Source organism: Pseudomonas sp. CC11G, from assembly GCF_056174845.1.
The window spans coordinates 1-56,407 of sequence record NZ_JBWBZC010000024.1 but is presented as its reverse complement, the minus strand read 5'-3'; the positions used below and the strand labels follow the sequence as shown (position 1 = coordinate 56,407).

The 56,407-nt window shown below is 61.9% G+C and carries 52 protein-coding genes and 3 pseudogenes (1 of these 55 cut by a window edge); 20 read left to right on the top strand and 35 right to left on the bottom strand.

Annotation, left to right across the window (positions count from 1 at the left end; translation table 11 throughout):
- The 4 genes in view from AC0V2S_RS22695 to AC0V2S_RS22680 are tightly spaced (at most 55 nt apart) and all read right to left on the bottom strand, a layout consistent with a single transcriptional unit that may run on beyond the window.
- On the bottom strand, positions 1-712 hold the 5' portion of the coding sequence (locus AC0V2S_RS22695) for a PepSY-associated TM helix domain-containing protein (protein ID WP_475511680.1). 680 nt of this gene lie to the left of the window's left edge; the window shows 712 of its 1,392 coding nt (coding positions 1-712); it begins with the start codon at positions 710-712; the stop codon falls past the left edge of the window.
- Between the two features lie 18 nt (positions 713-730).
- Positions 731-1,210: a copper chaperone PCu(A)C gene (locus AC0V2S_RS22690; RefSeq protein WP_475511679.1), complete on the bottom strand. Its 480-nt coding sequence runs from the start codon at positions 1,208-1,210 to the stop codon at positions 731-733.
- A 52-nt stretch (positions 1,211-1,262) separates the two neighbouring features.
- On the bottom strand, positions 1,263-1,643 hold the full coding sequence (locus AC0V2S_RS22685; RefSeq protein ID WP_475511678.1) for a DUF2946 domain-containing protein: 381 nt from the start codon (positions 1,641-1,643) through the stop codon (positions 1,263-1,265).
- A gap of 55 nt (positions 1,644-1,698) precedes the next feature.
- Positions 1,699-2,616, bottom strand: a complete 918-nt coding sequence (locus AC0V2S_RS22680; RefSeq protein WP_475511677.1) for a LysR family transcriptional regulator — start codon at positions 2,614-2,616, stop codon at positions 1,699-1,701.
- Between the two features lie 140 nt (positions 2,617-2,756).
- Here AC0V2S_RS22680 and AC0V2S_RS22675 point away from each other — a divergent pair, with 140 nt between their 5' ends.
- Both AC0V2S_RS22675 and AC0V2S_RS22670 read left to right on the top strand, forming a co-directional pair.
- Positions 2,757-3,770, top strand: a complete 1,014-nt coding sequence (locus tag AC0V2S_RS22675; protein WP_475511676.1) for a zinc-binding alcohol dehydrogenase family protein — start codon at positions 2,757-2,759, stop codon at positions 3,768-3,770.
- Between the two features lie 195 nt (positions 3,771-3,965).
- On the top strand, positions 3,966-4,145 hold the full coding sequence (locus tag AC0V2S_RS22670) for a hypothetical protein (RefSeq protein WP_475511675.1): 180 nt from the start codon (positions 3,966-3,968) through the stop codon (positions 4,143-4,145).
- Between the two features lie 19 nt (positions 4,146-4,164).
- On the opposite strand, the pseudogene AC0V2S_RS22665 reads toward AC0V2S_RS22670, so the two are convergent.
- The 3 genes and pseudogenes from AC0V2S_RS22665 to AC0V2S_RS22655 form a co-directional block, all read right to left on the bottom strand.
- Positions 4,165-5,353 (bottom strand): annotated as a pseudogene (locus AC0V2S_RS22665) (multidrug effflux MFS transporter).
- A gap of 157 nt (positions 5,354-5,510) precedes the next feature.
- Positions 5,511-8,660: an efflux RND transporter permease subunit gene (locus AC0V2S_RS22660; RefSeq protein WP_475511674.1), complete on the bottom strand. Its 3,150-nt coding sequence runs from the start codon at positions 8,658-8,660 to the stop codon at positions 5,511-5,513.
- 11 nt (positions 8,661-8,671) lie between these two features.
- Entirely contained in the window at positions 8,672-9,850 is a 1,179-nt protein-coding gene (locus AC0V2S_RS22655; protein WP_475511673.1) for an efflux RND transporter periplasmic adaptor subunit, read from the bottom strand.
- Positions 9,851-10,002: 152 nt separating this feature from the next.
- Between AC0V2S_RS22655 and AC0V2S_RS22650 the strand changes: the two genes are divergently transcribed.
- From AC0V2S_RS22650 to cueR, 4 genes are all read left to right on the top strand, one after another.
- Positions 10,003-10,632, top strand: a complete 630-nt coding sequence (locus AC0V2S_RS22650) for a TetR family transcriptional regulator (RefSeq protein WP_475511672.1) — start codon at positions 10,003-10,005, stop codon at positions 10,630-10,632.
- Positions 10,633-10,664: 32 nt separating this feature from the next.
- Positions 10,665-11,054 carry a hypothetical protein gene (locus tag AC0V2S_RS22645; protein ID WP_475511671.1) on the top strand — a complete coding sequence of 130 codons (390 nt, stop codon included), beginning with the start codon at positions 10,665-10,667 and terminating at the stop codon, positions 11,052-11,054.
- 532 nt (positions 11,055-11,586) lie between these two features.
- A complete protein-coding gene (locus AC0V2S_RS22640) occupies positions 11,587-13,977 on the top strand; it encodes a heavy metal translocating P-type ATPase (RefSeq protein WP_475511670.1) in 2,391 nt (796 codons plus the stop codon).
- A complete protein-coding gene (gene cueR / locus AC0V2S_RS22635; protein WP_475511669.1) occupies positions 13,974-14,372 on the top strand; it encodes a Cu(I)-responsive transcriptional regulator in 399 nt (132 codons plus the stop codon). The genes AC0V2S_RS22640 and cueR overlap by 4 nt, the downstream gene beginning before the upstream one ends.
- Positions 14,373-14,453: 81 nt before the next feature.
- Here the strand turns inward: cueR and bfr are convergent, their stop codons facing one another.
- From bfr to AC0V2S_RS22615, 4 genes are all read right to left on the bottom strand, one after another.
- Entirely contained in the window at positions 14,454-14,918 is a 465-nt protein-coding gene (gene bfr / locus AC0V2S_RS22630; protein ID WP_271198293.1) for a bacterioferritin, read from the bottom strand.
- Positions 14,919-14,976: 58 nt separating this feature from the next.
- Complete coding sequence (locus AC0V2S_RS22625) at positions 14,977-15,837, bottom strand: EamA family transporter (protein WP_475511668.1); 861 nt, start codon at positions 15,835-15,837, stop codon at positions 14,977-14,979.
- Between the two features lie 148 nt (positions 15,838-15,985).
- Positions 15,986-16,879, bottom strand: coding sequence for a PA4780 family RIO1-like protein kinase (locus tag AC0V2S_RS22620; RefSeq protein ID WP_475511667.1), 894 nt, complete (start codon positions 16,877-16,879; stop codon positions 15,986-15,988).
- 181 nt (positions 16,880-17,060) lie between these two features.
- Positions 17,061-17,951: a LysR family transcriptional regulator gene (locus AC0V2S_RS22615; protein ID WP_475511666.1), complete on the bottom strand. Its 891-nt coding sequence runs from the start codon at positions 17,949-17,951 to the stop codon at positions 17,061-17,063.
- A gap of 102 nt (positions 17,952-18,053) precedes the next feature.
- Here AC0V2S_RS22615 and AC0V2S_RS22610 point away from each other — a divergent pair, with 102 nt between their 5' ends.
- The gene (locus tag AC0V2S_RS22610) at positions 18,054-18,695 is read left to right on the top strand and encodes an NAD(P)-dependent oxidoreductase (RefSeq protein ID WP_475511665.1); all 642 of its coding nucleotides are present in this window, start codon (positions 18,054-18,056) and stop codon (positions 18,693-18,695) included.
- Between the two features lie 115 nt (positions 18,696-18,810).
- On the opposite strand, the gene AC0V2S_RS22605 is transcribed toward AC0V2S_RS22610, so the two are convergent.
- From AC0V2S_RS22605 to AC0V2S_RS22565, 9 genes are all read right to left on the bottom strand, one after another.
- On the bottom strand, positions 18,811-20,001 hold the full coding sequence (locus tag AC0V2S_RS22605; protein ID WP_475511664.1) for an HD domain-containing phosphohydrolase: 1,191 nt from the start codon (positions 19,999-20,001) through the stop codon (positions 18,811-18,813).
- A gap of 1 nt (position 20,002) precedes the next feature.
- The gene (locus AC0V2S_RS22600; RefSeq protein WP_475511663.1) at positions 20,003-22,186 is read right to left on the bottom strand and encodes a response regulator; all 2,184 of its coding nucleotides are present in this window, start codon (positions 22,184-22,186) and stop codon (positions 20,003-20,005) included.
- A complete protein-coding gene (locus AC0V2S_RS22595) occupies positions 22,183-22,380 on the bottom strand; it encodes a hypothetical protein (RefSeq protein WP_475511662.1) in 198 nt (65 codons plus the stop codon). The genes AC0V2S_RS22600 and AC0V2S_RS22595 overlap by 4 nt, the downstream gene beginning before the upstream one ends.
- Positions 22,287-22,718, bottom strand: a complete 432-nt coding sequence (locus tag AC0V2S_RS22590) for a PAS domain-containing protein (protein WP_475511661.1) — start codon at positions 22,716-22,718, stop codon at positions 22,287-22,289. Before AC0V2S_RS22590 ends, AC0V2S_RS22595 begins: the two co-directional genes overlap by 94 nt.
- On the bottom strand, positions 22,694-23,113 hold the full coding sequence (locus AC0V2S_RS22585) for a hypothetical protein (RefSeq protein WP_475511660.1): 420 nt from the start codon (positions 23,111-23,113) through the stop codon (positions 22,694-22,696). The genes AC0V2S_RS22590 and AC0V2S_RS22585 overlap by 25 nt, the downstream gene beginning before the upstream one ends.
- On the bottom strand, positions 23,035-23,544 hold the full coding sequence (locus tag AC0V2S_RS22580) for a transporter substrate-binding domain-containing protein (RefSeq protein ID WP_475511659.1): 510 nt from the start codon (positions 23,542-23,544) through the stop codon (positions 23,035-23,037). The genes AC0V2S_RS22585 and AC0V2S_RS22580 overlap by 79 nt, the downstream gene beginning before the upstream one ends.
- Positions 23,545-23,616: 72 nt before the next feature.
- Complete coding sequence (gene yedA / locus AC0V2S_RS22575) at positions 23,617-24,501, bottom strand: drug/metabolite exporter YedA (protein WP_475511658.1); 885 nt, start codon at positions 24,499-24,501, stop codon at positions 23,617-23,619.
- Positions 24,502-24,992: 491 nt separating this feature from the next.
- Positions 24,993-26,162: an integrase core domain-containing protein gene (locus tag AC0V2S_RS22570; RefSeq protein ID WP_475508601.1), complete on the bottom strand. Its 1,170-nt coding sequence runs from the start codon at positions 26,160-26,162 to the stop codon at positions 24,993-24,995.
- 219 nt (positions 26,163-26,381) lie between these two features.
- Positions 26,382-26,708 (bottom strand): DUF1820 family protein, encoded by a 327-nt coding sequence (locus AC0V2S_RS22565; RefSeq protein ID WP_110617159.1) that lies wholly within the window; start codon positions 26,706-26,708, stop codon positions 26,382-26,384.
- A 142-nt stretch (positions 26,709-26,850) separates the two neighbouring features.
- On the opposite strand from AC0V2S_RS22565, the gene miaB reads away from it, so the two are divergent.
- From miaB to lnt, 5 genes are all read left to right on the top strand, one after another.
- Positions 26,851-28,206: a tRNA (N6-isopentenyl adenosine(37)-C2)-methylthiotransferase MiaB gene (gene miaB / locus AC0V2S_RS22560; RefSeq protein ID WP_475511657.1), complete on the top strand. Its 1,356-nt coding sequence runs from the start codon at positions 26,851-26,853 to the stop codon at positions 28,204-28,206.
- A gap of 78 nt (positions 28,207-28,284) precedes the next feature.
- Positions 28,285-29,304 carry a PhoH family protein gene (locus tag AC0V2S_RS22555; RefSeq protein ID WP_475511656.1) on the top strand — a complete coding sequence of 340 codons (1,020 nt, stop codon included), beginning with the start codon at positions 28,285-28,287 and terminating at the stop codon, positions 29,302-29,304.
- Positions 29,297-29,752 (top strand): rRNA maturation RNase YbeY, encoded by a 456-nt coding sequence (ybeY, locus tag AC0V2S_RS22550; RefSeq protein ID WP_475511655.1) that lies wholly within the window; start codon positions 29,297-29,299, stop codon positions 29,750-29,752. Before AC0V2S_RS22555 ends, ybeY begins: the two co-directional genes overlap by 8 nt.
- Positions 29,753-29,793: 41 nt before the next feature.
- Positions 29,794-30,633: an HlyC/CorC family transporter gene (locus AC0V2S_RS22545; protein ID WP_475511654.1), complete on the top strand. Its 840-nt coding sequence runs from the start codon at positions 29,794-29,796 to the stop codon at positions 30,631-30,633.
- An 88-nt stretch (positions 30,634-30,721) separates the two neighbouring features.
- Complete coding sequence (gene lnt / locus AC0V2S_RS22540) at positions 30,722-32,242, top strand: apolipoprotein N-acyltransferase (RefSeq protein ID WP_475511653.1); 1,521 nt, start codon at positions 30,722-30,724, stop codon at positions 32,240-32,242.
- A gap of 74 nt (positions 32,243-32,316) precedes the next feature.
- On the opposite strand, the gene AC0V2S_RS22535 is transcribed toward lnt, so the two are convergent.
- Positions 32,317-33,078: a YdcF family protein gene (locus AC0V2S_RS22535; protein ID WP_475511652.1), complete on the bottom strand. Its 762-nt coding sequence runs from the start codon at positions 33,076-33,078 to the stop codon at positions 32,317-32,319.
- A 27-nt stretch (positions 33,079-33,105) separates the two neighbouring features.
- Complete coding sequence (locus AC0V2S_RS22530; RefSeq protein ID WP_475511651.1) at positions 33,106-33,543, bottom strand: hypothetical protein; 438 nt, start codon at positions 33,541-33,543, stop codon at positions 33,106-33,108.
- A 187-nt stretch (positions 33,544-33,730) separates the two neighbouring features.
- Between AC0V2S_RS22530 and leuS the strand changes: the two genes are divergently transcribed.
- From leuS to AC0V2S_RS22505, 5 genes and pseudogenes are all read left to right on the top strand, one after another.
- Positions 33,731-36,352 (top strand): leucine--tRNA ligase, encoded by a 2,622-nt coding sequence (gene leuS, locus AC0V2S_RS22525; protein WP_475511650.1) that lies wholly within the window; start codon positions 33,731-33,733, stop codon positions 36,350-36,352.
- Positions 36,353-36,445: 93 nt separating this feature from the next.
- Positions 36,446-37,081 carry an LPS-assembly lipoprotein LptE gene (locus AC0V2S_RS22520; RefSeq protein ID WP_475511649.1) on the top strand — a complete coding sequence of 212 codons (636 nt, stop codon included), beginning with the start codon at positions 36,446-36,448 and terminating at the stop codon, positions 37,079-37,081.
- Positions 37,082-37,120: 39 nt separating this feature from the next.
- On the top strand, positions 37,121-38,158 hold the full coding sequence (gene holA, locus AC0V2S_RS22515) for a DNA polymerase III subunit delta (protein WP_475511648.1): 1,038 nt from the start codon (positions 37,121-37,123) through the stop codon (positions 38,156-38,158).
- 105 nt (positions 38,159-38,263) lie between these two features.
- Positions 38,264-38,392, top strand: a pseudogene (gene arfA, locus AC0V2S_RS22510) (alternative ribosome rescue factor ArfA); the annotation flags it as partial.
- Between the two features lie 116 nt (positions 38,393-38,508).
- On the top strand, positions 38,509-39,819 hold the full coding sequence (locus AC0V2S_RS22505; protein ID WP_475511647.1) for a lytic murein transglycosylase: 1,311 nt from the start codon (positions 38,509-38,511) through the stop codon (positions 39,817-39,819).
- Positions 39,820-40,010: 191 nt separating this feature from the next.
- Here AC0V2S_RS22505 and lipA read toward each other — a convergent pair whose 3' ends face one another.
- From lipA to AC0V2S_RS22445, 12 genes are all read right to left on the bottom strand, one after another.
- Positions 40,011-41,003: a lipoyl synthase gene (gene lipA / locus AC0V2S_RS22500; protein ID WP_475511646.1), complete on the bottom strand. Its 993-nt coding sequence runs from the start codon at positions 41,001-41,003 to the stop codon at positions 40,011-40,013.
- Positions 41,000-41,653 (bottom strand): lipoyl(octanoyl) transferase LipB, encoded by a 654-nt coding sequence (gene lipB, locus AC0V2S_RS22495; protein ID WP_475511645.1) that lies wholly within the window; start codon positions 41,651-41,653, stop codon positions 41,000-41,002. The genes lipA and lipB overlap by 4 nt, the downstream gene beginning before the upstream one ends.
- The gene (locus tag AC0V2S_RS22490; RefSeq protein WP_271198100.1) at positions 41,653-41,925 is read right to left on the bottom strand and encodes a DUF493 domain-containing protein; all 273 of its coding nucleotides are present in this window, start codon (positions 41,923-41,925) and stop codon (positions 41,653-41,655) included. The genes lipB and AC0V2S_RS22490 overlap by 1 nt, the downstream gene beginning before the upstream one ends.
- A 94-nt stretch (positions 41,926-42,019) precedes the next feature.
- On the bottom strand, positions 42,020-43,180 hold the full coding sequence (locus tag AC0V2S_RS22485) for a D-alanyl-D-alanine carboxypeptidase family protein (protein WP_475511644.1): 1,161 nt from the start codon (positions 43,178-43,180) through the stop codon (positions 42,020-42,022).
- Positions 43,181-43,251: 71 nt separating this feature from the next.
- Positions 43,252-44,259 (bottom strand): septal ring lytic transglycosylase RlpA family protein, encoded by a 1,008-nt coding sequence (locus tag AC0V2S_RS22480; RefSeq protein ID WP_475511643.1) that lies wholly within the window; start codon positions 44,257-44,259, stop codon positions 43,252-43,254.
- Entirely contained in the window at positions 44,260-45,270 is a 1,011-nt protein-coding gene (mltB, locus tag AC0V2S_RS22475; RefSeq protein ID WP_475511642.1) for a lytic murein transglycosylase B, read from the bottom strand.
- 17 nt (positions 45,271-45,287) lie between these two features.
- The gene (gene rodA / locus AC0V2S_RS22470; RefSeq protein WP_475511713.1) at positions 45,288-46,391 is read right to left on the bottom strand and encodes a rod shape-determining protein RodA; all 1,104 of its coding nucleotides are present in this window, start codon (positions 46,389-46,391) and stop codon (positions 45,288-45,290) included.
- 34 nt (positions 46,392-46,425) lie between these two features.
- Entirely contained in the window at positions 46,426-48,318 is a 1,893-nt protein-coding gene (gene mrdA, locus AC0V2S_RS22465; RefSeq protein WP_475511641.1) for a penicillin-binding protein 2, read from the bottom strand.
- A gap of 9 nt (positions 48,319-48,327) precedes the next feature.
- Complete coding sequence (rlmH, locus tag AC0V2S_RS22460; protein WP_122450698.1) at positions 48,328-48,795, bottom strand: 23S rRNA (pseudouridine(1915)-N(3))-methyltransferase RlmH; 468 nt, start codon at positions 48,793-48,795, stop codon at positions 48,328-48,330.
- Positions 48,796-48,804: 9 nt separating this feature from the next.
- A complete protein-coding gene (gene rsfS, locus AC0V2S_RS22455) occupies positions 48,805-49,185 on the bottom strand; it encodes a ribosome silencing factor (RefSeq protein ID WP_475511712.1) in 381 nt (126 codons plus the stop codon).
- Between the two features lie 34 nt (positions 49,186-49,219).
- Positions 49,220-49,864 (bottom strand): nicotinate-nucleotide adenylyltransferase, encoded by a 645-nt coding sequence (nadD, locus tag AC0V2S_RS22450; RefSeq protein WP_475511640.1) that lies wholly within the window; start codon positions 49,862-49,864, stop codon positions 49,220-49,222.
- A 17-nt stretch (positions 49,865-49,881) separates the two neighbouring features.
- Positions 49,882-51,147 (bottom strand): glutamate-5-semialdehyde dehydrogenase, encoded by a 1,266-nt coding sequence (locus AC0V2S_RS22445; RefSeq protein ID WP_475511639.1) that lies wholly within the window; start codon positions 51,145-51,147, stop codon positions 49,882-49,884.
- Positions 51,148-51,435: 288 nt separating this feature from the next.
- Here AC0V2S_RS22445 and AC0V2S_RS22440 point away from each other — a divergent pair, with 288 nt between their 5' ends.
- Positions 51,436-52,686, top strand: coding sequence for an alpha/beta fold hydrolase (locus tag AC0V2S_RS22440; RefSeq protein ID WP_475511638.1), 1,251 nt, complete (start codon positions 51,436-51,438; stop codon positions 52,684-52,686).
- A gap of 84 nt (positions 52,687-52,770) precedes the next feature.
- On the opposite strand, the gene AC0V2S_RS22435 is transcribed toward AC0V2S_RS22440, so the two are convergent.
- Positions 52,771-53,610, bottom strand: coding sequence for a class I SAM-dependent methyltransferase (locus AC0V2S_RS22435; protein ID WP_475511637.1), 840 nt, complete (start codon positions 53,608-53,610; stop codon positions 52,771-52,773).
- Positions 53,611-53,673: 63 nt separating this feature from the next.
- On the opposite strand from AC0V2S_RS22435, the gene AC0V2S_RS22430 reads away from it, so the two are divergent.
- Both AC0V2S_RS22430 and AC0V2S_RS22425 read left to right on the top strand, forming a co-directional pair.
- Positions 53,674-54,426: a DNA-3-methyladenine glycosylase gene (locus AC0V2S_RS22430; protein WP_475511636.1), complete on the top strand. Its 753-nt coding sequence runs from the start codon at positions 53,674-53,676 to the stop codon at positions 54,424-54,426.
- Positions 54,423-55,733: pseudogene (locus AC0V2S_RS22425) on the top strand (bifunctional DedA family/phosphatase PAP2 family protein). The gene AC0V2S_RS22430 and the pseudogene AC0V2S_RS22425 overlap by 4 nt, the downstream one beginning before the upstream one ends.
- Positions 55,734-56,407: the final 674 nt, after the last annotated feature.

The window sequence follows — 56,407 nt, the reverse complement described above, 5'->3', positions numbered from 1 at the left end:
CGGACTTGGGCAGGTCATTCCACATCACTGCCGGAAACTGGTTCCACACATCGGCAAATTTCTGGCCCCAGAAACCGGTCCAGGTCATGCCGGTGAGCAGCATAAAGAGCAGCAACAGCGAGCCCCAGAAGCCGGTCACTGCGTGCACGTCACGCCAGAACAACCGCCCGCGTGCCGCCATGCGCGGCCACAGCACACCGGCGCCCCAACGTCCACGCGGCCACCACAGGTACAGACCGGAGACCACCAGCACCACACCCCAACCGGCAGCCAATTCCACTAGCCGATCACCCACGGTGCCGATCAACAGTTCGCCGTGAATCGCCCGCGCCAGGGCTTGTAGATTCTTCTGCGCATCCTGGCTGCCGAGCACGATGCCGCTGTAGGGGTCGATAAACACATTGAGCTTGCGCCCCGCCTCGGCGAGCACGAATTGCGCGCTGTGCCGGGCATCTACCGGCGGCAGGTATTGGCTGACCGCCGCCTGTGGATAAGCCGCCTGCACTCGCGCCAGTTGCTGCTCGGCGCTAAGGGTCTGGCCTATCGGATTGGCTTGGAGCAGGTCGGCATACATCAGGTTGTCGAGCTGCGGTTTAAACAGGTAAATGATGCCGGTCAGCGACAGGACGATCATAAATGGAATGACAAACAGACCGGCATAGAAGTGCCAGCGCCAGGCCTGGTTATAGAACGACACAGGAGCCTTGCTCATACGCACACCCCCGGCGTTTTAGTTTTTGTGTTGGGACATATCGTGGTCGGCAGCCGGTGCGTCTTTTTGCACGGCCACTTGCACGGTCACCTCACCGGCTTTCTCGAAATGCAGGGTCAGGGGGAAGCGCTCGCCGTCCTTGCCCTGCTGTTTCAGGTTGAACAGCATCACGTGGTAGGCCATGGGCGCGAAGGTGGCTTCGCCGCCGGCCGGCACGGTGACGAATTGCACTTGCTGCATTTTCATCAGGCCGTTCTGGTCGATGTGCTCGTGCATCTCGGCCTTGCCGGCGACGGGGGTTTCCACCGAGAGCAAACGGTCGGCGCTGGCGCCCTTGTTGTGGATGATGAAATACACTGCAGCAGTCGGCGCAGTCGGCGGCATTTCGCGCGACCACGGGTGGTCAATATGCAGCTCGCCCACTTCGTATTCATGGGCCATGGCGGCAAAAGAGGTGCACAGCAAGGCGCTGAGGATCAGGGATTTGAACAGGGTCATCAGTATTCTCCGAAAATGAAAAAACGCAGGTGCAGCAAAACGAACCTGGTTTTTACAGCGGAGAAGCGCGGGGGTTGGCCGAGGGCCAAGAGTAACGCGGCGGGGATTTGCTACGCGGTTCCCAGGCGGGCAACCGGTCGCGGCGCGCCGGCAGCAGCCAGCTCAGGCAGAACAGCAGCGCCAGGCTCAGGCCGACGGCGCCGCACAGCGGGCAATTGAAGGGGGTGGTGGCGCTGGCGTCGTTGATTGAGCCAATGCCTGAATCCAGCGCAGGGCCGGCGCTGTTGTCCGCCGAGCAGAACGCACCGCCAAAACCGTTCAGGCTCAAGCCCAGCATCTGGCCATGGCCGATGCCGCAGGCGAGCACATTGAACAGCACGCTGAAGTACAGCAGCCAGGCCATCAGCGAGCGATTGGTGAGGGACGGTTTCATGGCCGCGACTCTACCACCGCCCAATGCGATGGCAAGTTCCGGTTTGCCACAGGGGCTAGTTGCCCCAGGGTTTGGCGTCGATAAGCTGGCTACAGCGCTCTTGAATAAATTCACGCAGCAAGTACACCGTTTTGCTCAGTTGGGCGCGATGGGTGCAGATTAGGTTAAGGGCCGCCGGTTCGCCACGCAGCTCCGGCAATAGCACTTTAAGGCGCCCGGCTTGCACATCGCCGGCTACGTCCAGCCAGGATTTGTACATCACCCCGCGCCCGGCCACGCCCCAGCGGCGCACCACATCGGCATCGTCGCTCACCTGATTGCCGCCCACCGTCACGCTAAGTTCGCGCTTGCCGTCGATAAAGCGCCAGCGCTCATGCAAGCGCCCGCCGAGCATATACAGCAGGCAGTTGTGCTGAGCCAGTTGGTCGATGCGCACGGGTTCGCCGTGCTTCTTTAAATACGCCGGCGAGGCACACAGTACGCGGCGGTTGGCAGGCGCCAGCGGCAGGGCCACCAGGCTGGAATCTTCTGGGGCGCCATAGCGGATGGCGATGTCTACCGGCTGGCGAAACAGGTCGGCATTGCGATCGCCGAGCAGCAGGCGCACGTGCAATAACGGATGCTCTTGCTGAAATTCGTCGAGCCAGGGCAGCAGCACATTGCGGCCGAAATCCGACGGCGCGGAAATCTGCAGCACCCCACTAATGTCTACCTTCCGTCCCGCCAATTGCTGCTGCGCTTCGTCTAGGCTTTGCAAAGCCGCGCGGGCATAGCCCAGAAACTGCTCGCCTTCGGGGGTCAGGCGCAGGCTGCGGGTGGAGCGGGCGAACAAGCGCACTTCCAGCTGCTGCTCCAGGCGTTTGAGCGCCGCACTGGCGACCGCCGGCGACACATCCAGATCACGCGCGGCCGCCGACAGGCTGCCCAGGTCGGCGGTACGTACGACGATTTGCAGGTCATCCAGGCGCAGCATGGGCAGGTCCTTGGCAGGCGATTATCAACAAGGCGTTGAAAGAGCCTCAGCTTCTACGCTGTTTTTCCCATCAGCGAAATAGGCCACCCTGCACACCATTCATTGCCGCTATTTATTTCGGATTTTTAGGAGTCACTACCATGAAAGCCATTGCCTACTACCAACCGCTGGCCATCGACGACGAAGCCTCCCTACAGGATATCGAGCTGCCCACCCCTACCCCGCTGCCGCGCGACCTGCTGGTGGAAGTACGGGCAATTTCGGTAAACCCGGTGGACACCAAAATCCGCAAGAACGTGGCGCCGGAAAATGGCGAAGCCAAGGTGTTGGGCTGGGACGTGGCCGGGGTGGTCAAGGCAGTTGGTAGTGAAGTGAGCCTGTTCAAAGTCGGCGACAAAGTGTTCTACGCCGGCGCCCTGAACCGCGCAGGCGCCAATAGCGAGCTGCATGTGGTGGACGAACGTATCGTCGGCCATATGCCGAAAAACCTCAGCTTCACCCAGAGCGCCGCGCTGCCGCTGACGGCGATTACCGCCTGGGAATTGTTGTTCGAACGCCTGCAAGTGCCGCAAGGCCAAAGCGGCAAAAAACACAGCCTGCTGATTGTTGGCGCCGCCGGTGGCGTGGGGTCGATTCTGGTGCAGCTGGCCCGTCAGCTCACCGACCTGACGGTGATCGGCACCGCGTCCCGCACCGAAACCCAGGACTGGGTCCGCGAGCTGGGCGCCCACCATGTAATCGACCACAGCAAACCGCTGGCCGAAGAGTTGAAGCGCATCGGCGTCGGCCAGGTCACCCACGTGGCTAGCCTGACCAACACCGACCAGCACTTCGATCAACTGGTCGAAGCCCTGGCCCCGCAGGGCAAACTGGCGCTGATCGACGACCCGAAAAGCCTCGACGTGACGAAGCTCAAGCGCAAGAGCCTGTCGCTGCACTGGGAGTTTATGTACACCCGCTCGCTGTTCGAAACACCAGACATGATCGAGCAGCACCGCCTGCTCAACCAGGTGGCCGACCTGATTGATGCCGGCACCTTGCACACCACGGTGGGAGAGCACTTTGGCAGCATCAACGCCGCCAACCTGCGCCGCGCCCATGCGCTGCTGGAGAGCGGCAAGGCCAAGGGCAAGATTGTGCTCGAGAGTTTCTAAGCGCCGCAAAACCCTGTGGGAGAGGCTTTAGCCTCGATGCTCTTGAAGAGCAAAACACATCGAGGCTTAAGCCTCTCCCACCAAGGCCAAGACAAGAATGACCGTGTGTCGCGTGACAGAAATGCGTCAAAGAAAATTCTCGGGCGGCGACTAGACTGCAACTTCCTCGACTTTTCCCACCAGCAGGAGGCAGGCATGAAAATTCTCGTTCGTACGCTTTCCACGCCGCAAGGCCCGCTTTGGCAAGTTCGCATGGACCAGCATGCCGTGAGTTTTCGTAGCGAGGCGCAAGCCCGCGAGTTCGTGAATACCCTCGAAGCCCGCTTGAAAGCCCCGCACCAGCTCCCGCACGTACAACAACGCGCCGCCGGTTAAGACCGGCGGTTTACCCCTGTTACATAACGCCGAACGGCACGTTCTTCGCGCTGCGCGCGGTCACTTGCGCCAGTGTGGCGGCAATTATTCCGCACCCGCTGATCACCAGCGCCATCGGCATGGCCGTGCCGTCGTGGAGAATCCCCACCAGGCTGGCTGCCCCGGCAGCGACGGAATATTGCAGGCAACCGAGCAAGGCCGACGCGCTGCCGGCGTGGCTGCCCTGCCCGGCCATGGCACAGGCCGAGGCATTGGGAATCACGCAGCCCATGGTGGCCACAAAGCAGAACAGCGGAATCATCAGCGGCCAGAGCTGCATCGGCTTGAATGCGGCCACAGCTAGAAGCGCCAGCGCGAAGAACAGGTAGACCCAGATTATCCGCACCAGCCAGTAACCCGGCCCGTGGTGGCGCAGCAGCCAGCCGTTGAGTTGCGCCGACAAGATAAAGCCCGCCGCATTGCAGCCAAACAACCAGCCGTAGTGCTCGGCGGGCACGCCGTAGAGCTGGATAAACACGAACGGCGAGCCGGCGATGTAGGCAAACAACCCCGCCATCGCCACACCGCCAGTAAGGGCGTGGCCCATAAACGGCCCGTCACCCAGCAGCCGCCAATACTCGCGAAAGGCACCGCGTAACGGCGGCTTGGGGCCGGCGGGAATGGTTTCCGGCAGCCACAGCGCCACGCCCAGTAGGCACAGCACGCTGAACAGAGTCAGGCAGTAGAAGATCGACGGCCAACCAAACAGGTTGAGCAGCACGCCGCCGGCAAACGGCGCCACGATGGGCGCCACGCCCATGATCAGCATCAATTTGGAGAACACCTTGGCCGAGGCCAGGGGGTCGCAGAGGTCACGAATTACCGCGCGGGAAATCACCATGCCCGCGCAAACCGCCCAAGGCCTGAACGAAGCGCGCGCCGATCAGTGCGTCGAGGTTGGGTGCCATAGCGCAGGCCAGCGAACCGACCGTAAACAGCGCCACCCCCACCAACAGCGGGATGCGCCGGCCGAAGCGGTCGGTGAGCGGGCCGTACACCAATTGACCGATGGCCAGGCCGCTGAAATAGGCGGCCAGGGTGAGTTGCACATGCTCGACGTCGGTGCCGAACACATGGGCCAAGGTCGGAAAGCTGGGCAGGTAGAAGTCGATGGCCAGGGGGCCGAACGCGCTCAGGGCGCCGAGAATAAGCAGAATACGTAAATTCATGAACGGTCCGACGACGGTAGAAAACGCGGCCGACGATGGTACACCAATAGCAGGCTAACGATCTCGCCACAAACGTAGGATGCGTAGAGCGCAGCGAAACCCATCGATTCGCGAAACGATGGGTTTCGCTGCGCTCGCCTAGGCGGCCCCCTCCATCCTATGGTGCCGGAGATTCCTCAGTCGGCTGCGATTTCGGCTTTTCCTTGCTCAGCTTCGCCGCCGCCGTTTCCACCAGGAAATAGAACATCGGAATCACAAAGGTCGCCAGCAAGGTCGCCGCCAACATGCCGCCGATTACCCCGGTACCAATCGAGTGGCGGCTCGCCGAACCGGCGCCGGTGCTGATGGCCAACGGTACGCAGCCGAGAATAAACGCCAGCGAGGTCATCACGATCGGCCGGAAGCGCAGCTTGGCCGCTTCCAGCGCCGAGTCGTAAATGCTCATGCCTTCGTTGCGACAGAGCACGGCGAACTCGACGATCAGAATGGCGTTTTTCGCCGCCAGGCCGATCAGCGTTACCAGGCCAACCTGGAAGTACACGTCGTTCTCAATGCCCCGCAGCCACACCGCCAGAATGGCGCCGAACACCGCAAACGGCACGGCGGTGACCACGGCCACCGGCAAGGTCCAGCGTTCGTACTGGGCGGCAAGAATCAGGAACACCATCACCAGACCGAAGATAAATGCCGTACTGCCCGAGCCCTGGGAAGCCAGTTCCTGATAGGCCTGGCCAATCCAGCCAAGGGTGTAATCGGCGCCGAGGGTTTCGTCCGCCACTTCCTGCATGGCGTCCAGCGCCTGGCCCGAGCTGTAACCGGGCGCAGGCCCGCCGAGCACTTTGGCCGCCGGGTAGACGTTAAAGCGCGCGTAGCTGTCCGGCCCGAGAATGCGCCGCACGCTGACCAGGGAGGACAACGGAATCAGCTCGGAGGTAACCGTGGAGCGCACATATACCTGGCTCAGGTCTTCGGGTTTTCTGCGGAACTCCGCTTCGGCTTGCAAGCTCACCTGCCAGGTGCGGCCGTAGAGGTTGAAGTCGTTGACGTAGTAGCTGCCGAAGGTGGTCTGCATGGCGGTGAATACATCGTTGATCGCCACGCCCAGGGCACGCGCCTTGGTGCGGTCGAGGTCGATGTAGTACTGCGGCACTTCCGCGTTGAAGGTGGTATTTACCCCGGCCAACTCAGGCCGTTTGGCCGCCGCGGCCATGAATTTATGAACCATCTGCTCAAGCTGTTCGCTGCTGCCCCCGCTGCGGTCCTGGATATACGCCTCGAAGCCGCCGGTGGTACTCATGCCGGTAATCGGCGGCGGGTTGAAGGTCATCACCATGGCGTCTTTCTGCGAGGCGCCCATGGCCATAAAGGCGTGCGGCAGGTTGCGCGCATCCAGTTCGTCGGTGGTGCGTTCGCTCCAGTCTTTCAGCGGAATAAACGACACACCAGCGTTGCTGCGGGTGCCGAAGGTGAGCACGTCAAAACCGGCGAAGGTCACCACGTCCTGCACAGCGGGGTGCTTCATCAGTTGTTCGGTTACATCACTGGTGACTTTCTCGGTGCGGGTCAGGGATGCCGCCGACGGCAGGAAGTAGGCGTTCAGCACGTAGCCCTGATCTTCGTCCGGCACCAGCGAACTGGGCACCCGGCCAAACAGCACCACCATCAGCGCAATCATGCCGCCAAATAGCAGCAGGCCGATAAACGAGCGCTTGAGGAAGAACACCACGCCACGGCTGTAGCCGGAAGTGGCCTTTTCGAAGAACGTGTTGAACCAGCGGAACGGCGCCGCCGGCTCGTGGTGCCCCGGCTTGAGCAGCAAGGCGCACAACGCCGGCGACAACGTCAGTGCCACCAGCCCGGACACCGCCACCGAGACGGCAATGGTGATGGCGAACTGCTTATACATCTGCCCCGCCAGACCACCGAGAAAGCCCACCGGAATAAACACGGCACACAGCACCAGCACGATGGCGATGATCGGCCCGGTCACCTCCTCCATGGCCTTGATCGCCGCTTCGCGCGGCGGCAGTTTTTCCGTGCGCATCACCCGCTCGACGTTTTCCAACACCACGATGGCGTCGTCCACCACGATACCGATGGCCAGCACCAGGCCGAACAGCGTCAGCAGGTTGATGGAGAAGCCGAGCACATACATGCCGGCAAAGGTGCCGATCAGCGACACCGGAATGGCCAGCACGGGAATCAGCGTGGCGCGCCAGTTCTGCAGGAAGATAAACACCACCAGCACCACCAGCACCAAGGCCTCGAAGAAGGTATGAATCACCTCCTCGATGGAGACCTTCACAAACTTGGTGGTGTCGTAGGGAATCTTGTAGGTCATGCCGGATGGGAAGCGCTTGGCCAGCCGCTCCATCGTGTCGCTCACCGCTTTGGCGGTGTCCAGGGCATTGGCGCCGGGTTGCAGGTAGATACCGAACGCAGCGTTCTGCTGACCGTTGAGGCTGGTCATCAGCGAGTAGTCCTGCGCGCCCAGCTCCACCCGTGCGACGTCTTTGAGCAGCAGGCTCGCGCCGGTTTCGTCGGTGCGCAGAATGATGCTTTCAAACTCTTTCGGGTCGGCGAACCGGCCTTGGGTGGTCACCGTATAGGTGAAGTCCTGCTCCTGGGTCAGCGGCTGTTTGCCAAAACTACCGGCGGCGAACTGCGAGTTCTGCTCCTGAATCGCGTTGACCACATCGGTGGGCGTGAGGTTGTACTGCGCCAGCTTGTCCGGCCGCAGCCAGATGCGCATGGAGTAGTCCTTGGAGCCGAACTGGCTGGCATCGCCCACACCGGGAAGACGCTTGAGTTCGTCGATCACGTTGATGAGCGCGTAGTTGCTGATATAGATCGGGTCCCGGGACGCATCCGGGGAATACAGGGTGATTACCTGGAGGATGTCGGAGGATTTCTTCTCCACCTTCACCCCTTGCCGGCGCACTTCTTCCGGCAATTTAGCCAGCGCGGCCTGCACCTTGTTGTTGACGTCGATGGTGGCCTGGTCAGGGTCGGTGCCCACCTGGAAATACACGTTGAGGCTCATGGCACCGCTGCTGTCTGAGTTCGACAGCTGGTAGATCATGCCCTGCACGCCGTTGATTTCCTGCTCCAGGGGCGCTGCCACGGTTTCGGCGATCACCTGGGAACTGGCGCCCGGATAACTGGCGGATACCGCCACCTGCGGCGGGAGAATTTCCGGGTACTGGGAAATGGGCAGCGAGCGCATGGCCGCGAGCCCGGCAAGAACGATGACCACGGAAATTACCGTGGCGAAAATCGGCCTATCAATAAAGAAGCGAGAAATCACGGCAACGCTCCTTAGGATTTTTTCGCAGGTTGCTCGGCGGCAGCAGCTGGGGCCTCACTGGCCTTGACCGGCGACTCGGGGCGAACCTTGAGCACGCCCTCGACAATCACCTTGTCGCCGACAATGACGCCCGACTCGATTACCCAACGTCCCTCAGAGGTCGGCCCGGTGGCCACCTGGCGTACATGGGCCGTGCCCTGCGCATCCACCACATACACAAAGGTGCCCTTGGGCCCTTGCAGCAAGGCGCGCTCAGGCACGGTTACCGCGTTGGGCCGGGTCAGGCCCTTGATCACCACGCGCATAAACTGGCCAGGCAGCAATTTCTGATCCGGATTGGGCACCACGGCGCGGGCACTGACGGTACCGGTGCCGCTGCTGACGAAGCTGTCGGTAAAGTCGACTCGGCCTTCCAGCGGGTAGTTGCTGCCATCGCCGAACTTGAGCACGGCGAACAACTTGCCGTCCTGGGGCATCGACAGCTTGCCGCTCTGCACGCCTTCGCGCAGGCGTTCGGCTTCGGTGTCGGGGTAGGCGAAGTTGACGTACAGCGGGTCGAGTTGGGTGAGCTGGGTCAGCAGGCTGGCGTTGGGGTCGGAGGCCACAACAAGGCTGCCCTCGGATACGGTTTGCTTGCTGGTGATGCCAGAGATGGGCGCGACCACGGTGGTGTAGTCGAGGTTGATCTGGCTGGTTTCCACGTCGGCCTTGGCGGCTTCGACATTGGCCTTGCTCTGCTCGAAGTTCGACACCGCGTTATCCAGCTCGCTTTCGCTGGCGAAGCCTTTCTTCTGCAGCTCGCGAATACGCTTGAGGTCGCGGTCGGTCTGGCGGTAGCGCGCCTGCGCCTGCGCCAGAGCACCATTGGCGCGCATCAATGCCGCCTGGTAGGGCCGCGGGTCGATACGAAATAGCACCTGCCCGGCTTTCACCTTGCTGCCTTCGTCGTAGGTACGTTGCTGCAAGATGCCGCTAACCTGCGCGCGCACCTGCACTTCGCGGTAGCCGGCCGTACGGCCGGAATACTCCAGCACCAGCGGGAAGGTTTCCGCCTTGGCCGTTTCCACCGTCACTTCGGGCGGTGGCGGCGCGGGTGCGGCAGGTGCATCCGCCGCCAGGCTGGCGGTGCTGAATAGGGTCACGGTTATCAGAGAAAGCGGCACAACAAACGAAGACAAGGCGTACGGCATAACGGTCTCCATGACCTAGCGCATAAATAGATAAAGGTGTCCCAGAGCCGGTCGATACATACAAGGTTGTTTGTAAAGCCCCCACAGGCCATTACACTGCCCTTACCCCCGCTCTAACTGAACAGAGCCTAGACAGAATTAGCCCAACCGCCATGCGCAAAACCAAAGAAGAAGCAGAGAAAACCCGCAGCGCCATCTTGCTGGCCGCGGAAACGTTGTTTCTGCAAAAAGGCGTGGGCCACACCACCCTCGACCAAATCGCCAAAACCGCGGACGTGACGCGCGGTGCGGTGTATTGGCACTTTGAAAACAAGGCCCATTTGTTCCACGAAATGCTCAACCAGGTGCGCCTGCCGCCCGAGCAAATGGCCGAACTGCTGTCCAGCGACAACCACAGCGAGCCGCTGCAAACCCTGCGCGATATTTGCGTGGATGCGTTGGTGAATCTGGTTCATGACGGGCAGAAGCGGCGGATCATGACGATCCTGATGTTTCGCTGCGAATTCACCGATGACCTGCGCGAAGCCGAAGACAGCCACAACGCCTTTGTGCGGCAATTTATCGACCTGTGTGAAACGCTATTTCAGCGTGCCGGCGAGCAGGGGCATCTGCACCCTGGCATGACGCCGCGCCTGGCGGCGCTGACCTTGCACGGCCTGGTCATTGGCCTGTTCAGCGACTACCTGCGCGACCCCGAGCTGTACGAACCGGAGCAGCAGGCGGGGCCGATGGTGGATGCGATCTTCCGCGGTCTGGCCCGCGAGTGGCCATTGAGCAACTAACCTAGGTGGTAACTGCTGGCTGGAGGCTGACCATGCGCCTGTTTCTATTTATCTGGATGCTGCTGATGCCGCTGCTGGCTCAGGCGGAATTTGCCGATGCGATGACGCCGCAGTCGGATGGTTATGGGGTGTTGATCATTTCCCGCGAGCGGCTGGAGGTGGGTAGCCCGTGTGATATCGGGTTGTATCTGCAGGATCAGCTGGCGGCGCGGTTGTGGCAGGGGCAGTCGGTAGCGTTCAATTTGCCCCCGGGGGCGATTTCGGTGCGGTTGGGGTTGCTGGGGCCTGGGGTTTGTTCGCCGGGGATTAGTCAGGCGACCAGTATTTCGGTGGATTTGATTCCGGGGGAGATTCGGCGGTATCGGATTGGGTTGAATACCACGGGGCTTTATTTGTTGCAGGCGCCGCCCCTAAACCAATAGACGATGGGCTTTTGTAGGGTGTGCTGCGCGCACCTTTGCGATTGTTTGGCGTACGGGGATTTTCTTCATTACCGCGTGCGCTGAGCGTTTTTGTTTCGCGCCTTACGCGCGAGTCACTTTTTAGCAGTCGCCCTAAAAAGTAACCAAAAACGGCTTGCCCCTACCTGGGGTCTCCGCTGCGCTCCGACTTCCCTCCCTCCGTCGTCGCTCCAGGGGCCGGGCTGAGGGCCATCCATGGCCCCATCCCTCTTCGCGGCTCCCGGCCGCTACGACCCCCTACGCAACGACTCCACTCGGCCTGGCGCTAAAGGGGCGGACCAATCACAAGCCAGATCAAAGGCCCCTCTCCCCCAGCCCCTCTCCCGCAAGCGGGCGAGGGGTGATGTAAGGCGAAAAATCCACTCCGAACTGCCCCCTCTCCCGCTTGCGGGAGAGGGCTGGGGAGAGGGGGCCTTTGATTTGGCTTTTTGCGCTTGACCTTACCCACAGGTCAAGGTTGATCCTGTAAGCGAACTCACTGGAGATCGCCCCCATGACCACCCCTCTCGCGTTCGACCTACCGATAGAAGGCATGACCTGCGCCGGTTGCGCCGGCCGCGTCGAGCGCGCGTTGCAGAAAGTGCCCGGCGTTGAGCAGGCCAGCGTCAACCTGGCCACCGAACACGCCCGTATCCAGGCCCCCGCCGACGCCCTGCCGCGCCTTATCGAAGCCGTGCAAGGCGCGGGTTACAAAGTGAGCACTCAGCGCCTGGAACTGGCCATCACCGGCATGACCTGCGCCAGCTGCGCCGGTCGCATCGAACGGGCATTGGCTCAGGTTCCGGGCGTCAGCAGCGTCGCCGTCAACCTGGCCACCGAGCGCGCCCATCTCGAGTTGATTGGCAACGTCGACCCGGCATCCCTGCTCGCTGCCGTACAAGGCGCTGGCTATAGCGCCAGCTTGATCAACGACGCCCAGCCCCAACCAGACCCGCAGCGCCATTTGCAGCGCGAGCGTTGGGCCGTGTTGCTCGCAATCGTGCTGTCGCTGCCACTGGTAGCGCCGATGCTGCTGGAGTGGACCGGCGTGCATTGGATGCTCCCCGCCTGGGTGCAATTCGCCCTGGCCACGCCGGTGCAATTTATCCTCGGTGCGCGCTTTTACATCGCGGCCTACAAAGCCGTACGCGCCGGTGCCGGCAATATGGATTTGCTTGTCGCCCTGGGCACCAGCGCGGCCTACGGCTTAAGCCTTTATCAATGGTGGAGTGCTCCAGCCGGCGCCATGCCGCACCTGTATTTCGAAGCCTCCGCCGTGGTCATCAGCCTGGTGCTGCTTGGTAAATATTTAGAAAGCCGCGCCAAACGCCAAACCGCCAGTGCCATTCGTGCCCTCGAAGCACTGCGCCCCGATAGCGCCGTGCGCCTGCATGACGGTGTGGAAGAGCGGGTGGCAATCAGCGCCATCACCTTGGGCGATCTGATTGTGGTGAAGCCGGGCGAGCGTTTTGCCGTGGATGGCGAGGTGGTGGAAGGCCAAAGCTATGCCGATGAAGCTCTGATCACTGGCGAAAGCCTGCCGCAACCCAAGGAACCCGGCGACCGGGTAACCAGCGGCGCCATCAATGGTGAAGGCCGCTTGTTGGTGCGTACCCAGGCGTTGGGCGGTGAAACCGTGCTGGCGCGCATTATCCGCTTGGTGGAAGACGCCCAGGCCGCCAAGGCGCCGATTCAGAAGCTGGTGGACCGGGTCAGCCAGGTGTTTGTACCGGTGGTGATTGCCGCCGCCCTGCTCACCCTCGCCGGCTGGCTGTTGGTCGGCGCCGGGCTGGAAACGGCGCTACTCAATGCCGTGGCCGTACTGGTGATTGCCTGCCCGTGCGCGCTGGGCCTGGCCACGCCGACGGCGATCATGGCCGGCACCGGGGTCGCGGCCAAACACGGCATTTTGATCAAGGACGCCCAGGCGCTGGAGATTGCCCATAAGGTCAGTGTGGTGGCGTTCGACAAGACCGGCACGCTCACGTCCGGCAGCCCGCAGATCGTGCATCTGCAGGCCAGTCAGGACGAAGGTGAACTGTTGAGTCTCGCTGGCGCGTTGCAACGCGGTAGCGAACATCCGTTGGCCAAAGCTGTGCTGCAAGCGTGTGAAGAGCGCGGGCTTGAACTGCCAACCGTAACCGCCAACCGCGCCCTGGCCGGACGGGGTATTGCCGGCACCGTCGACGGTCGGCAACTGGCCTTGGGCAATCGCCGGTTATTGGAAGAAAGCCAACTGCCCGGCGAGCATTTCGACGCGCAAGCCAGCGCCTGGGAAGCCGAAGGCCGCACGTTGTCGTGGCTGCTTGAACTGCAACCGACGCCCCAAGTACTCGGCCTTCTGGCCTTCGGCGACACCCTCAAACCCGGCGCCGCCCCCGCCATCGCCGCGTTGCGCCAGCGGCAGATTACCTGCCACCTGATCAGCGGCGACAACCAGGGCAGCGCCCAGGCGGTGGCCGATGTATTGGGCATCGAGTCGGTGCACGCCCAAGTGTTGCCAGGCGATAAATCCGCACTGATCAATGGCCTGAAACAGCACGCTACGGTCGCCATGGTCGGCGACGGCATCAACGACGCGCCGGCGCTGGCGGCTGCCGATGTCGGCATCGCCATGGGCGGCGGCACCGACGTGGCCATGCAGGCCGCCGGTATTACCCTGATGCGCGGCGACCCGCGCTTGGTGCCGGCCGCGCTGGATATCAGCCGACGCACCTACAGCAAAATTCGCCAGAACCTGTTCTGGGCCTTTATCTACAACCTGGTGGGCATTCCGCTGGCGGCGTTCGGCTTGCTTAACCCGATGCTGGCCGGCGCAGCGATGGCGCTGTCGAGCGTCAGCGTGGTGAGCAATGCGCTGCTGCTGAAACGCTGGAAGCCTGATTTTGAGGAGAACGAGCAATGAACATTGGCCAAGCGGCAACACGCTCAGGCCTGAGCGCCAAGATGATCCGCTACTACGAAAGCATCGGCCTGCTGCAACCGGCCCATCGCAGTGAGGCGGGCTACCGCCACTATCAGCCGCAAGACTTGCACACCCTGGCGTTTATCAAGCGCTCACGCGACCTGGGGTTTTCCCTGGAAGAGGTGGGCAAGCTGCTGACGCTCTGGCAAGACCGCCAACGTGCCAGCGCCGACGTAAAAGCCCTGGCCCGCGACCATATCGAGGCGCTGAATCGCAAGATTGAAGAACTCACCAGCCTGCGCGACACGCTGCAGGAGCTGGCGCAAAACTGCCACGGCGACGACCGCCCGGATTGCCCGATATTGAAGGATTTGGAGAGGGGGTGTTGCGCTTAAAAGCATCGAGGCTGAAGCCTCTCCCACAGACAGCCCGGCCCCTGTGGGAGAGGCTTCAGCCTCGATAGGTGTTGTGCTGTCTTAAGCCTGCGATTGCAGGTAATTCTCCAGCCCGATCCGGTCAATCAAACCGAGCTGCTGCTCCAGCCAATACGCGTGATCTTCCTCGGTGTCCTGCAGTTGCAGAATCAGGATGTCGCGGCTGATGTAGTCCTTGTGGGTTTCGCACAGAGCCACGCCTTTGCTGAGCGCGGCGCGTACTTCGTATTCCAGCTTGAGGTCGCTGCGCAGCATGTCGGGCACGGTGGCGCCTGGGAACATGGGTTTGGGCGTCATGTCCGGGGTGCTTTCCAGAAACAGGATGCGCTGCAGCAGGGCATCAGCGTGCTGGGTTTCTTCTTCCATCTCGTGGTTGATGCGCTCATATAGCTTGTTGAAGCCCCAGTCCTGGTACATGCGCGAATGCAGGAAATACTGGTCGCGGGCAGACAATTCGCCGCGCAGCAGATCCTTGAGGTATTCGACGACTTCGTTATTACCCTGCATTGCCATTTCCCCGCACAAAAAACCGAAGGCGAAAGCTTCGACCGCTATGCCCGAGCGGTCAAGCCCGACGTTTCGGCAACACCGTCACAGCCAAGCCTACAAACACCAGCGCGCAGGCCAGCCAACTCAGCGAACTCAGTTGCTCATCGAGCAACAGCCAACCGGCCAACAGCCCGGAAACCGGCACCGCCAAGGCGAAGGGCGTGACCACACTGGCTGGGTAACGGCGCAGCAGAAAGCTCCAGATGGCAAAGCCGACCGTGGTGGCGAGAAAGGCGATAAACAGCAGGGCGCCAATGCCCCGCAGGGTGATGTGCGTGAGGGCGAAGTTGATGGCCTCCGGTCCTTCGAACACATAGGAAAGGGCCAACAGCGGCAGCGGCGGAATCAGGCTGATCCAGCAGATCAGACGCAGCATGTCGGTGGCGCCGGAGCGCTTGGTGGCGATATTGGCGCAGGCCCACATCAATGCGGCGAATACCACCAGGGCAAACGCCAGCAGGCTGTCGCCCATGGGCCGCTGCCAACCAATCAGCACCAGCCCGCAAGCGGCCAACGCCAAGCCGGCCAACGCGCGGTGGCTGGGCCGTTCGCCGAGCATCACGGCGGCAATCAGGATGGTGAAAAACACTTGGCTCTGCAGCACCAGCGACGACAGGCCCGCCGGCATGCCCAGGTGCATGCCGACAAACAGCACGCCGAACTTGAACACGCCCAGCAGCAGACCGATCTGCACGATTCGCCACAACGGCGCCGGCATCGGGCCGCGCAGAAACAGCAGCGGCAAAGCGGCCAGGGCAAAGCGCAGGGCACAGAAGAGCAGCGGCGGGAAATCCTGCAGGCCCACCTTGATCACCACGAAGTTAATCCCCCAGATCAGGGTGACCAGCAAGGCAAGCAGGGCGTGGCGTAACGGCATGGCGAGGCTCCAGAAATTCTGGGCCTACGCTAGCAGTTGAGCGGGGGAATGTATGGATACAGATGGCGATGATTTTTGTAGGGTGTGCTCCGCGCACCATGGCGATATCGGGTGAATCGCCTGGTGCGCGGAGCACACCCTACAAAAGCTATTGCAACCAAGGCGGCGGTGGCGGCTCGTCCGTTTTGGCCGGGCCTTCCGCGTCGGCACGGGCAGCCTGCTTGCGCTGCTCGTCCAACCGCGCCGCTTCAATCTCGCGCATCACGGCGCCCACGTCAGCGCTCTCTTCTTCCTCGGCAAACTCACCGGTGAGCACGCTCGCCGGGTGCAAGGTGCCGGCTTCGTATAACGCCCACATTTCCTTGGCGTAACGCGTGGCCTTGAGCTCCGGCGCGTAGCGGCCGAAGTAGGCGGCCATGTTGCCGACATCGCGCTCCAACATGCTGAACGCATGGTTGTTGCCGGCGGCGTCGACAGCTTGTGGCAGGTCGATAATCACCGGGCCGTTGGCATCGAGCAGTACGTTGAATTCCGAAAGGTCGCCGTGTACCAGGCCGGCACACAACATCAGCACAATCTGGCGGATCAGGAAGGCGTGGTATTCGCGCGCTTCGTCAGGCTCCATCACCACGTCGTTCAAACGCGGTGCGGCGTCGCCGTCGGCGCCAGCGATCATTTCCATCAGCAGCACGCCGTCGAGGAAGTCGAACGGTTTGGGCACGCGCACGCCGGCACTGGCCAGACGGAACAAGGCGGCCACTTCGGCGTTCTGCCAGTTTTCTTCCTGTTCCTTGCGCCCGTGCTTGGAGCCCTTGGCCATGGCCCGGGCGTCGCGGCTGTTACGGACCTTGCGGCCTTCCTGGTACTCGGCAGCCTGGCGAAAGCTGCGCTTGTTGGCTTCTTTATAGACCTTGGCACAACGTAACTCTTTACCGCAGCGCACCACATAGACCGCTGCTTCCTTACCGCTCATTAGCGGGCGCAGCACCTCATCGACCAAGCCATCTTCAATCAGGGGTTCAATGCGTTTGGGAGTCTTCATCAGCTTTTATCAAGGGTCCTTTTATGCCAGAAGTCTGTGGGCGTGCCTGGGTGCTCATGCTGTCCGAGGCCGGCTGGGGCCCATCCTCTCACAGCCCGTTGCAGATGCCGACCCTGGGAACGCGAAGCAGGGCAAATCGTTGGCATGTTGAGTAGGTTTATTTGGGAAGGTTTCGCCAGAATTAGCCGCGCTGCAAATTCTGCTTCAGCGCCTCTATGGCATAGCGCACTTTCGCCGGCTGCGCGTCGCGCCGTGGGGTAACGAGGTACAGCGGCAAGGGCGCGTGCTGCCAATCGGGTAGCACGCGCTGCAACCGGCCACTGGCCAATTCACCGCGGACTTCAGGCTCGGCCTGAATGGAAAAGCCCATACCGGCCAGGGTGAACTCGCGCGCAGCAATCATGTTGTTGCAGCTGATGCGGCTTTCCAGCTTGAGCCGACGTTCTTCGCCGTTGGCGTTGGAGAGGATCAATTGCTGCGGCAGGTGCTGGGTGCTCAGGCTTAGCCAATCGAGGTCGGCCAACTGCTCCGGCGTTTCGATCGGCGGATGCTGCGCCAGGTAGGCCGGCGAGGCGCATAGCACGGCGTTCCAATCGACCACATGGCGCGCCACCAGGCTGGAGTTTTCCAGGCGGCCGACCCGCAGGGCGATATCGATGCGGTGCTCGATCAGGTCCACCTGCTCATCGTCGAAGAAAATCTGCAGGCGCAATTGCCGATGCGCGGCCAACAACGGCCCCAGCGCCCGGCTCAAACGGCCGCCGGCAAACCCGACCGGAGCGGCAATGCGTAACTCCCCCACCGGCGCGTCGCGCAACTCCAGCAACCGTTGCTCGGCCTCCTGGGCCAACGCCAGCACTTGGGCGCAGCTGCGGTAAAAGGTGGCGCCAGCTTCGGTAAGGGTCAGCTTGCGGGTGGTGCGGTGCAGCAGGCTGACCTGGGTGCTGGCCTCCAGCTTGCTGATCTGCTGGCTGACCGCCGAGGCCGTCATGCCCAACTCGGCAGCGGCGGCCACCATCGAGCCTTTATCCACCACCGTGGCGAACACGGCCATGCGCTTGAGCTGTTCCATTATTAAGTTCTGCTTAAGTGTTTAAGCCTTTTTAGCCTATTTCTCCGACCTTTACCCATCGCAGATGATAGCCACCACTTACTTACCCAGTCGGAGACACCCATGAAAATCGCCCTGATCGGCGCCAGCGGCTTTGTTGGCGCGGCCGTTTTGCAAGAAGCCTTGAACCGTGGTCACCAAGTGACCGGTATCGTTCAGCACCCAGAAAAACTGCCGGCCCATGCCCAGCTCACGGCCGTGAAAGCCGATGCCTATGACGCGGCGGCGCTGGCACCTGTGTTGAAGGGGCACGACGTTGTGGTAAGCGCCTTCAATCCCGGTTGGGACAAGGCCGATATCCTGCCGCTGTTTCTCAAGGGCAGCAGCGCGATTGTGGCGGCGAGCAAAGCGGCCGCGGTCGGTCGTCTGTTGGTGGTGGGCGGTGCCGGTAGCCTGTATGTGGCGCCGGGCCTGCAATTGATCGATACGCCAGACTTCCCGGCGGCCTACAAGAATGGCGCCGAAGGCGCTCGTCAGCATCTGAATCAGCTGCGCAATGAACACCAGTTGTCGTGGACCTTTCTGTCGCCGCCGGCGTTGTTGCAACCGGGTGAGCGCACAGGCCATTACCGGGTGGGTGGCGAAGAGCTGCTAATGGATGGCGCGGCGCCAGCGGGGATCAGTGTCGCGGACTTGGCGGTGGCAATTGTGGATGAGTTGGAGCAGGGCAAGCAGGTGCGGCAGCGGTTTACGGTCGCTAGCTGAGTCTCTTCCAACATTCTGGATTCCGGCCTGCGCCGGAATGACGGAGGTTTTGGCACCCTTCCCCGTCATCCCCGCGAAGGCGGGGACCCAGAATCGTGAAGCGAATTAAGAATAGTCAGGCAGGCTCCTGCGGCAACGTCAGCTCAATCGTTTCCCCAAACGACTCATCCAGCCGCTGCAGGTCGGAGTGAATGGCTTCGGCGTTATCGGCCAGCCCCAACGCCAAACTGCAGAACTCATCGGCTGCGCCGAGGAAGGCCATCACCACCAACGGATCGAACTCGGTGCCACTGCCGGCGCTGATAAGTTCCACCGCCTCGGCATGGCTGGCGGTTTGTCGGTACGGGTGGTGGGCGGTCAGTTCTTCGTATCGGCCGACCACGGCCATCAGCCGCGCCGGCAACGGAATCTGCTCGCCGCGCAGGCCCTGTGGATAACCACTGCCATCCCAGCGTTCGTGCTGGCTGTGAACAATATGCTTGGCGTCGGTCAGAAAACTTTCGGTGCTGCCGAGTTTATCTTCGGCGGCTTGCAAGGCGGCAAAGCCGGCCTCGGCATGCCGATGGAGCATCTCGACGTCCGTATCTTCCAACGGCACCAGGCTGTGCAGAATGCGGTCAGGCAAAGTCAGGCGGCCGATGCCGTGGAGCATGGCCGACTTGCCCAGACGGGCAATGCGGATTGGCGTCAACTCGTCGACCAAGGCCGGCTGTTGGCTGACCAGCGCAGAAGCCAGTTCGACCATATACGGCTCGATGCGCGCCAGATGCCCGCCACCCGGGTTTTCGCGCATGCGCGCCAGGTTGGCCATGGCTTCGATCGTGACTTCCTGGAGCTTTTCGATATCGCGGGTGCGGCGGCGCACTTCCAGCTGCAGGTATTCGCCTTTGTCGCGCAGAAAATCGGCACCGGCCTTCAGTTGCAGCTGCGCTTTCACCCGCGCCAGCACCAGCGGCGGGCTGATGGGTTTGGTGATGTAGTCCACGGCACCGAGGTTAAAGCCGTTCTGCTCATCGGCCACCTCGGTTTTGGCGGTGAGAAAAATCACCGGGATATCGCGGGTCTGCGGGTCGGCCTTGAGGCGTTTGCACACTTCGTAGCCGTCCATCAGCGGCATCATGATGTCCAGCAGGATCAAGTCCGGCGGCGGACTGCTGATGGCGATGCGCAGGGCCTTGAGCCCGGAGCTTGCGACTTTCACCCTATAGCTCGGCAGCAGCAGTTCACTCATCAGCTCGAGGTTCTCCGGGGTGTCATCCACCACCAGCACCAGCGCCTGCTCGGGTCGGTCGAGTATCCCGTCCATATCACCCTCTCCTGTCATCAAAGGCTGAGCCCTGAAGGTTCACGCCACGCTGTTCACTGGTTTTGCGCAATAACGTCAGTGCCTGTTCAAAATCGTAGCAGCGAACGGCCTCGGCCAACGGCGGGTAATCGCCATCGAAGGCGCTGCGCAGTAAACCGGCCTGGGCTTCGAACACTTTGCCGGCACGCGGGTCGTCGTGGGCGAACAGGCCGGCCAGTTGCTGACACACCGCCGTGAGTTGTTTGGGGTCTACCGCTACCGGCGCGTCGCTCAGGGTTACCGGCCAAAGCTGTTCAATGGCCTGCACCAGCGCGCTGAGGCTTTGGTTCACCTCATTGATCAAGGGTTCCAACTCATCACTGGCCCTAGAATCTTTCAGGGCGTTCTCCAGCAGCGCTACCTGGGTTTGCAAATCCACCGCGCCGAGATTACCGGCCAGGCCCTTGAGGCTATGGGCCAGACGTTCGGCAGCTTCGCCCTCCCCTTGGTTCATTGCCAAACGTAATTGGCCGGTGAAGTCTTTCTGGCTGGCGGCAAATTTCAGCAGCAGACGCTGGTACAGCTCGGGCTTGCCGAGCACCCGGCGCAGGCCGCTGGCCAGATCCACACCGGGCAATTCCCAGGCGGGTGGCGGTGTGCTGGCAGGCTCGTTGCTGCCTGGCGTCGCCACTCGCAGCCAGCGCGCCAGGGTGCGCCAGAGTTGGTCGGGGTCTAGCGGTTTGCCCAGGTGGTCGTCCATGCCGGCCTCCAGGCAGCGCTCGCGGTCGGCGGGCATGGCGTTGGCGGTCATGGCCACGATCGGCAGCTGGGCGAATTGCGGTTCGGCACGCAAGCGGCGGGTGGCGGCAAGGCCATCGAGCACCGGCATCTGCATATCCATCAGCACCAGATCGAAGTGGCCCGCGCCTTTGGCCAGCAAGATAGCCACCGCCTGCGCGCCGTCTTCGGCCTGTTCGATCTGCAAGCCACTTTCTTCCAGCAACCCGCAGACCACTTCGCGGTTGAGTTCGTTGTCTTCGACCAGCAGCACGCGCTTGCCGGCCAGGTTCGGCAGGCCGGAATCGGTGACCGCCACTTCGCTGACCGGCACCTTGCTGTCGTGGTTGGCCAGTGTATTGACCACCGCATCCAGCAACACCGAAGGATTGAGCGGTTTGAGCAGCACATCGTCGACCCCGACCTGCCGCGCATCGTGCAGCACTTCTTCGCGGCCATGGGCGGTGACCATCAGCATCCGCGGCTGCGCCTGCAACGCCAGGCCCTGCAGTTGGCGCGCGGTTTCGATGCCGTCCATGTCCGGCATATGCCAGTCGAGTAACACCAGGTCGAACGGCCGGCCGTGGTCGGCCAGTTGCACCTGGCGCAAGGCCGCCCCGCCGGATACCGCCGTCTCCACCCGAAAACTCATGCTTACCAGCATGTCGTGCAGCACCCGGCGGGCGCTGTCGTTATCGTCCACCACCAACACCCGGCGGCCGCGCAAATTCGGCTGAGGCTGCAACACGTGCTGGGTTTCGCTGGAAATGCCCAATGGCAACCGGCACCAGAACAGGCTGCCGCGCCCTGCCTGGCTCTGCACGCCAACCCGCCCGCCCATCGCTTCGGCCAGGCGTTTGCAAATGGCCAAGCCCAAACCGGTGCCGCCGTATTTGCGGGTGGTGGAGCTGTCGGCCTGCTGGAACGATTCGAACAGCCGCTCCAGCTGGTCATGGCTGATGCCGATGCCGGTGTCGCGCACGGCGAAGTACACCTGCACCTGCCCAGCTTCCTGCTGTTCAGCGCGGATCAGCACTTCGATCTCGCCGCGCTCGGTGAACTTCACGGCGTTATTGGCGTAGTTGATCAATATCTGACCAATACGCAGTGGGTCGCCCACCAGTTGCAGCGGTAGCTTGGGGTCGAGGTTAAACACCAGCTCGAGGTTCTTGCCGGCCACCTTGTCGCCAATCAGGTTGGCGACGTTCTCCAGCACCTGTTGCAGGTTGAAGTCGATGTGCTCGATACCCAGCTTGCCGGCCTCGATCTTGGAAAAGTCGAGGATGTCGTTGATCACCCCCAGCAGGTGCTGGCTGGCCTGCTGAATTTTGTCCACGTAGCTGCGCTGGCGCGGTTGCAGGTCGGTTTTCTGCGCCAGGTGGGCCATGCCGATAATGGCGTTCATGGGCGTGCGGATTTCGTGGCTCATATTGGCGAGGAAATCCGACTTGAGCCGCGCCGCTTCCTCGGCCAGCTCCTGGCGTCTGCCATGGCCGCTTCGGCCTCTTTGCGCACGGTGATATCGCGGCTCACACCCACGAGGCCCAGCGGCACGCCACGGTCATCGCGAAAGATGGTGCGCAGGGTGTCAAACACCACCCAGCGGCCATCGGGGTAGCGCACCCGACCTTCGCTTCGTAGGTGCTGTCGCGGGTGATGGCGGTGTAGTCGTGCTCTTCACGCGCGGCGGCCCATTCGAGGTTGAGCAGCTCATGGTCGCGCTTGCCCAGCACCTGCTCGCTATTCTGCCCGAACAGCTCGGCGCAGGCCTGATTGATGCCCAGATAACGGCCTTGGATATCCTTGAACCAGATGGGATCGGGAATGGCGTTGATGATGGCCAGCAAGGTACTGCGCTGGCGCACCACTTCGGCTTCGGCCAGACGCCGCTGGCGAATCTGCGTGCGCAGGTGGCGGTTCCACAGCACGACGACGATCAGCGCGGCCAGCACTCCCAACATATAGGGCCAACCGACGATAAACAGGCTGCGCAATTGAAGGCCGAGAGCGGCGGCAGCCAGCGGTCGAGAATTTGCTCGTGTTCTTCGCGGTCCAGGCTTTCCAGACCTTTATTGAGCACCGCCACCAACTGCGGCCAGTCGCGACGCACGGCGAAATGCAATTCGCTGCGCAAGAGGCCCGACTCACCCCGGATTTCGATATTGGCCAGGCTGAGTTTGCGCACCAGGTAACTGGCCACAATCATGTTGCCGATATAGGCATCGGCGCCGCCGGAAGACACCGCGCGCAGGGCCTCTTCGGCGCTCGCCACTTCAACTAGTTGCGCCTGCGGTACGGCGGCGCGCAGCAGGTCTTCGGTGACGTAGCCGCGCTCAATGGCGACGCGTTTGCCCACCAGTCTTCGGTGCGGTAAATGGCCAGCTCGTGGCGAGTGAAGATCAGACTGTTGCTGGTGAGGTAGGACTCGGTGAAGGCCATGCGCGCTTCACGGGCGTCGGTTTTGGCCACCGACGGAATCAGGTCGATCTGCCCGGTACGCATAGCCTCCTGTACCGCGGCCCAATCGCCCACTTGCACCGCTTCGAAGCGAATGCCCAGGCGTTTGCCGAGCAGGGCCAGGTAATCGCCGGAAATACCCGTGTGCTGACCCAGTTCGCCCAATACATCAAACGGCTCCCAGCCGCCGCGCTGAATACCCGACGCGCACCACGGATGGGCCGCCACCCAGGCGCGTTCCTCGGGGTTGAGGTTTAACGGCGCCGCCGGCACCTGCACAGCGGCCAACGCCAGCAGCAGGCCAACCAGCCATGCCTTGCAACCACCCATACTGCCTCCATTGCGTGAGCTTGCTCAGCTAGCTTAGCCAGCCTGGCCGCCGACGCTACTCCTGGGCAGGCCCTATTGAACAGGCAGGCGGCGCCATTGGGGCAAGCCTATCAGCACCACCGCGCTGATGATCACCAGCATCGCCAGCCACTCCTCGGCGCCGATCTGCTCATTGGCAAACAGAATGCCGAGCAACACCGCCACCACCGGATTGACGTAGGCATAGCTGGTGGCAGCAGCCGGGCGCACATGCTTGAGCAGGTAGACGTACGAGCTGAACGCGATAATCGAGCCGAAGAAAATCAGATACAGCAACGCGCCCCAGCCGGCGGCGCTGGGCAGTTGCGTCATGCGCTCACCGCTGAGCACGCTGCCCAGCAACATCACCGCGCCGCCGCCGAGCATTTCCGTGGCGCTGGCCATGGGGCCATTGGGCAGCGGCTGGGTTTTGCTCCACACCGAGCCAAACGCCCAGCTGGCCGCCGCAAACAGAATAAGCGCCGCCCCGGCAGGACTGGCCTGCAAGTTGGAGCCGAAATTGAGCAAGGCGATGCCGGTCATACCCAGGCCAATGCCGGCCCATTCCAGCTTCGAGTTGCTATGGCCGAACCAGCGGTTAAACAACAAGGTAAACAGCGGCACCGTCGCAATCGCCAACGCCGCCACGCCCGACGCCACACCGGCATGCTCGGCCAGCGTCACCCCGCCATTGCCGAAAGCCAGCAACAACGTGCCGACCGACACTGCCGCACGCCACTCCCGCCAGGTGGGAGCCGGGGTGCCGCGCAAGCGCAGAAAGCCATACATCAGGCTACCCGCAATCAGAAACCGCACCGCCCCCATTAATAGCGGCGGCCAGGTTTCCACGCCGATGCGGATTACCAGATAGGTAGAGCCCCAAATGATGTAGAGAGCGGCAAAGGCAGCGATAAGCAGCAGCGGAATACGCGGACGCATGGAAGGGCTCGGCGGGCGGCAGGCAAGAGGGGGAGTGTAGGAGGTGAAACGCAGGGCGGGACAGGCACAGTCAGGGAGGGGATTGGGTGTACAGCTGGATGGGGGTTTGGAGATGGGACTCGAGAATGGGGTTTGCAGGGTTCGCCAGCAAGCTGGCTCCTACAAATCTGCGTTTGAGCCGGCCCTCACCCCTAGCCCCTCTCCCGCAAGCGGGAGAGGGGAACTCAATCGCGGCGCGGCCAAGGTTTGATTTGGCTCTGGATCTTGATCTTGATCTGGTTTTTGATCTGCCCGCCCCTTTAGCGCCAGGCCGAGTGGAGTCGTTGCGTAAGGGGTCGTAGCGGCCGGGAGCCGCGGAGAGGGATGAGGGCCATGGATGGCCCTTCAGACCGGCCCCTGGAGCGGCGACGTAGCGAGGGAAGTCGGAGCTAAGCGTAGACCCAAGGTGGGGGCTTGTACGAGACAACCACATGGGTAACAAAAGTGTTCAGTCACATGGGTGACACTTTCAAGGATAGATATCCATCCTTCTGCTCCCTTTCGTCCAGCCTACCGATCACTACCGGGCCGAAATGTATGGCCCAAAGATCATCGCCAATTTGCTCCAGCCCAACTAGCTCGTGCTTCAACAGGTGCCCCACATAGATGCGCATGCCGTGCCGATTGATGATTCCGCTGCAGTCGGCACGGTGTGGTTCGACATAGCCAGGATAGGCCGGCTCCGGCAACCGTTCAGGGTATGGGCGTGGCGAACTCTGGTAGTGCGATTTGGGCGTGCTCTGGTTTAGCGCTTCGTGCGGCCGCTGCTCATTGTAGTTGTGACGAAACAGGTCGAACTGCTTTTGCTGCTCTGCCATATGCGCAGAACAGGGGTGAGTGACGGCGCGTTTCAACGTGCGATGCATGCGTTCGTGGCGCCCATTCTGTTCGGGGCGACCAGGTGCTATTCGCTCAGGAATGATGCCCAGCCGTAACCACCAAATGGACAATTGGCTTAGGCCGGTTTTGCCAGCGCTGGCGAAAGGGGTTCCGTTGTCTGTTCTCAGGCGCGAAGGTAATCCGTAGCAGCGAAACAGGTGTTCAAAAGCCGACTGGGTTTCCTTCAATCGCGTGCCAGACATGCCTTCGCAAGCCAGCAGAAAGCGGCTGGCGTGATCCATCACCGTCAACGGATAACACCACTTCCCGTCCTGAGTCAGGAATTGGCCTTTGTAGTCGGCGCTCCAGAGTTCATTAGGTTCGTTGGTGGATTTAAGCGGCTTTGGATAGCTGGGCACCCGCTTACGAAGCCGGCGGGGCGTGACCAACCCCGCCTGCTTAAGGATGGTGTAGATCGTGGTCCGGGAAGGACTCTGCCCAGGGTATCGCTGCTCCACCAGTGCCTGGATCTTCTTCGGTCCCAGCTCAACGGCAGATCGGCGCCTCAGATCGAGGATGTATTCACGAATAACAAAGGGGGTGCACACCTGTTCGCGGCGGCGGCGACTTTGCTCAGCCAACCCCTCCATACCGGCTAGGTTGTAGCGTTCCACCCACTTGTAGCCGGTCTTTCGACTGATGCCGAAGTGCTCGCACAACGCAGTGAAGCTGCTGACCTGCCTGAGGTAGTCAGCAATAAACAACACTTTCTCGTCCATAGGTTTCAGTTCTCGCCACGGCATGGGGCACCCTCCTGAGGAGACCCCACTAGGTTAAAAACTGTTACCCATGTGGTTGAACTGATTTGTTACCTATGTGGGTGAGTCGTACCGGCTAGACCTTTTGCTGACTTTTGGGGCAATGCCAAAAGTCAGTCGCGCGTAAGGCGCGAAACAAAAACGCTCAGCACACGCGGTAACGAAGAAAAACAAAGCCAGCCAGAAGAACGCTTTCGGAAGAAATCACTTATCCGGCATAGGCATCGGAAACGGCATCACATTCCCCACCCCAGCCCTAGCCTCACTAATCTTCGGCGTCCCCAACCGCTCCACCTCATCAATCCGCACAATCGCATGCATCGGCACAAAACTCCGTACCACGCCCTCAAACTGCGCCTTGAGCTTCTCCTCACTCGGATCAACCACCACCTGCGTGCGCTCGCCAAAGACAAACTCCTCGACCTCGAGAAAACCCCACAGATCGCTTTGATAGATCTGCTTGGCGTACATCTCGAACACCTGGCCTTGGTTGAGGAAGATCACCTTATAGATAGGTTCACGCTTGCTCATGGGGAGGGGAAAAACCGTGGGAAATTTTCGGGGGCGGGATCATAGCATAGCCTCCCGGCAGGCAATGCTAGGCCCTTTGGGTCGGCATCCCTATAATGCGCGGTTCTCACGTCACCCCATCTCCCCGAGATTCAGAACGCGCATGAGCAAGAAGCTGTATATCGAAACCCACGGTTGCCAGATGAACGAGTACGACAGCTCGCGCATGATCGACCTGCTGGGCGAACATCAGGCCCTGGAAGTCACCGCCCGTGCTGAAGACGCCGATGTCATCCTGCTCAACACCTGCTCGATTCGTGAGCGCGCCCAAGACCGGGTGTACTCGCAACTGGGCCGCTGGCGTGAACTGAAACTGGCCAAGCCGGACATGGTGATCGCCGTTGGCGGTTGCGTGGCCAGCCAGGAAGGCGCGGCGATTCGCGACCGCGCGCCCTATGTGGACGTGGTATTCGGCCCGCAAACCCTGCACCGCCTGCCGGAAATGATCGACGCCGCGCGCATTACCCGCTTGCCCCAGGTGGACGTGAGCTTTCCGGAAATCGAAAAATTCGACCGTTTGCCCGAACCGCGTATCGACGGCCCGAGCGCGTACGTGTCGATCATGGAAGGCTGCAGCAAGTACTGCACCTTCTGCGTCGTGCCTTACACCCGTGGCGAAGAAGTCAGCCGGCCGTTCGATGATGTGCTGGCCGAAGTGATTCACCTGGCCGAGCACGGCGTACGTGAAGTGACCCTGCTGGGGCAGAACGTCAACGGTTTCCGGGGCGTGACCCATGACGGCCGCACCGCCGATCTGGCCGAGCTGATCCGCGTAGTCGCCGCCATCGACGGCATCGACCGCATTCGCTACACCACCTCGCACCCGCTGGAATTCTCCGAGAGCCTGATTCGCGCCCACGCCGAAGTGCCGGAGCTGGTCAAACACGTGCACCTGCCGGTGCAGGCCGGCTCCGACCGTATTCTGGCGGCGATGAAGCGCAACCACACGGGGCTGGAATACAAGTCGATCATCCGCAAGCTCAAAGCGGCCGTGCCGGGTATCAGCATCACCTCGGACTTTATCGTCGGCTTCCCAGGCGAAACCGAAAAAGACTTCGAGAACACCATGCAGCTGGTGGCCGATGTCGGCTTCGATTTCTCGTTCTCCTTCGTCTACAGCGCCCGCCCGGGGACACCAGCAGCCGATCTGCCGGACGATATTCCGGCCGAAACCAACCGCGAGCGCCTGGCCCGTCTGCAGCACCGTTTGGACCAGCAGGGCTTTGAAATCAGCCGCCAGATGGTTGGCAGCATTCAGCGCGTGCTGGTGAATGACTTCTCCAAACGCGACCCTGGCCAACTCACCGGGCGCACCGAGAACAACCGTATCGTCAACTTCCGCTGCGACAACGCGCGTCTGATCGGGCAGTTCGCCGACGTACGGATCGATGAGGCCAGACCGCATTCCTTGCGCGGTACGCTGGTTACAGAAGACGAAGCAGTGGCTGACTGCCACTAAAGCCGCAGATGCCCGAGCTTTCCCACTCGGGCATCCGGGGTTATCCTTCGACCCACCTCAGTGGCTACCGACACGACCTTGAACGCACCCATAGAACCGCATCGTTTTATCCTCGAACCCTTTGAAGCTCGCCGCTTCGCCAACTTGTGCGGGCAATTCGACGAGCACCTGCGCTTGATCGAACAGCGCCTGGCCATCGAGATCCGCAACCGCGGCAACCAGTTCGAACTGGTCGGCGCTCCCGAAACCACCCAGGCCGCCGAGCAGCTGCTGCGCCGCCTGTACCGGGAAACCAACGCCACCCAACTGTCCCCCGATATTGTCCATCTGTTCCTGCAGGAATCTGCGGTTGAAGAGCTGGCCAGCAATACGGTGGAAGCCAGCGTCGCCCTGCGCACCCGCAAGGGCATGATTCGCCCGCGCGGCATCAATCAGCAGCGCTACGTGAAGTCGATCCTCAACCACGACATCAACTTCGGCATCGGCCCAGCCGGTACGGGTAAAACCTACCTGGCCGTGGCGTGCGCCGTGGATGCCCTGGAACGCGAACAGATCCGCCGCATCCTGCTGGTCCGCCCGGCGGTCGAAGCCGGCGAAAAGCTCGGCTTCCTGCCGGGCGACCTGTCGCAGAAGATCGACCCGTACCTGCGCCCGCTCTACGACGCGCTGTACGAGATGCTCGGCTTCGAGCAAGTGGCCAAGCTGATCGAGAAACAGGTGATTGAAGTGGCACCGCTGGCCTATATGCGCGGCCGTACCCTTAATAACAGCTTCATCATTCTGGACGAGAGTCAGAACACCACCCTCGAGCAGATGAAGATGTTCCTCACCCGTATCGGCTTTGGCTCCACGGCTGTGATCACTGGCGACATCACCCAGGTCGACCTGCCGCGCGGCACCAAGTCGGGCCTGACCCACGTGATTGATGTGTTGAAGGACGTGCCCGGCATTTCCTTTACCCACTTCCTGTCCAAGGACGTGGTGCGCCATCCGCTGGTGCAGCGCATTGTCGAAGCCTACGAGCGCTTCGAAACGGCTGCTGAAAGCACTGCCTCTGTAAACAAGAATGCACCCGAGGCAGACCGCGGCAATGCTTGAGCTTGATCTGCAAAACGCCAGCAGCGCCGCCAGCCCAAGCGAAGCCCAGTTCCGCCAATGGTGCGAACTGGCGCTGCGCCAGCGCACGGCCGATTCGGAGCTGACCATTCGCCTGGTAGACGAAGCTGAGGCGCGCGAACTCAACCACACCTACCGGCAGAAAGACTACGCCACCAATGTGCTGTCTTTCCCCGCCGACGTGCCCGATGAATTACTGGATATCCCGCTATTGGGCGATCTGGTGATCTGCGTGCAGGTGGTGGACCGTGAAGCCGCCGAACAAGGCAAAAGCGCCGAGGCCCACTGGGCTCACTTGGTGATTCACGGCTGCCTGCATCTATTGGGCTACGACCATATTGACGATGACGAAGCCGTCGAAATGGAAACCTTGGAACAACAATTGCTCGCTGAATTGGGTCATCCTGATCCCTATGCAGGCGACGAATAGCCTGGCTCCCAGGCACCAGAAAGGAACACTGAGTAAACAGCATGAGCGAAGACCGATCGAGCAGCGGGCAAAAATCCTGGTTAGGCAAAATTACCCAGGCTTTTGCCCATGAGCCGAAAAACCGTCAGGAGCTTCTAGAGCTGCTGCGCGAAGCCCATCAGAACAAACTCCTGGACAGCGAAGCGCTGGCCATCGTCGAAGGTGCCATTCAGGTGGCCGACCTGCAGGTTCGCGACATCATGGTGCCGCGCTCGCAGATGGTCAGCATCAAGGCCGGCCTGACGCCTCAGGAGCTGATCCCGGCGATCACCGAGTCCGCCCACTCGCGCTACCCCGTCGTCGGCGAAAGCCTCGATGACGTGATTGGCGTACTGCTGGCCAAAGACCTGCTGCCGCTGGTACTGCAGAGCGACAGCCAGGCCTTCAACATCAAAGACATGCTGCGCCCGGCCACCTTTGTGCCTGAGTCCAAGCGCCTCAACGTGCTGCTGCGCGAGTTCCGCGCCAACCACAACCACATGGCCATCGTCATCGACGAATACGGCGGCGTGGCCGGCTTGGTCACCATCGAAGACGTGCTGGAACAGATCGTCGGTGATATCGAAGACGAGCACGACGTCGAGGAAGACAGCTATATCAAACCGCTGCCCAGCGGCGACTTCCTGATCAAGGCCCTGACACCGATCGACGCGTTCAACGAGTCGTTCGACAGCGAATTCACCGACGACGAATTCCACACTGTCGGCGGCCTTGTGATGAGCGCCTTCGGCCATCTGCCCAAGCGCAACGAAATTGCCGAGATCGGCGACTTCCGTTTTCGCGTATTGAGCGCCGATAGCCGTCGCATTCACTTGCTGCGCCTGACCCGTATCGACCGGTAAAACGGAACGTAGGTTGGGTTGAGTCGCAGGCGAAGCCCAACGATACGCATATGCCCCCAACACCGATCTACCGACCAACAGGAAAACAATGAACTGGATTTCTAAGGCCGGCTGGGTCGGCAATTTAGTCGCCCTCGCCGCAGGCGCCATCACCACCCTCGCCCTCGCCCCTTTCGATATCTGGCCATTGGCCCTGGTGTCCATCGCCCTTTTCTACCTCGGCCTGCGCGACCTCACGCCGCGTCAGGCCCTGGGCCGTGGCTGGTGCTTTGGCTTTGGTGTGTTTGTCGCCGGCACCAGCTGGATCTACGTCAGCATCCATGATTACGGCGGTGCCTCGGCGCCGCTGGCGTTGTTCCTCACTGTAGGGTTCTGCGCGTGCGTCGCCTGGTTCTTCGCCCTGCCCGCTTTTGTGTGGGCACGCTGGCTGCGCCGTGTCGAAGCGCCGCTGGCCGACGCCCTGGCTTTCGCCGCGTTGTGGCTGGCCCAGGAAGCGTTCCGCGGTTGGTTCCTCACCGGTTTCCCCTGGCTGTACGCCGGCTATAGCCAACTCGACGGCCCGCTGAGCGGTCTGGCGCCGGTCGGTGGCATGTGGCTGATTTCCTTTGTGCTGGCGCTGACGGCGGCGCTGCTGATCAACCTGCCGCGTCTGGGCGACCGCAAGGCGTTTCTAGCCGTGGGCGTTGTACTGCTGATCGCACCATGGGCCCTGGCCTTGGGCCTGAAAACCCATGCCTGGACCGAACCCGCCGGTGCACCGCTGAAAGTGGCTGCAATCCAGGGCAACGTCGCCCAGGAAATGAAGTGGAACCCCGAGCACCTGAATGCGCAGCTGGGCCTGTACCGCGACATGACCTTCAGCGCCAAGCCGGTGGACCTGATCGTCTGGCCGGAAACGGCAGTGCCGATTCTCAAGGAGTTCGCTGACGGTTACCTGAATGTCATGGGCCGTTTCGCCAATGACCGCCAGGCCGCGCTGATCACCGGTGTGCCACTGCGCGAAACCAATGCCCAAGGCGAAAAGCGTTACTACAACGGCATCACCGTCGTTGGCGATGGCAGCGGCACCTACCGGAAACAGAAGCTGGTACCCTTTGGCGAATACGTGCCACTGCAGGACGTACTGCGTGGGTTGATCGCATTCTTCGACCTGCCGATGTCCGACTTCGCCCGTGGCCCCTCCGACCAGAAACTGCTGGATGCCAAGGGCTACAAGATCGCGCCGTTTATTTGCTACGAAGTGGTGTACCCGGAATTTGCCGCCGGCCTGTCGGCGCAAAGCCAACTGCTGCTGACGGTGAGCAATGACACCTGGTTCGGCACCTCGATCGGCCCGCTGCAACACTTGCAGATGGCGCAGATGCGCGCACTGGAAGCCGGCCGCTGGATGATCCGCGCCACCAACAATGGCGTGACCGGGCTGATCGATCCGTTTGGCCATATCACCACGCAGATTCCGCAATTCGAACAGGGCGTGCTGTACGGCGAAGTGGTGCCGATGCAGAAGCTGACGCCCTACCTGCAATGGCGCTCGTGGCCGTTGGTAATTGTGTGTTTTCTGCTGTTTGGGTGGGCGTTGTTGGCGAGCCGGATTGCCAAGACGGTTTGAGCACACCAACCCCTACCACCGTCATCCCCGCCTTCGCGGGGATGACGGGTATATGAGCGAAAGAAACCTGCGGGTTACCGATAAAACAACGGATAGGCAATCTGCCCCGCCACTTCGTTAAGCAATATGCCGGTCTGCCACATGCTTTTGCTTTCCGGCAACCAGCCACCCAACGGCCGCAAGTTGGGCACGCTCATAAATCCTACCGGCGCCGCCACCACCTCCAGCCCGGCACGCTCAAAACACCAGCGCGCCCGTGGCATATGGGCGGCCTGGGTGATCAACAACACCCGGCGGATGCCGTCCTTTTGCAGCATCTGCGCGCTGAACTCGGCGTTTTCCAACGTGGTACGGCTGCGGCCTTCCTGCCAGCGCACGGGCACGCGAAAATCTCTGACCATCACTTCCGTCATCAGCTGCGCCTCGCTGATGGGTTCGTCATACGGTGCGCCGCCGCTGATCAGCACGGGCAAGCCGGTGCTTCGCGCCAGCCGCGCGGCATAGCGCAGGCGTTCCACGGCCAGATGACTGGCTTGGTCGCCGCCCCAGGCAGGGTCTTCCCGCTCGCGGCCGGCACCGAGCACCACAATGGCATCCACCCGCTGCGTCAGGCCTTCGATCTGCTGGGGCGTCAGCGCCGGCTCGCGCTCTACCACCCGCGCCAAGGTTTCCACGGCGATGGGCAAACTGCTGATCCACAAGCCGCCCAGGCCCAGAACGAAACACGCCAACGCCACACGGGGCATACGCCGACGCAACCACCAGGCGGCCAGAAGCAACAGAAACAGGCAGCCGGGCGGCAATAGAAGTTGTTTGAAGAAATAACGCAGGACCATCGAGCACCTCCCAAAGGTGCCCGAAGCCTACCGGGGTTTGGAGGCGCGGAACAACTGCGAGCCACAGGCGCTGCAGGCCTGAATACCTTCGCCGGGATGCCAGAAGGCAGCGGTACCGCACAGTGCGCAGAGCAGCTTTTGTCGGCGGCGCATCAGGCCTTTGGGTTTGGCCATTTTGGCGATATGGCCAGGGCGTGGAGGCTTGATGGTGGGCGCCGGGCTTTGCTCGATCAGCGCCAGTTCCTTGGCCGCCGCATGCCAGCCGCGCAGCCAGTGCAGGTCCCGGTCCAGGTAGGCGCGAATCAGTTCCAGCTCAGCCGGACTAAGGCCACGAAGTTCTAATTCTTGCGGGGTTTTGTTCTGCCAGCGGCTGTCGCTGTCGGCTTCATCCAGCGCTATGGCAAGACGATGCAGCAGGCGCTCGTAGAGACCGCCCTGTGCTTCTTCGTGCCGTAACTCCGCCATCTGCAACCTCGCCAGCTCCGTGCCATTGATCTTCCTGCAAGCATAGTTTCGCCCTCGCAACGAGCCGGCCGCCGCGACCAACGGCGGAGGCTCAGGCGACAGGCGTAATCAGGGTTTCCCAGCCCCCGGCGGGGTCATGTATGCTACGGCGTTCTTTGAAACGTCCTTTTTCACAGCCAAAGTAGCCATGCACGAACATTACCAGCCCCGTGAAACCGAAGCCGCCGCGCAAACCTACTGGGACGAGCAGAAGTCCTTCGTAGTCAGTGAACAACCAGGCAAAGACACCTTCTATTGCCTGTCGATGTTCCCCTACCCCAGCGGCAAGCTGCACATGGGCCATGTGCGCAACTACACCATTGGCGACGTGATCGCCCGCTACCAGCGCATGCAAGGCAAAAACGTACTGCAGCCGATGGGCTGGGATGCGTTCGGCATGCCGGCGGAAAACGCCGCGATGAAAAACAACGTCGCGCCCGCCAAGTGGACCTACGAAAACATCGCCTACATGAAGAACCAGCTGAAAAGCCTGGGCCTGGCGGTGGACTGGACGCGCGAAGTCACCACCTGCAAACCGGACTACTACCGCTGGGAACAATGGCTGTTCACCCGGCTGTTCGAAAAGGGCGTGATCTACCGTAAAAACGGCACCGTGAACTGGGACCCGATTGACCAGACCGTTCTGGCCAACGAGCAGGTTATCGACGGCCGTGGCTGGCGTTCCGGCGCGCTGATCGAAAAGCGCGAAATCCCGATGTACTACTTCAAGATCACCGCCTACGCCGATGAGCTGCTCACCAGCCTCGACGACCTGCCGGGCTGGCCTGAACAGGTCAAGACCATGCAGCGCAACTGGATTGGGAAATCCCGCGGCATGGAAGTCAGCTTCCCCTACGACCAGGCCTCCATCGGCCAGGCCGGCAAGGTGAACGTCTTCACCACCCGCGCCGACACCCTGATGGGCGCGACCTATGTAGCCGTGGCCGCCGAACACCCGCTCGCCGCCATCGCGCTGCAGAAGCTGCCGGCGGACAAAGCCGCGGAGCTGCAAGCCTTTATCGACGAATGCAAACGCGGTGGCGTGGCTGAAGCCGATATCGCCACCCAGGAAAAGAAAGGCCTGGCGACTGGCCTGTTTGTCGAGCACCCGCTGACCGGCGAAAAGCTGCCGGTGTGGGTCGCCAACTATGTGCTGATGCACTACGGCGACGGCGCGGTCATGGCCGTTCCGGCGCACGATGAGCGCGACTTCGAATTCGCCCACAAGTACAGCCTGCCGATCAAATCGGTGGTGCGTACCAGCGCCGGCGACGAGAACCCGGCGCCGTGGCAAGCCGCCTATGGCGAGCACGGTCAACTGATCAATTCTGGTGAGTTCGATGGCCTGGACTTCGCCGGCGCCTTCGATGCCATCGAAGTAGCGCTGCAGAAAAAAGCCCTCGGCCAGGCTCGCACCCAGTTCCGTCTGCGCGATTGGGGCATTAGCCGTCAACGCTACTGGGGCTGCCCGATTCCGATCATCCACTGCGATACCTGCGGTGATGTGCCGGTGCCGGAAGACCAACTGCCCGTCGTGTTGCCAGAAGACGTAGTACCGGACGGCGCCGGCAGCCCGCTGGCGCGTCTGCCTGAGTTCTACAGCTGCACCTGCCCGAAATGCGGCGCCGCGGCCAAGCGCGAAACCGACACCATGGACACCTTCGTGGAATCGTCCTGGTACTTCGCCCGCTACGCCTCGCCGAACTACACCAAAGGCATGGTCGACCCGGCTGCCGCCAACCACTGGTTGCCGGTTGATCAGTACATCGGCGGTATCGAACACGCGATTCTGCACCTGCTCTACGCGCGCTTCTTCCACAAGCTGATGCGCGACGAAGGCCTGCTCGACTCCGATGAGCCGTTCAAGAACCTGCTGACTCAGGGCATGGTGATTGCCGAGACGTACTACCGTCTTGAAGCCAACGGCAGCAAAACCTGGTTCAACCCGGCCGACGTTGAAATCGAACGTGATGCCAAGGCCAAGATCATCGGCGCCACCCTGAAGACCGACGGTTTGCCGGTGGAAATCGGCGGCACCGAGAAGATGGCCAAGTCGAAAAACAACGGCGTTGACCCGCAGTCGATGATCGACCAGTACGGTGCCGACACCTGCCGCCTGTTTATGATGTTTGCCTCGCCGCCCGATATGAGCCTGGAATGGTCCGACTCAGGTGTTGAAGGTGCGCACCGTTTCCTCAAGCGCGTCTGGCGTCTGGCCCAGGCCCATGTGGCCCGTGGCGTGCCTGGCAGCCTCGATGTGGCCAGCCTCACCGACGCGCAGAAAGACGTGCGTCGCGCCATTCACCTGGCCATCCGCCAGGCCAGCCAGGACATTGGCCAACACCACAAATTCAACACCGCCATCGCCCAGGTGATGACGCTGATGAACGTGCTGGAAAAAGCCGCGCAAGACAGCGACGCCGACCGCGCCCTGCTGCAAGAAGGTCTGGAAACCGTGGCCCTGCTGCTGGCACCGATCACCCCGCATATCAGCCATGAACTGTGGCTGGAACTGGGCCATGAAAACGCCGTTATCGACGCCCAGTGGCCAGTGCTGGATGAAAGCGCCCTGGTGCAGGACAACCTGCAACTGGTGGTACAGGTGAACGGCAAGCTGCGTGGCCAGATCGACGTGCCGGCTACCGCCAGCCGCGAAGAAGTCGAAGCCGCTGCACGGGTTAACGAAAACGTACTGCGTTTCCTCGACGGCCTGACCATTCGCAAGGTCATCGTGGTACCGGGCAAGCTGGTCAATATCGTCGCGAGCTGATGACGTATCGCGGCCGCCATTGGCGCCGCGAACACCTAATTGAGTTGGCGCTGCAGCATTGGCAGCGCTACAGATGGTTTAAGGGGATAACAGATGATCAAACGGAATCTGATGGTAGTCGGCCTGGCAACCTTGCTTAGCGCCTGTGGTTTCCAGCTGCGCGGCACCGGCGACATGGCCTTCGCCCTCACCGAAATCAACCTGACGGCCCGTGATGCGTACGGCGCGACGGTCAAGGAACTGCGCCAGACGCTGACCAATAGCGGCGTGAATGTGCACGCCGGCGCGCCCTACACCGTGGCGCTGACCAGCGAGAGCACCAAAAACCGTACGGTCAGCTACACCGGCAGCGCTCGTAGCGCCGAATACGAAACCACCATGGAAGTGACCTACGAACTGCGCGGCGCCAAAGACGTTGTGCTGCTGCAAAATACCGTTGACGTGCAGAACACCTACGTCAACGACGAAAACAACCTGATCGGTTCCGAGCAGGAGTCCCTCCAGCTCAGTGAAGAACTGCGGCATGAATTGGTTACTCAACTGGCTCAGCGCCTGCAACTGATCACCCCGGCCCAGCTCGAGAAGCTGCAAGCCGATGCCGACGCCAAGGCACAAGCCGATGCCGACGCCAAGGCACAAGCCGAAGCTGACGCTATCGAAGCCGCGCGCAAGGCCGAGGCCGAGAAGCCCCAGCAATCGCCGCTGCAACTGCCGATCAAAGTCCAGTAAGACCGCTCGGGCCGCTCCGGCGGCCCAGCACTCCCGCCTATGAAGCTCGCCCCCGCACAACTCGCCAAACACCTGCAAAGCAGTCTCGCCCCGGTGTATGCCATCAGCGGCGACGATCCGCTGCTGTGCCAGGAAGCCGCCGACGCCATTCGTGCAGCCACCCGCGCCCAGGGTTTTACTGAACGCCAGGTGTTCAACGCCGATGCCAGTTTCGACTGGGGCACGCTGCTGCAAGCCGGCAACAGCCTCTCGCTGTTCGCCGAAAAGCGCGTGCTGGAATTGCGCATTCCCAACGGCAAGCCGGGCGACAAAGGCACGGCGGCGTTGCTGGAATACCTGTCGCGTCCACCCGAAGACACCCTGCTGCTGATCAGCCTGCCCAAGCTCGATGGCAGCACGCAGAAAACCAAATGGGCCAAGGCGGTCATCGACGGCCCCCAGGCGCAGTTCATCCAGATCTGGCCGGTGGAAGTGCACCAGTTGCCGCAATGGATTCGTCAACGCATGAACCAGGCGGGGATGAACGCCACCCAGGAAGCCGTCGACCTGATTGCCGCCCGCGTGGAAGGAAACCTTCTGGCCGCTGCGCAGGAGATCGAGAAGCTCAAGCTGCTAGCCGACGGCAATCAGATCGACGCCAGCACCGTGCAGGCCGCCGTGGCCGACAGCGCCCGCTATGACGTATTCGGCCTGATCGATGCGGCTCTCAATGGCGAAGCCAGCCACGCCCTGCGCACCCTCGAAGGGCTGCGCGGCGAGGGCGTCGACAGCACCGTAGTGCTATGGGCCCTGGCCCGCGAACTGCGTCTGCTGGCGACCATTGCGCAGCAGTACGGCCAAGGCATTCCGCTGGAAAAAGCCTTCAGCCAGGCCCGCCCGCCGGTGTGGGACAAACGCCGCCCGCTGGTGAGCAAAGCCCTGCAACGCCACTCCGCTGCACGCTGGAGCAAGATGCTGCAGGACGCCCAGCGCATCGACGCGCAGATCAAGGGCCAGGCCGCTGGCGACCCCTGGCTGGATATCAGCCGGCTGACCTTGTTGCTCGCCGGTCAACGTCTGTCGCTTCCTCAGGAGTGATAAGCGGCACTGGACAGACGCCCGACACAGGCCGATGATCCGCGCCGCGGGGCTACCCCTCTTCTGTTATCAAAGCCCAGCCACCCGCCCCGCCCGAGGACTGTCATGGCCACATCGAAGAAACGCCCCAATAAAGCTAAATCCATCATTGCCCAACCCCTGTTCCGCAGCCGCCAGGAACAGCCGAAGAAAGGCAAAGGCAGCTACCGCCGCGAAGCCTCCCAGCAAAACTGGGGGCTTCTGTCTTTCTGGGGCCTGGTTTTTTTGCTGCGGGCTTTCTGGCTGCCTGAAAGGATTCCACTCCGTCAGCGTGGTAAGGTGGCCGCTGTTTACCGCTTTGAGACCTGCTGATGTTCAACCTGTCATCGCGCACCCTGGCCTGCGCCGTACTGAGCTTTCACTTCAATCTGCTCACCGCCTGCGCCGAAGCGCCCCAAGCGCCACAGTCTACTGCCTCCGCCCTGCCGACCGCAGCCGCCGCGCCCACCGCCGCTGGCGCCCCCGTCCAGCCTGCCGCCCCTGTACCGACGCAAACGTTCGAAGAATGGCGCAGCCAATTGCGCAGCGATGCCGTCAATGCAGGCATCAGCGCCGCCTTGTTCGACCGCGCCTTTGCCAATGTCACCCTCGACCCCGCCGTGGTCGCCGCTGACAGCAGCCAACCCGAATTCACCCGCCCGGTCTGGGAATACCTCGATGGCGCCGTGTCCGCCCGACGTATCGCTAACGGTCAGGCGCAGTACGCCCAGCAGCAAGCAACCCTGAGCCGCATCGAGCAACGCTACGGCGTGCAAGCTGAAGTGCTGGTGGCGGTGTGGGGCATGGAAAGTGCCTATGGCAATAACATCGGTAGCAACAACGTCATCCGCTCACTGGCCACCCTCGCCTACGAAGGCCGCCGCGCCGCGTTCTGGCGTGAGCAGCTGATTGCCGCGCTACAGATTCTCCAGCATGGCGATATCACACCGGAGCGTTTAGTCGGCTCCTGGGCTGGCGCCATGGGCCAGACCCAATTTATGCCCACCACCTACAACCAGCACGCCGTGGACTTCGACGGCGATGGCCGCCGCGATATCTGGTATTCCTCGGCAGATGCCCTGGCCTCGGCCGCCCATTACCTACAGCAGTCGGGTTGGCAGCTGGGCAAGCCGTGGGGGTTTGAAGTGCGCTTGCCCAAGGCGTTTGATTACGCCCTGGCCGATCCGGACACGCGCAGAAGCGTGGCCGAGTGGACCGCCCTCGGCGTAATGCCCGCCAGCGGAAAAGCGCTGGCGCCGATCTTGTCCGGCGAGTCGGCAACCCTACTGCTGCCCGCAGGCCATCGCGGCCCGGCGTTTCTGTTGCTGAGCAACTTCCGCAGTATCCTCAAGTACAACAACTCGTCGTCCTATGCGCTGGCCGTTGGCTTGCTGTCCGACGGCATCCGTGGCGCCAACGCAGCGGTGCTGGCCGACTGGCCGCGTGACGACCCGCAGTTGGGCCGTAGCGAGCGCATTGAGTTGCAGGAGTTGCTGGCCGCGCATGGGTTCGAGCCGGGCGCCGCTGATGGCATTCTGGGCGCCAACACGCGTAAGGCTGTGCGGGCTTATCAGCAGCAGCTCAATCTGCCGGCGGATGGGTATGCGGATCACAGCTTGTTGAATCGACTGCGAAGCCAGTAACGCCACCACCAATAAAAAGGGCGACCCGAGGGTCGCCCTTTTTGCTTTTGCGATTTCAGCCGCTCATCTTTCGAGATCGAGCGAGCTAGAGCGGGGCAAGGCAAAAATGCTTTTTGAAGCGCAGTTGGCTGTAGCCAATGAGCATTCAAAAAGCATTTTTAACGCCGCACCGCCGACGCGCAGCCGATCGGTTACTTCTTGGCACCGTGCGCTTGCTGGTCGGCGTGGTACGAGGAACGTACCAACGGGCCAGATGCCACGTTCTTGAACCCCATCTTGGTACCTTCTTCGGCAAACCAGGCAAAGACGTCCGGGTGCACGAAACGCTGCACCGCCAGGTGGTTGCGCGACGGTTGCAGGTATTGGCCGAGGGTCAGCATATCGATGTTGTGCTCGCGCATGCGCTTCATCACTTCGATCACTTCTTCGTCGGTCTCGCCCAGGCCGAGCATCAGGCCTGACTTGGTCGGCACGTGCGGAACGCGCTTCTTGAAGTTTTCCAGCAGGTCCAGCGACCACTCGAAATCCGAGCCCGGACGCGCGGCTTTATACAGACGCGGCACTGTTTCCAGGTTGTGGTTGAACACATCTGGCGGCTCTTGTTCGGTGATGGCCAACGCCACGTCCATACGGCCGCGGTAATCCGGCACCAGGGTTTCGAGTTGCACGCCCGGCGACAGCTTGCGAATTTCCCGCAGGCAGTCGACGAAGTGCTGGGCACCGCCGTCGCGCAGGTCGTCGCGGTCTACCGAGGTGATTACCACGTACTTCAAACGCAGGTCGGCGATGGCGACGGCCAGGTTCATCGGCTCGTCGGCGTCCAGCGGTTTTGGTCGGCCGTGGCCGACGTCGCAGAACGGGCAGCGACGGGTGCAGATGTCACCCATGATCATGAAGGTGGCGGTACCACCGGAGAAGCACTCACCCAGGTTCGGGCAGGACGCTTCTTCGCAGACACTGTGCAGTTTGTGTTTGCGCAGCAGTTGCTTGATGCGGTCGACTTCCGGCGAAACCGGTACGCGCACGCGAATCCAGTCAGGTTTGCGCGGCAGCTCGTCGGTAGGAATGATCTTCACCGGAATCCGCGCCATCTTCTCGGCGCCGCGCAGTTTCACGCCCATTTCCACCTTGGCCGGTGGGGCTTTAACCGCGGTTGCTTCGTTGCCAGCTACTTCAATGCTCATAGCGATTCAATTCCGCCCGTCAGGGTCGTCTGTTCAGCGTAGTCGAGGTGTGTGACGAGCTGCGCGCGCAGCCGGGCACTTACTTCGGCAAATTCAATTGGTCCCACCTGGTCACGCAGTTGGGTCATGGCCATTCCGGCATACCCGCAAGGGTTGATGCGCTGGAAGGGTTGCAGGTCCATGTCCACATTCAACGCCAGGCCATGAAAGGACCGACCGTTGCGAATGCGCAGACCCAGCGAGGCAATCTTCGCCCCGTCTACATACACGCCAGGCGCATCCGGCTTGGCCTCGGCCTGCACGCCATAACTGGCGAGCAACTCGATCAGGCTCAGCTCGATACGGCTGACCAGCTCACGCACGCCCAGGCTCGAGCGGCGTACGTCCAGCATCAGGTAAGCGACCAACTGACCAGGCCCGTGATAGGTCACCTGGCCGCCGCGGTCGACTTTGACCACCGGAATATCACCGGGGAACAACACGTGTTCGGCCTTGCCGGCCTGGCCTTGGGTAAATACCGGCGGGTGCTCGAGCAGCCAGATCTCGTCGGGGGTATCTACCACCCGGGAGTCCGTGAAGTGCTGCATGGCATGCCAGGTCGGTTCGTAAGGGACCTGGCCGAGCTCGCGAAAGCCCAGGCGCTGGGTCATCAGAGCACCATATGCACGCGGCCAGTGGCGCGCAGGTCGCTGTTGATGTCTTGCAGTTGTTCGATGCCGGTGGCGGTGATCAGCAGTTGCACGGTGAGGTATTTACCGTTGCGGCTGTCGCGCTGCACCAGAGTGCCCACGTCCAGATCTGGCGCGTGGCGCTTGAGAATATCGATGACCAGTTCGGTAAAACCCTCGCCCGCATCGCCGATTACTTTGATCGGGTAGCGCTCGCAGGGAAACTCGATGGTTACGGATGTGGCGTCTGTCATGGCGGTCTCGGCGGGCTTTTGGCCTGCGGAAGCAGACGCCGGCCCGCCCTTTTGGGGCTGTGCCGGCGCCTGTGGCTATCGGTTAACGCGGCTGTTAGTTGAACAGGCCGAAGAAGAATAGACGGATGCTATCCCACACGCGGCGGAAGAAGCCACCTTCGTCTACGGGCTCCAGGGCGATCAGGTCCGCGCTGTGCACCACTTTGTCTTCCAGTTTCACTTCCACTTTACCAATCACGTCGCCCTGCTTGATCGGGGCAACCAACTGCGGGTTCAGGGTCATGTTTGCGCTGAGTTTTTTCAGCTGGCCGCGCGGCATGGTCATGGTCAGGTCTTCAGCCAGACCGGCTTTGACTTGGCGAGTAGCGCCTTTCCATACGGTGCCTTGGGCCAGCTCAGTGCCCTTCTGGTAGAAGGTCTGGGTTTCGAAGAAGCGGAAACCGTAGGTCAGCAGTTTCTGGGTTTCAGCGGCACGGGCTTGTTCGCTGTTAGTACCGAATACCACGGCGATCAAACGCATGCCGTCGCGCACGGCCGAGGCCACCAGGCAGTAACCGGCTTCGTCGGTGTGGCCGGTTTTCAGGCCGTCGACGGTCTTGTCACGCCACAGCAGCAGGTTGCGGTTGGGCTGCTTGATGTTGTTCCAGAAGAACTCTTTCTGCGAGTAGATGGCGTAGTGCGCCGGGTCTTCGTAGATGATTGCCCGGGCCAGCCGCGCCATGTCGTGCGCGGTGGAGTAGTGCTCCGGGTTAGGCAAGCCGGTGGCGTTCATAAAGTGGCTGCCGACCATGCCGAGTTTTTCGGCCGTGGTGTTCATCATGTCGGCGAACGCGTCTTCGCTGCCGGCAATGTGTTCGGCGGTGGCGACGCTGGCGTCGTTGCCGGACTGAATGATGATGCCGTGCAGCAGGTCACCCAGAGCGACCTCGGTGCCGACCTTGATGAACATGCGCGAACCGCCGGTACGCCAGGCGTGTTCGCTGACCATCACCTTGTCGGTTTCGCTGATCTGGCCACGGCGGATTTCCAGGGTGGCGATATACGCGGTCATCAGCTTGGTCAGGCTGGCTGGCGGCAGGCGCTGGTCACCGTTGTTTTCCAGCAGCACGTTGCCGCTGGCGGCGTCCATCAGCACATAGGCTTTGGCAGCCAGTTCCGGCGCGGCCGGAACGGCCGTTTCGGCAGCCCAGGTAGCGGGGGCGGTGATCAGGAGGGCGAACAGACTCAGACGACGGGTAAAGGCGGTGATATTCATCAGTCTCTCAAGTTACTAATGGCAAACAGGCTCTTGCGAGCAAGTCGGTTAAAGCCGGCGATTTCAGGGAATCACTCGGGCTTCACTAATGTCGGTTGACCGAGGTTGGCCAGCCGCACGCTGTTCTGGAGTTTTGTCGCTTCACCCTGCGTGCTTACCGGCCCCATCCGCACGCGGTGGAAGGTCTGTTGGTTGCGCACCACCGAGCTGATAAACACCGGGGCATTCACCATCGTGCTCAGCTTGTCCTTCAGGAGTTCCGCAGCGTCCGGATTGGCGAAGGCTGCGACTTGGAGATACAGGCCAGATGGCTCGAGTGAAGCGTTTTTTTTTGCGTCGATTTGCACCTGCGCGGGCACGACGTCGGCGGCGTGTTGGGCCGGCGGCGGGGTGTACTGCTCAACAGGCTGGGCCATGGTTTGCGCCAGGGTCGGCTTGACCGGCTGCACGGCGGCCATCTGCGGCTGGGCCAGCACCATCGGCACCGGGCGACCCTGTTGGGCCCACCACTCGGCCGGGTCGATGCCTTCCACTTTTACCCGTGCGGTGCCCACTTCGGCGTAACCGAGCTTTTTCGCTGCGGCGAAAGACAAGTCGATAATGCGGTCGGAATAGAACGGACCACGGTCGTTGACCCGCAGAATCACGCTCTTGCCGTTATCGAGGTTGGTCACCCGCACATAACTGGGCAGCGGCAACGTCTTGTGCGCGGCGCTCATGCCGTACAGGTCGTACTTCTCACCGTTGGCGGTGGCCTGACCATGGAATTTGGTGCCGTACCAGGACGCCGTGCCAGTGGCCAGATACCGCTTGGCATCGGGCATCGGGTAATAGGTTTTACCCAGCACGGTGTAGGGGTTGGCTTTGTATGCGCCGTAATACGGCATGGGCACGGCATCGGGAATCTTCGAAACGTCGACATCCCACCACGGCGCGCCATCGCGGTGCGGGCGGGAGAAATCGCCGGGGCCAGACGTGGCGGTAGATTGCGTAGGCTGCGGCGCACGGCTGCTGGAGCAACTGGCGAGCATCACGGCCAGGGCGCCAAAGGCGAAGAGCTTGAACGGCGTTGCCTGCATTTACTTGGTGCCCCGGGCCTGAACAATCAAATCGGACAGCTGATGCACCGCCATGGCGTACATCGCGCTGCGATTGTAACGAGTGATGACATAAAAATTGGGTAAGCCTAACCAATATTCCGGGCCGGCTTCACCATCCAGACGAAAGGCAGTCACAGAAACGTCATCGCGCACCGCTTCATGGCTCGACCAGCCCATAGCGCGCAGCTCGCCCACGGTCTTCACCGGGTCCAGGCCCACAGTCAGGCCGTCTTCGGCCTGCTCGCCGCTGATTTGCGCGGTGCTGACTACGGCCTCGCCGGTTACCCAGCCATGGCGTTTGAAGTAGCTGGCCACGCTGCCGATGGCATCGTCCGGGTCGTTCCAGATATTGATGTGGCCGTCGCCGTCAAAGTCCACAGCATAGGCGCGAAAACTGCTCGGCATAAATTGCGGCATGCCCATGGCGCCGGCGTAGGAGCCTTTGAGGGTCAGCGGGTCAACTTGTTGTTCACGGGCCAGTAGCAGGAACTGCTTGAGTTCCTTGCGGAAGAAGTCGGCACGCGGTGGGTAATCGAAGCCCAGGGTCGACAGCGCGTCGATCACCCGGTAGCTACCGGTGTTGGCGCCATAGGACGTTTCGACGCCGATGATGGCGACGATTACCTGAGCCGGCACACCGTATTCCTGTTCTGCACGGGCCAAGGCGGCTTCGTGCTGCTTCCAGAACTCCACGCCCTGGTTGATACGGCGGTCGGTAATAAAGATGGGACGGTATTCAGCCCAGGTTTTAACCTTTTCGGCCGGACGGGAAATGGCATCGAGGATCGACTGTTTGCGCTCCACTTCGCGGAACAGGTTCACCAGTTGCTCACCGGCAAAGCCATAGTCGCGGGTCATCTCGGCAACGAATTCGGCAACTTGCGGCGACCCTTCGTAATCAGCGGCAACAGCCTGCTGGGCGAAACCGCAGATACCAGCAAGGCTGGCCAAATGTGCCGTGCGCGTGGCCCAGCGACGCAAACCTAGCATTAAATCCCTCACCCCAATCAAACCTGAGCAATCCACTTACGGTGCGTGTGGATAGCCATTAAAAGCCCAAACCCAGACATCAGTGTCACCAGCGAAGTTCCGCCGTAGCTAATGAAAGGAAGCGGCACCCCAACCACCGGCAACAGGCCACTGACCATACCGATGTTGACGAAGACATATACAAAGAAGGTCATGGTGAGGCTGCCGGCAAGCAGCTTACCGAACAGCGTCTGCGCTTGGACAGTAATTACCAGGCCGCGCGCAATCAGCAACGCATACACGAGCAACAACAGGCAGATACCTACCAGACCGAACTCTTCGCCCAAAACCGCGATGATAAAGTCCGTATGGCTTTCCGGCAAAAAATCCAGGTGCGATTGCGTGCCCAAAAGCCAGCCTTTACCGAAAACGCCACCCGAACCGATGGCCGCTTTGGACTGAATAATGTTCCAGCCGGTACCCAACGGATCGCTCTCCGGATCGAGGAATGTCAGCACTCGCTGCTTCTGGTAGTCGTGCATCACAAAGAACCACATGGCGACCGCCACCGGCACTACAGCCGTTACCGCGCCTAGGATCCAGCGCCATTGCAGGCCAGCCATAAACAGTACAAACGCGCCGGAAGCGAGCACCAGCAGCGCGGTGCCGAGGTCCGGCTGGCGGATCACCAACACGAACGGAATACCGATCAGCGCCAGGCTGATGGCGATGTGTTTTAGCCGTGGCGGCAAATTGTGTCGAGCCATGTACCAGGCAATGGTAGCCGGCATCAGGATCTTCATGAATTCCGCCGGCTGAAAGCGAATGACCCCGGGAATATTGATCCAGCGGGTGGCGCCCATGGCGTTATGGCCCATTACATCCACCACCACCAGCAGGCCTACACCGGCCATATAACCCAGCGGCACCCAGCGGGCGAGAAAGCGCGGTTCGAACTGGGCGATGACGCACATGGCCACGGCACCCAGGCCAAACGAGGTGGCCTGCTTGAGCAGCAGGTCAACGTTCTTGCCACTGGCCGAATACAGCACGAACAAGCTGCCGGCCGCGAGCACGGTAAGCAGCAAAAACAGTTGGCCGTCGATATGCAGGCGCTGCAGCAGGCTGGCGCGGCGGCGCATCACGTCTTCGTCGGAGATCGAGCGGTCGAAGTTGTTACTCACGTGAAGGTGCCTCGGCCGTTACCGGTGGTGCGTATTGGGTTTTCAGTTGACCGTTGTCGCCCAGCAGCCAGGCATCCATCACCGCCTTGGCCACCGGCGCGGCAACGCTGGAACCGCCCTCGCCGTTTTCAATCATCACCGCCACGGCAATCTTCGGCGCGTCGGCGGGGGCGAAGGCGATAAACAGGGCGTGGTCGCGGTGGCGCTCATCGAGTTTGGAGCGGTCGTATTTCTCGCCCTGCTTGATCGCCACCACCTGCGCCGTACCGCTTTTACCGGCAATGCGGTAAGCGGCCGAGTCGCCGACCTTGTGCGCGGTACCACGCGGGTTGTGCATAACTTGCTGCATACCGGCGCTCACCTGCGCCCAGTCGCCGGGGTTGCGCAGCACGATATCGGGCATCGGGTTCGGGTCTACGGGCGGCACGCCATCGACGGTTTTCGCCAGGTGCGGGCGAATCCATTTGCCATGGTTGGCCACCAACGCGGATACCTGCGCCAGCTGCAACGGGGTCGTCTGCATATAGCCCTGGCCGATCCCCAGAATCAGGGTTTCACCCGGGAACCACGCCTGACGATAGCGGGCGCGCTTCCATTCCCGCGACGGCATCAGGCCTGGCGACTCTTCAAACATATCCAGCGAGACTTTCTGACCAATGCCAAAGCGGCTCAGGTAGCTGCCCAGGCGGTCGATGCCGAGCTTGTGGGCCAGGTCATAAAAGTAGGTGTCGTTGGACCGCATGATCGCCGCCTGCAAATCCACCGAGCCGTCGCCGGTGCGGTTCCAGTTGCGGTACTTGTGGTCGTAGTTGGGCAATTGATAAAAGCCGGGGTCGAACACCCGCGTGCTTGGCGTGACCACACCGCTGTCCAGCCCGGCAATCGCCACCGCCGGTTTGATGGTCGAACCGGGCGGGTACAGGCCGCGCAGCACGCGGTTGAACAGCGGACGGTCCGGCGAGTCGCGCAGCTCGGAATAGGCTTTGAAGCCGATACCAGTTACAAACAGGTTGGGGTCGAAGCTCGGCTGGCTAACCATCGCCAGCACTTCGCCGGTGTTCGGATCGAGGGCCACGATGGAGCCCCGCCGGCCGCCCAACGCCGTCTCGGCCGCTTCCTGCAAACGGATATCCATGCTCAGCACGATATCGGCACCGGGCACCGGGTCAGTGCGTTTGAGCACCCGCAGCACGCGGCCACGGGCGTTGGTTTCCACTTCCTCGTAACCCACTTGACCGTGCAGCTGTGGCTCGTAGAAACGCTCGATGCCGGTTTTGCCGATATGGTGGGTGCCGCTGTAGTTGACCGGGTCGAGCACTTTCAGCTCGGCCTCGTTTATACGCCCGACATAGCCCACCGAGTGCGCGAAATGCTCACCCTGCGGGTAATGCCGCACCAGCTGCGCCACCACTTCCACGCCGGGCAGGCGGAACTGGTTTACCGCGATGCGGGCGATTTGTTCTTCGCTCAGCTCAAACAGAATCGGCACCGGCTCGAATGGCCGACGGCCCTGACGCATGCGCCGCTCGAACAGGGTGCGGTCTTCCTGACTGAGCTCCAGCACTTCGACAATCACGTCGAGCACTTGCTGCCAGTCGCCGGCCCGTTCGCGGGTCATGCTCAGGCTGAAACTCGGCCGGTTGTCAGCCACCACCACGCCGTTGCGGTCGAAGATCAGCCCACGGGTGGGCGGAATCGGCTGCACGTGTACGCGATTGTTTTCAGAAAGGGTCGAGTGGTACTCGTACTGAATCACTTGCAGGAAATACAGGCGCGCGATCAACACCATGATCAGCAAACAGATGGCGACCGCCCCCACCACCACGCGATTGCGAACTTGGCGGGCGTCTTTCTCGTGGTCCTTGAGGCGGATCGGCTGCGGCATTACGAGGGCTTATTTGTGATAAGGGTGCCCGGACAACACGGTCCAGGCGCGATAAATCTGTTCACCGATCAGAATCCGCACCAGCGGGTGCGGCAGGGTCAGCGGCGACAACGACCAGCGCTGTTCACTGCGAGCCTGCACCTCGGGTGCCAGCCCTTCGGGGCCGCCGACCATCAAATTGATGGTGCGCGCATCCAGGCGCCAGCGTTCCAACTCCACCGCCAACTGCTCGGTGCTCCACGGCTTGCCGGTCACTTCGAGCGTGACGATCTTTTCCCCCGGTTGCACCTTGGCCAGCATGGCTTCGCCTTCCTGACGGATCAGGCGCGCCACGTCGGCGTTCTTGCCGCGGGTGTTGAGGGGAATTTCCACCAGGTCCAGCGGCAGCTCGGCCGGCAGACGTTTGGCATATTCCTGCCAGCCGTCTTCCACCCAGCGCGGCATGCGTGACCCGACAGCGATCAATCGTATACGCAAGGGGAACCCTTACTCGTCGCCGCTGTTGAACTGTTCCGGGCTGTTCTGGTTTTGCGCACGGTTCTGCTCGGCGCCTTGCCACAGACGCTCAAGGTCGTAGAACTGGCGAGCGGTCGGCAGCATCACGTGCACGACGATGTCACCCAGGTCCAGAAGAGCCCATTCGCCAGTGTCCAGGCCTTCGCTGCCCAGTGGGCGCACGCCCTTTTCCTTGACCTTTTCCAGCACGTTATCCACCAGGGATTTGACGTGACGGTTGGAGGTACCGCTGGCGATCACCATGAAATCGGTGATGCTGGTTTTGCCGCGTACATCGATGGTGGTGATGTCTTGGGCTTTAACGTCTTCGAGGGCAAAGACGGCCAGTTTGACCAGGTCTTCGCTCGGCATTACAGGCTTGCTCATAATTAACTCTTTCTCGTGTTCAGTTCTGCGCGCGGTACAGCCCGCGTGCATTGATAAAGGCCAGCACCGCATCGGGCACCAGAAAACGCACCGACTTTCCGCTGGCCAGCAGATTCCGGATCTGGGTGGCAGACACCGCAAGCGGCGTCTGCCAGACAAAAGCAATCTGGCCGCTGGGCCCGGTCAGGGCCAGCGGGTCGCTGACACTGCGGGCCGCCAGAACATCACGCAGCGCTTGCGGCGCTTCGCTGTCGGCATCCGGGCGTTGCAATACCAGGATGTGGCAATGGTCCAGCAGTTCTTCCCAGCGATGCCAGGTTGGCAGGCCACAAAAGGCGTCCCACCCCAGCAGTAAAAACAGTTGATCCTCAACCGCCAGTTCAGCGCGCAACGACTCCAGCGTGTCGATGCTGTAGGACGGCCGGTCGCGCTTGAGTTCGCGGTCGTCCACCGTCAGCAACGGCACACCGGCAACGGCATGCTCGACCATCGCCAGGCGGTCTTGCGCTGACACCTGCGGCGCGTCCCGGTGTGGCGGGCGCGCGTTGGGAATCAGGCGCAGCTCATCCAGAGCCAGCTGTTCGGCAACTTCCAGGGCACTGCGCAAATGGCCGACATGCACCGGGTTGAAGGTGCCGCCCAGAATGCCGATGCGCTTGCCCACGGATGTCTGCTCGGTGTTCAAGTACGGATATGACCGTCGCCAAACACCACGTACTTCTCACTGGTCAGCCCTTCCAGGCCAACCGGGCCGCGGGCGTGCAGTTTGTCGGTGGAAATACCGATCTCCGCGCCCAGGCCGTATTCGAACCCATCGGCAAAGCGCGTCGAGGCGTTGATCATCACCGAGGCCGAATCCACTTCAGTAATGAAGCGACGACCCGAGGTGAAGTTCTCGGTGACGATGGAGTCGGTGTGCTGGGAGCTGTATTTCGTAATGTGCTCGATGGCCTCGTCGAGGCTGTCGACGATACGAATCGACAGAATCGGCGCGAGGTACTCGGTGCGCCAGTCTTCTTCGGTGGCTTCCAGGACATCGTTGCCCAGCAGCGCGCGAGTGCGTTCGCAGCCGCGCAGCTCGACGCTCTTGTCACGGTAAATGGCAGCCAGCGGCGGCAATACGCGCTCGGCGATACCTTCGTGCACCAGCAGGGTTTCCATGGTGTTGCACGGCGAGTAGCGCTGGGTTTTGGCGTTGTCGGCAATGCGGATGGCTTTGTCGATATCGGCCGCCACGTCGATGTACACGTGGCAGATGCCGTCCAGGTGTTTGATCACCGGCACTTTGGCATCGCGGCTGATGCGCTCGATCAGGCTCTTGCCACCACGCGGCACGATCACGTCCACGTATTCCGGCATGGTGATCAGCGCGCCGACGGCAGCGCGGTCGGTGGTTTCCACCACTTGCACGGCAGCGGCCGGCAAACCGGCTTCCGCCAAACCTTGCTGAATGCAGGCGGCGATGGCGCGGTTGGAGTTAATCGCTTCCGAGCCGCCACGCAGAATGGTGGCGTTGCCGGATTTCAGGCACAGGCTGGCGGCGTCGATGGTCACGTTCGGACGCGACTCGTAAATGATGCCGATCACGCCCAACGGCACGCGCATCTTGCCGACCTGAATGCCCGAAGGCAGGTAGCGCATATCGCGAATTTCACCGATGGGGTCAGGCAGGGTCGCCACCTGACGCAAGCCCTCGATCATCTCGTCGACGCGCGCGGGGGTCAGGGCGAGGCGGTCCAGCAGGGCCGGTTCCAGGCCATTGGCGCGGCCATTGGCGAGGTCCTGTTCGTTGGCGGCGCTGAGCTCGGCGCGCGCGGCGTCGAGGGCGGCGGCCGCGGCGTGCAGGGCACGGTTCTTCTGCGCGGTACTGGCGCGGGCCACCACACGGGAGGCTTCGCGGGCAGTGCGACCCAGGCGGGTCATGTAGTCGAGCACGGACTCAGTCATGGTCTCGTCGGTCTGGCAGTGGGGAAAGCGGCTGATTATAGCGGCGCGGCGGGCCCACGCCCAGCGGCGTCTGGCGGGTGGTAAACAGGGCGTTACAACACAGGCCCCGGTAACACTCGCAAGCGCAGCCGCCGGGGCTTGCCGGGAGACGGTGACACTTGCCCGCCAACGCCGCCCATTCCCCGCCCGAAGGTTAGGTAAACAAACAGGCCGCAGATGTCTACCTTGCAGGCATAGCCAACCGCCCACCCCAAGGACGGGCGCCCAAAAGAAAGAGGAGAAGCGGCCATGCGCTATCGCACCGACTACAGTCCGGCCTTACTCGGCGAAACCAGCCAACAGCTGCAGCTCGGCGACTGGCACCTGCACTACCAGGCCTATTCCACCCACGCCGACGACCCGCGCCACCCTGTGCTATTCCTCGGCGGCGCCTTCCAATGCTTTCGCTCATTCGCCAGCGAAGTGGAAGAGTTGCTGGCCGATCACCCGGTCATCCTCCTCGACCTGCCGAGCCAGGGCTGCAATCTGCAACTGGCGCCCGAGCTGAACCTGCAAGGGCTGGCCGACCTGATTGCCGGCTTTGTTCAGGCACTCGATATACCGCCCTTGATGCCCATCGGCCTGTCCTACGGCTCGGCGCTGGCCGCGCTGTTCGCCGCGCGCCATCCGCAGCACTGCTCGCGGTTGCTGCTGGCCGGCATCACCGCCTTTGGCCGCCGTGGCGCGCGGGTGTTGCTGGAAGAAAGCCTGGCCTTGCTCGCCGAAGGCCGTGCTGCCGAATTTGCCCACGGCGCCGTCACCGGCCTGCTCAACCCCACCCGCAGCCGGGAAACCGGCGTGGCCCCGGTGTTTCGCAAAGCCCTGTTGCGCCAGTTGCAGCGGCTGTCGGCTAGCGAAATTGAGCGGTATCGGCAAAACAGCCAGCGGCTGCTGGACTTCAGCGGCTTCACCGAGCACCCCATCTGCCCGACCCTGGTGCTGGCCGGCGAGTACGACCACTTCACCCAACCGTGGGAACACACACTGTTCGCCAGTTCCTGCGCGGCAGCCGAATGCGCCCTTATCCACAACGCCGACCACCTGGCGAACTTCGAACAGCGCACTGCCTGCGCCAGCCTCTACACCCCGTTTCTGCGTGCCGAGCCGCTGCCGCTGATCAGCCCCGGCAGCACGCACCTGCCGCGCAGTCAGTGGTTACAACTGGAAAAACGCCATGAGCCGAGGCATGCGCCGCTGCACAGTCGCGCGCGGCTGCAACATGCTGAAGTCGGCGAATTGACGGTGGACGTCAGCGAGCTGGGCTTTTTTGGTGGGTTACTGCACGGCGATTTGCCAAGCCATGTGCCGCAGCGCGGCTGGCAATTGCAGATGGTGGATATGCCGGCGCTGGCGATTTTGCCGTTGCGCAGCAGCAGTTCGGAGTTGGCGTGGGTGTTTCCGCATACGGATGCGGCCGGGAGCGCGGCGTTGGCGGAGCGGGCCGTAGGAGCGACCTTGATCGCGACCCCTGCAAACGGAAAAGCTTCGCTAGCAAGCTAGTACGTAGGTTGGGTTGAGCAAAGCGAAGCCCAACGAACGTCGAACGGCTCGTTGGGCTTCGCTGCGCTCAACCCAACCTACGGATCACACCGATGCCTCAATCACCCTAACCAACGTCGCCTGCGTAATCGGCGGCAACCCCTGGCTATGCAGCGCCGGGTCCAGCACCTCGGTGCGCCCGAACCCGCAGCGGCCAAACGCTTCGACAATTTCACTGGCATTACGGTAATGCAGCGGGTAATTGCCACGCGTCAGCGTCCCAACAATACCCACGCCCCAACGCAACTGCCGATAACGCGGATGCTCTTTGAGGTCCGGATACAAATCCGTCAAATACGTCGCCTGCGGAAATCCTTTCAGCTGCGCCGCCAGCGCCGTCCAGAATCCCTCGATCACCGGTCGCTCGAAGTAATTCACCAGGCCTTCGGTAATCACCAGCACCGGCTCATTGCGATCCAGCCCGGCAAAAAGCGACTCCAGACTTTGCTCAGCCAGGATATCCACCGAACGCACCTGATGGCGCCCGTTAAGCCAACCCTCGCTGTGCAGCAGCAGGCGTTTGCGTACCGCCATGCCGGGCAGGTCCGCCTCCAGATAACGCAGCTCGGGATAACGCTGACAAAACCGCCGCCCCCGTGGCGACAGCCCGCAAGCAATCTCCACCACCTGGCGCACACCGCGCTCTTCAATGGCAGCGGTGAGTCGCGCATCCAGCAGCAGATGGCGTTGCAGCAGCAGATGTTCGATATCCAGCCCGAACCCCACCCGCGCACCCCAGGCAATAGGCGTCAGCAGGCCATGCACCCAACGCCCGAAGGAGGTGGCAAAGGCGGCATCGCTGAGCTGGTGGCGGTACCAGACATACCCGGTGTAGTGGGCGCTGGGGCTGATATGGGCGCTGTCGGCACGGCTGCGGTCGGACATGGCCAAGGCTCTTATTGTTATGATCGCCCGAGCCTAAGCCCTGCCCCGTTGCGATAACAGCCCATGCCGAGTGAACCCACCCTTAGTTTGTCTGACCGGAGCTTGTCTGCCTGGCCAGCGGGCCGCGCCCTGCCCGACTCTTTTTTCGACCGCGATGCGCAGGTGCTAGCCCAGGCGCTGCTGGGCAAAGTCATTCGCCATTACGTCGACGGCCGCTGGCTGGCGGTGCGCATTATCGAAACCGAGGCCTACTACTTCGCCGAAAAAGGCAGCCATGCTTCGCTCGGCTACACCGAGAAACGCCGGGCGCTCTTTCTCGATGGCGGGCACATTTATATGTACTACGCCCGTGGCGGCGACTCGCTGAACTTCAGCGCCCACGGGCCGGGCAATGCGGTGCTGATCAAATCGGCGTTCCCGTATACCGACGCCCACAGCGGGCCGGACAGCCTTGAGCAAATGAAGCGCAACAATCCCATGGGAAAAACGCCCGACAGCCTCGGCCAGCCGCGCCCGCTGGAAAAACTCTGTAACGGTCAGACCCTGCTCTGCCGCGCCCTCGGCCTTAAAGTGCCGGCCTGGGACGCCAAGCGCTTCGACCCCGAGCGGCTGTTCGTCGAAGACGTCGGCTACACGCCCGAGCAGGTTATTCAAACCACCCGTTTGGGTATTCCGCTAGGTCGTGATGAACATTTGCTCTACCGCTTTGTCGATGCTGCGTACGCCCGCCATTGCACCCGCAACCCGTTACGGCGCGGGCAACAGGAAAACCAGGATTTCTACCTTATGCGCCAGCAACAGGACCTCGCCCCATGACCGAGTGGCTTAACCACCTCACCGGCTGGCTCAGCGCCAACCCCCAATGGCTGGGTATCGCCATTTTTGTGGTGGCCTGCGTGGAATGCCTGGCGATTGCCGGGATCATCGTGCCGGGCACCGTGCTGCTGTTCGCCATCGCCGTACTGGCCGGCAGCGGCGCGCTGACCCTCGGTGAAACGCTGCTGCTGGCTACACCGGCGGCCTGCTGGGCGATGCGCTGTCGTACGGGCTGGGCCGGCGTTTTCACCAGAACATCCGCCGCTTGCCGGGGCTGCGCAGCCATCCAGAATGGCTGGCCGGCGCCGAGAGTTATTTCCAGCGTTACGGCGTGATCAGCCTATTGGTGGGCCGCTATATCGGCCCGCTGCGGCCCATGTTGCCGATGGTGGCGGGCATGCTCGATATGCCACTGCCGCGCTTTATCATCGTCAGCGTGATTGCCGCAGCCGGTTGGTCGGTGGCCTATCTGCTGCCCGGCTGGGCTACGGTGCGGCCATGCGTTTGCCGTTGCCGGAAGGGTTCTGGGGCCAGGCGGCCGTGGTGGCTGCAGGCCTTGCGGTATTGATCGGCGTGAGCCTGCAAGCCAGCTGGCGCCAACAGCGTTGGGCCACGGCGATCATGGCCGGGCTCGGCGCGGTGCTGCTGATTGCCCTGTTGATTGGCTACCCATTGTTGGCCCAACTGGACCAAGGTTTGATGGCGCTGGTGCAAGAACAACGCAAGCCGGCCATGGACGGTGTCGTCACCATCATCACGCGCCTGGGCGACTTCAAAACCCAGCTTACGGTCGGCGTCATGCTTTGCCTGATGCTGTTGGTGGCCCGCCAATTCCGCGCGTTTTTCTTCGCCACCGGCACGCTGCTCGGCTGCGCCATCGCCAATCATTTCTGAAGTTGCTGTTGGCCGCGCGCGGCCGGAAATTCTGCTGGAGCCGCTGCATAGCTCAGCATGCCCAGCGGGCATAGCTCGGCGTCGTTTGCGTTTTTCCTGACGCTGGCGGTGCTTGCGGCACGTGGGCAGCCGGTGCGGATGCGGTTGACCTGGCTGCTGCTGGCGGTGATTCCGGCGTTGTCGATTGCCCTGTCGCGGGTGTATCTGGGGGTGCATTGGCCGACTGATGTGATTGCTGGCGCGCTGTTGGCGGCGACTGCGTGCGCGATCAGTTTGACGATTTCGCAGTGGCGGGAGCCGTTGCCGGCGATGTCGCCGCGGGGTGGTGGTTGATTGTGCCGGCGTGTGTGGCGGTGTTGGGCTTCTATGCAAGCTGGGCGTTGCCGCATGCGTTGGAGCGGTATCGGTATTGAGGTTTTATGGGTGCTTTCAGGGTGGTGGTGTTCTTCGTTACCGCGTCTGCGGGGAGTTTTTGTTTCGCGCCTTACGCGCGAGTCACTTTTCTCAATCGCCAGAAAAGTAACCAAAAGCGCTTGCCCCTACCTGGGGTCTGCGCTGCGCTGCGACTTCCCTCGCTCCGTCGCTGCTCCAGGGGCCGGGCTGGGGCCATCCATGGCCCCAGCCCTCTCCGCGGCCCGGCCGCTACGACCCCTTACGCATCGACTCCACTCGGCCTGGCGCTAAAGGGCGGTTAGATCACAAGCGGTAGATCAAAGCCAGATCAAAGACCCCTCCCCCCGGCCCCTCTCCCGCCACCCGGGCGAGGGGGGACATAGGGCGAAAAAACCACTCCGATTTGCCCTCTCCCGCTTGCGGGAGAGGGTGGGGTGAGGGGCACTTGATCTGTTTTTGATCTGGCTTTTGATCTTGATCTGCCCGCCCCTTGAGCGCAGGCCGAGCGCAGTCGTCGTGGAAGGGGTTGAGCGGCCGGGAGCCGCGAAAGGAGTGAGGGCCATGGATGGCCCTTCTCGCCGGCCCCTGGAGCGGCGACGGAGCGAGGGGAGTTTTCACGCAGTGAAAACCCAAGGTGGGGGGCTAGACCTTTTGCTTACTTTTAGGGCAATGCTAAAGTAAGTCGCGCGTAAGG

Excerpts from the sequence above, each read along its gene's own strand:
- AC0V2S_RS22615 (WP_475511666.1), bottom strand. The coding sequence starts at position 17,951 with ATGGAACAGCTCAAGCGCATGGCCGTGTTCGCCACGGTGGTGGATAAA.
- lipB (WP_475511645.1), bottom strand. The coding sequence starts at position 41,653 with ATGACCCAGCGCCTGGGCTTTCGCGAGCTCGGCCAGGTCCCTTACGAA.
- leuS (WP_475511650.1), top strand. The coding sequence starts at position 33,731 with ATGCACGAACATTACCAGCCCCGTGAAACCGAAGCCGCCGCGCAAACC.
- holA (WP_475511648.1), top strand. The coding sequence starts at position 37,121 with ATGAAGCTCGCCCCCGCACAACTCGCCAAACACCTGCAAAGCAGTCTC.
- AC0V2S_RS22440 (WP_475511638.1), top strand. The coding sequence starts at position 51,436 with ATGCGCTATCGCACCGACTACAGTCCGGCCTTACTCGGCGAAACCAGC.
- AC0V2S_RS22680 (WP_475511677.1), bottom strand. The coding sequence starts at position 2,616 with ATGCTGCGCCTGGATGACCTGCAAATCGTCGTACGTACCGCCGACCTG.
- AC0V2S_RS22490 (WP_271198100.1), bottom strand. The coding sequence starts at position 41,925 with ATGACAGACGCCACATCCGTAACCATCGAGTTTCCCTGCGAGCGCTAC.
- AC0V2S_RS22690 (WP_475511679.1), bottom strand. The coding sequence starts at position 1,210 with ATGACCCTGTTCAAATCCCTGATCCTCAGCGCCTTGCTGTGCACCTCT.
- mrdA (WP_475511641.1), bottom strand. The coding sequence starts at position 48,318 with ATGCCGCAGCCGATCCGCCTCAAGGACCACGAGAAAGACGCCCGCCAA.
- AC0V2S_RS22545 (WP_475511654.1), top strand. The coding sequence starts at position 29,794 with ATGAGCGAAGACCGATCGAGCAGCGGGCAAAAATCCTGGTTAGGCAAA.
- AC0V2S_RS22485 (WP_475511644.1), bottom strand. The coding sequence starts at position 43,180 with ATGAATATCACCGCCTTTACCCGTCGTCTGAGTCTGTTCGCCCTCCTG.
- AC0V2S_RS22640 (WP_475511670.1), top strand. The coding sequence starts at position 11,587 with ATGACCACCCCTCTCGCGTTCGACCTACCGATAGAAGGCATGACCTGC.
- AC0V2S_RS22505 (WP_475511647.1), top strand. The coding sequence starts at position 38,509 with ATGTTCAACCTGTCATCGCGCACCCTGGCCTGCGCCGTACTGAGCTTT.
- AC0V2S_RS22650 (WP_475511672.1), top strand. The coding sequence starts at position 10,003 with ATGCGCAAAACCAAAGAAGAAGCAGAGAAAACCCGCAGCGCCATCTTG.
- lipA (WP_475511646.1), bottom strand. The coding sequence starts at position 41,003 with ATGAGCATTGAAGTAGCTGGCAACGAAGCAACCGCGGTTAAAGCCCCA.
- yedA (WP_475511658.1), bottom strand. The coding sequence starts at position 24,501 with ATGCGTCCGCGTATTCCGCTGCTGCTTATCGCTGCCTTTGCCGCTCTC.
- AC0V2S_RS22535 (WP_475511652.1), bottom strand. The coding sequence starts at position 33,078 with ATGGTCCTGCGTTATTTCTTCAAACAACTTCTATTGCCGCCCGGCTGC.
- AC0V2S_RS22685 (WP_475511678.1), bottom strand. The coding sequence starts at position 1,643 with ATGAAACCGTCCCTCACCAATCGCTCGCTGATGGCCTGGCTGCTGTAC.
- AC0V2S_RS22565 (WP_110617159.1), bottom strand. The coding sequence starts at position 26,708 with ATGAGCAAGCGTGAACCTATCTATAAGGTGATCTTCCTCAACCAAGGC.
- AC0V2S_RS22570 (WP_475508601.1), bottom strand. The coding sequence starts at position 26,162 with ATGCCGTGGCGAGAACTGAAACCTATGGACGAGAAAGTGTTGTTTATT.
- AC0V2S_RS22530 (WP_475511651.1), bottom strand. The coding sequence starts at position 33,543 with ATGGCGGAGTTACGGCACGAAGAAGCACAGGGCGGTCTCTACGAGCGC.
- AC0V2S_RS22590 (WP_475511661.1), bottom strand. The coding sequence starts at position 22,718 with ATGTTGGGAGTGCTGGCCGCGCTGATCGTCGTCGTGCTGTGGAACCGC.
- AC0V2S_RS22675 (WP_475511676.1), top strand. The coding sequence starts at position 2,757 with ATGAAAGCCATTGCCTACTACCAACCGCTGGCCATCGACGACGAAGCC.
- lnt (WP_475511653.1), top strand. The coding sequence starts at position 30,722 with ATGAACTGGATTTCTAAGGCCGGCTGGGTCGGCAATTTAGTCGCCCTC.
- cueR (WP_475511669.1), top strand. The coding sequence starts at position 13,974 with ATGAACATTGGCCAAGCGGCAACACGCTCAGGCCTGAGCGCCAAGATG.
- AC0V2S_RS22580 (WP_475511659.1), bottom strand. The coding sequence starts at position 23,544 with ATGGGTGGTTGCAAGGCATGGCTGGTTGGCCTGCTGCTGGCGTTGGCC.
- AC0V2S_RS22520 (WP_475511649.1), top strand. The coding sequence starts at position 36,446 with ATGATCAAACGGAATCTGATGGTAGTCGGCCTGGCAACCTTGCTTAGC.
- bfr (WP_271198293.1), bottom strand. The coding sequence starts at position 14,918 with ATGCAGGGTAATAACGAAGTCGTCGAATACCTCAAGGATCTGCTGCGC.
- AC0V2S_RS22435 (WP_475511637.1), bottom strand. The coding sequence starts at position 53,610 with ATGTCCGACCGCAGCCGTGCCGACAGCGCCCATATCAGCCCCAGCGCC.
- rsfS (WP_475511712.1), bottom strand. The coding sequence starts at position 49,185 with ATGCCGAGCGAAGACCTGGTCAAACTGGCCGTCTTTGCCCTCGAAGAC.
- AC0V2S_RS22445 (WP_475511639.1), bottom strand. The coding sequence starts at position 51,147 with ATGACTGAGTCCGTGCTCGACTACATGACCCGCCTGGGTCGCACTGCC.
- AC0V2S_RS22610 (WP_475511665.1), top strand. The coding sequence starts at position 18,054 with ATGAAAATCGCCCTGATCGGCGCCAGCGGCTTTGTTGGCGCGGCCGTT.
- AC0V2S_RS22670 (WP_475511675.1), top strand. The coding sequence starts at position 3,966 with ATGAAAATTCTCGTTCGTACGCTTTCCACGCCGCAAGGCCCGCTTTGG.
- mltB (WP_475511642.1), bottom strand. The coding sequence starts at position 45,270 with ATGCTAGGTTTGCGTCGCTGGGCCACGCGCACGGCACATTTGGCCAGC.
- AC0V2S_RS22620 (WP_475511667.1), bottom strand. The coding sequence starts at position 16,879 with ATGAAGACTCCCAAACGCATTGAACCCCTGATTGAAGATGGCTTGGTC.
- AC0V2S_RS22430 (WP_475511636.1), top strand. The coding sequence starts at position 53,674 with ATGCCGAGTGAACCCACCCTTAGTTTGTCTGACCGGAGCTTGTCTGCC.
- AC0V2S_RS22605 (WP_475511664.1), bottom strand. The coding sequence starts at position 20,001 with ATGGACGGGATACTCGACCGACCCGAGCAGGCGCTGGTGCTGGTGGTG.
- rodA (WP_475511713.1), bottom strand. The coding sequence starts at position 46,391 with ATGCGCCGCCGCGCCAGCCTGCTGCAGCGCCTGCATATCGACGGCCAA.
- AC0V2S_RS22600 (WP_475511663.1), bottom strand. The coding sequence starts at position 22,186 with ATGAGCCACGAAATCCGCACGCCCATGAACGCCATTATCGGCATGGCC.
- AC0V2S_RS22645 (WP_475511671.1), top strand. The coding sequence starts at position 10,665 with ATGCGCCTGTTTCTATTTATCTGGATGCTGCTGATGCCGCTGCTGGCT.
- AC0V2S_RS22625 (WP_475511668.1), bottom strand. The coding sequence starts at position 15,837 with ATGCCGTTACGCCACGCCCTGCTTGCCTTGCTGGTCACCCTGATCTGG.
- ybeY (WP_475511655.1), top strand. The coding sequence starts at position 29,297 with ATGCTTGAGCTTGATCTGCAAAACGCCAGCAGCGCCGCCAGCCCAAGC.
- AC0V2S_RS22480 (WP_475511643.1), bottom strand. The coding sequence starts at position 44,259 with ATGCAGGCAACGCCGTTCAAGCTCTTCGCCTTTGGCGCCCTGGCCGTG.
- miaB (WP_475511657.1), top strand. The coding sequence starts at position 26,851 with ATGAGCAAGAAGCTGTATATCGAAACCCACGGTTGCCAGATGAACGAG.
- AC0V2S_RS22655 (WP_475511673.1), bottom strand. The coding sequence starts at position 9,850 with ATGCCGTACGCCTTGTCTTCGTTTGTTGTGCCGCTTTCTCTGATAACC.